Annotated in this window: 56 protein-coding genes (1 of these 56 cut by a window edge); 28 read left to right on the top strand and 28 right to left on the bottom strand. The window is 60.7% G+C overall.

What is annotated here, in order from left to right; all coding sequences use genetic code 11:
* The 16 genes from GA0061101_RS33580 to GA0061101_RS33500 all read right to left on the bottom strand — a co-directional run.
* Nucleotides 1-721 carry the 5' portion of an ABC transporter ATP-binding protein gene (locus GA0061101_RS33580; protein ID WP_037200193.1) on the bottom strand. The gene continues 218 nt to the left of window position 1, outside the view, so the window shows 721 of its 939 coding nt (coding positions 1-721); it begins with the start codon at nucleotides 719-721; the stop codon falls past the left edge of the window.
* Between the two features lie 18 nt (nucleotides 722-739).
* The gene (locus tag GA0061101_RS33575; protein ID WP_037200195.1) at nucleotides 740-1375 is read right to left on the bottom strand and encodes an ABC transporter permease; all 636 of its coding nucleotides are present in this window, start codon (nucleotides 1373-1375) and stop codon (nucleotides 740-742) included.
* Nucleotides 1372-2004, bottom strand: a complete 633-nt coding sequence (locus tag GA0061101_RS33570; protein WP_037200197.1) for an ABC transporter permease — start codon at nucleotides 2002-2004, stop codon at nucleotides 1372-1374. Before GA0061101_RS33570 ends, GA0061101_RS33575 begins: the two co-directional genes overlap by 4 nt.
* A 40-nt stretch (nucleotides 2005-2044) precedes the next feature.
* The gene (locus GA0061101_RS33565; protein WP_037200199.1) at nucleotides 2045-2824 is read right to left on the bottom strand and encodes a phosphate/phosphite/phosphonate ABC transporter substrate-binding protein; all 780 of its coding nucleotides are present in this window, start codon (nucleotides 2822-2824) and stop codon (nucleotides 2045-2047) included.
* Nucleotides 2825-2865: 41 nt separating this feature from the next.
* Entirely contained in the window at nucleotides 2866-3870 is a 1005-nt protein-coding gene (locus GA0061101_RS33560; protein WP_037200266.1) for an ornithine cyclodeaminase family protein, read from the bottom strand.
* A 113-nt stretch (nucleotides 3871-3983) separates the two neighbouring features.
* Entirely contained in the window at nucleotides 3984-4829 is an 846-nt protein-coding gene (locus GA0061101_RS33555) for a glycine betaine ABC transporter substrate-binding protein (protein WP_376774289.1), read from the bottom strand.
* A 97-nt stretch (nucleotides 4830-4926) separates the two neighbouring features.
* Entirely contained in the window at nucleotides 4927-6453 is a 1527-nt protein-coding gene (locus GA0061101_RS33550) for an HAL/PAL/TAL family ammonia-lyase (RefSeq protein ID WP_037200203.1), read from the bottom strand.
* On the bottom strand, nucleotides 6450-7220 hold the full coding sequence (hutC, locus tag GA0061101_RS33545) for a histidine utilization transcriptional repressor HutC (protein WP_037200205.1): 771 nt from the start codon (nucleotides 7218-7220) through the stop codon (nucleotides 6450-6452). The genes GA0061101_RS33550 and hutC overlap by 4 nt, the downstream gene beginning before the upstream one ends.
* Nucleotides 7217-8068: a MaoC/PaaZ C-terminal domain-containing protein gene (locus tag GA0061101_RS33540; RefSeq protein ID WP_037200207.1), complete on the bottom strand. Its 852-nt coding sequence runs from the start codon at nucleotides 8066-8068 to the stop codon at nucleotides 7217-7219. Before GA0061101_RS33540 ends, hutC begins: the two co-directional genes overlap by 4 nt.
* Nucleotides 8069-8070: 2 nt before the next feature.
* On the bottom strand, nucleotides 8071-8871 hold the full coding sequence (locus tag GA0061101_RS33535; RefSeq protein WP_037200209.1) for an SDR family NAD(P)-dependent oxidoreductase: 801 nt from the start codon (nucleotides 8869-8871) through the stop codon (nucleotides 8071-8073).
* On the bottom strand, nucleotides 8861-10417 hold the full coding sequence (locus tag GA0061101_RS33530) for an acyl CoA:acetate/3-ketoacid CoA transferase (protein ID WP_037200211.1): 1557 nt from the start codon (nucleotides 10415-10417) through the stop codon (nucleotides 8861-8863). The genes GA0061101_RS33535 and GA0061101_RS33530 overlap by 11 nt, the downstream gene beginning before the upstream one ends.
* 292 nt (nucleotides 10418-10709) lie before the next feature.
* Nucleotides 10710-11456 (bottom strand): ATP-binding cassette domain-containing protein, encoded by a 747-nt coding sequence (locus GA0061101_RS33520; RefSeq protein WP_037200215.1) that lies wholly within the window; start codon nucleotides 11454-11456, stop codon nucleotides 10710-10712.
* Nucleotides 11449-12513, bottom strand: a complete 1065-nt coding sequence (locus tag GA0061101_RS33515; protein ID WP_037200216.1) for an ABC transporter permease subunit — start codon at nucleotides 12511-12513, stop codon at nucleotides 11449-11451. Before GA0061101_RS33515 ends, GA0061101_RS33520 begins: the two co-directional genes overlap by 8 nt.
* Nucleotides 12514-12620: 107 nt before the next feature.
* Complete coding sequence (locus tag GA0061101_RS33510) at nucleotides 12621-13610, bottom strand: substrate-binding domain-containing protein (RefSeq protein ID WP_037200218.1); 990 nt, start codon at nucleotides 13608-13610, stop codon at nucleotides 12621-12623.
* A gap of 225 nt (nucleotides 13611-13835) precedes the next feature.
* The gene (locus tag GA0061101_RS33505; protein WP_037200219.1) at nucleotides 13836-15248 is read right to left on the bottom strand and encodes an ROK family protein; all 1413 of its coding nucleotides are present in this window, start codon (nucleotides 15246-15248) and stop codon (nucleotides 13836-13838) included.
* Complete coding sequence (locus tag GA0061101_RS33500; protein ID WP_037200221.1) at nucleotides 15241-16182, bottom strand: tagatose-bisphosphate aldolase; 942 nt, start codon at nucleotides 16180-16182, stop codon at nucleotides 15241-15243. The genes GA0061101_RS33505 and GA0061101_RS33500 overlap by 8 nt, the downstream gene beginning before the upstream one ends.
* Nucleotides 16183-16411: 229 nt before the next feature.
* Between GA0061101_RS33500 and GA0061101_RS33495 the strand changes: the two genes are divergently transcribed.
* Nucleotides 16412-17338, top strand: coding sequence for a sugar-binding transcriptional regulator (locus tag GA0061101_RS33495; RefSeq protein ID WP_037200222.1), 927 nt, complete (start codon nucleotides 16412-16414; stop codon nucleotides 17336-17338).
* Nucleotides 17335-18000: an HAD-IA family hydrolase gene (locus GA0061101_RS33490; RefSeq protein ID WP_037200223.1), complete on the top strand. Its 666-nt coding sequence runs from the start codon at nucleotides 17335-17337 to the stop codon at nucleotides 17998-18000. The genes GA0061101_RS33495 and GA0061101_RS33490 overlap by 4 nt, the downstream gene beginning before the upstream one ends.
* A 16-nt stretch (nucleotides 18001-18016) precedes the next feature.
* On the opposite strand, the gene GA0061101_RS33485 is transcribed toward GA0061101_RS33490, so the two are convergent.
* Nucleotides 18017-19312, bottom strand: a complete 1296-nt coding sequence (locus GA0061101_RS33485; RefSeq protein ID WP_037200224.1) for a D-tagatose-bisphosphate aldolase, class II, non-catalytic subunit — start codon at nucleotides 19310-19312, stop codon at nucleotides 18017-18019.
* Nucleotides 19309-20262 (bottom strand): sugar kinase, encoded by a 954-nt coding sequence (locus tag GA0061101_RS33480; protein ID WP_037200225.1) that lies wholly within the window; start codon nucleotides 20260-20262, stop codon nucleotides 19309-19311. Before GA0061101_RS33480 ends, GA0061101_RS33485 begins: the two co-directional genes overlap by 4 nt.
* A 240-nt stretch (nucleotides 20263-20502) precedes the next feature.
* Between GA0061101_RS33480 and GA0061101_RS33475 the strand changes: the two genes are divergently transcribed.
* Nucleotides 20503-21537: a LacI family DNA-binding transcriptional regulator gene (locus GA0061101_RS33475; RefSeq protein ID WP_037200226.1), complete on the top strand. Its 1035-nt coding sequence runs from the start codon at nucleotides 20503-20505 to the stop codon at nucleotides 21535-21537.
* Between the two features lie 7 nt (nucleotides 21538-21544).
* Here GA0061101_RS33475 and GA0061101_RS33470 read toward each other — a convergent pair whose 3' ends face one another.
* Together GA0061101_RS33470 and GA0061101_RS33465 are read right to left on the bottom strand one after the other, a co-directional pair.
* Nucleotides 21545-22510: an alpha/beta hydrolase gene (locus GA0061101_RS33470; protein WP_037200227.1), complete on the bottom strand. Its 966-nt coding sequence runs from the start codon at nucleotides 22508-22510 to the stop codon at nucleotides 21545-21547.
* A gap of 21 nt (nucleotides 22511-22531) precedes the next feature.
* A complete protein-coding gene (locus GA0061101_RS33465) occupies nucleotides 22532-23680 on the bottom strand; it encodes a Gfo/Idh/MocA family protein (protein WP_092576710.1) in 1149 nt (382 codons plus the stop codon).
* Between the two features lie 175 nt (nucleotides 23681-23855).
* On the opposite strand from GA0061101_RS33465, the gene GA0061101_RS33460 reads away from it, so the two are divergent.
* From GA0061101_RS33460 to GA0061101_RS33360, 21 genes are all read left to right on the top strand, one after another.
* A complete protein-coding gene (locus GA0061101_RS33460; protein WP_037200229.1) occupies nucleotides 23856-25190 on the top strand; it encodes an ABC transporter substrate-binding protein in 1335 nt (444 codons plus the stop codon).
* Nucleotide 25191: 1 nt separating this feature from the next.
* Nucleotides 25192-26124: a carbohydrate ABC transporter permease gene (locus GA0061101_RS33455; RefSeq protein ID WP_037200231.1), complete on the top strand. Its 933-nt coding sequence runs from the start codon at nucleotides 25192-25194 to the stop codon at nucleotides 26122-26124.
* Entirely contained in the window at nucleotides 26121-26957 is an 837-nt protein-coding gene (locus GA0061101_RS33450) for a carbohydrate ABC transporter permease (RefSeq protein WP_037200232.1), read from the top strand. Before GA0061101_RS33455 ends, GA0061101_RS33450 begins: the two co-directional genes overlap by 4 nt.
* Before the next feature lie 5 nt (nucleotides 26958-26962).
* A complete protein-coding gene (locus GA0061101_RS33445; protein ID WP_037200233.1) occupies nucleotides 26963-27781 on the top strand; it encodes a sugar phosphate isomerase/epimerase family protein in 819 nt (272 codons plus the stop codon).
* Nucleotides 27782-27792: 11 nt separating this feature from the next.
* The gene (locus GA0061101_RS33440) at nucleotides 27793-28869 is read left to right on the top strand and encodes a Gfo/Idh/MocA family protein (protein ID WP_037200234.1); all 1077 of its coding nucleotides are present in this window, start codon (nucleotides 27793-27795) and stop codon (nucleotides 28867-28869) included.
* The gene (locus tag GA0061101_RS33435) at nucleotides 28869-29687 is read left to right on the top strand and encodes a sugar phosphate isomerase/epimerase family protein (RefSeq protein WP_037200236.1); all 819 of its coding nucleotides are present in this window, start codon (nucleotides 28869-28871) and stop codon (nucleotides 29685-29687) included. The genes GA0061101_RS33440 and GA0061101_RS33435 overlap by 1 nt, the downstream gene beginning before the upstream one ends.
* Nucleotides 29687-30514, top strand: coding sequence for an alpha/beta fold hydrolase (locus GA0061101_RS33430; protein WP_037200238.1), 828 nt, complete (start codon nucleotides 29687-29689; stop codon nucleotides 30512-30514). Before GA0061101_RS33435 ends, GA0061101_RS33430 begins: the two co-directional genes overlap by 1 nt.
* Nucleotides 30511-31236 carry a ribulose-phosphate 3-epimerase gene (locus tag GA0061101_RS33425; protein ID WP_037200240.1) on the top strand — a complete coding sequence of 242 codons (726 nt, stop codon included), beginning with the start codon at nucleotides 30511-30513 and terminating at the stop codon, nucleotides 31234-31236. The genes GA0061101_RS33430 and GA0061101_RS33425 overlap by 4 nt, the downstream gene beginning before the upstream one ends.
* On the top strand, nucleotides 31233-32231 hold the full coding sequence (locus GA0061101_RS33420) for an ROK family protein (RefSeq protein ID WP_037200241.1): 999 nt from the start codon (nucleotides 31233-31235) through the stop codon (nucleotides 32229-32231). The genes GA0061101_RS33425 and GA0061101_RS33420 overlap by 4 nt, the downstream gene beginning before the upstream one ends.
* Complete coding sequence (locus GA0061101_RS33415) at nucleotides 32224-33303, top strand: ABC transporter ATP-binding protein (RefSeq protein ID WP_037200243.1); 1080 nt, start codon at nucleotides 32224-32226, stop codon at nucleotides 33301-33303. Before GA0061101_RS33420 ends, GA0061101_RS33415 begins: the two co-directional genes overlap by 8 nt.
* Nucleotides 33304-33634: 331 nt before the next feature.
* Nucleotides 33635-34330, top strand: a complete 696-nt coding sequence (locus GA0061101_RS33410; RefSeq protein WP_037200244.1) for a GntR family transcriptional regulator — start codon at nucleotides 33635-33637, stop codon at nucleotides 34328-34330.
* A 384-nt stretch (nucleotides 34331-34714) separates the two neighbouring features.
* Nucleotides 34715-35317, top strand: coding sequence for an amino acid synthesis family protein (locus GA0061101_RS33405; protein WP_037200246.1), 603 nt, complete (start codon nucleotides 34715-34717; stop codon nucleotides 35315-35317).
* 25 nt (nucleotides 35318-35342) lie between these two features.
* Nucleotides 35343-36179 carry an alpha/beta fold hydrolase gene (locus tag GA0061101_RS33400; RefSeq protein WP_376774286.1) on the top strand — a complete coding sequence of 279 codons (837 nt, stop codon included), beginning with the start codon at nucleotides 35343-35345 and terminating at the stop codon, nucleotides 36177-36179.
* Nucleotides 36176-37111, top strand: a complete 936-nt coding sequence (locus GA0061101_RS33395; protein ID WP_037200248.1) for a flavin reductase family protein — start codon at nucleotides 36176-36178, stop codon at nucleotides 37109-37111. The genes GA0061101_RS33400 and GA0061101_RS33395 overlap by 4 nt, the downstream gene beginning before the upstream one ends.
* A complete protein-coding gene (locus tag GA0061101_RS33390; protein WP_037200249.1) occupies nucleotides 37108-38148 on the top strand; it encodes an LLM class flavin-dependent oxidoreductase in 1041 nt (346 codons plus the stop codon). The genes GA0061101_RS33395 and GA0061101_RS33390 overlap by 4 nt, the downstream gene beginning before the upstream one ends.
* A 5-nt stretch (nucleotides 38149-38153) precedes the next feature.
* Nucleotides 38154-39617 (top strand): aldehyde dehydrogenase, encoded by a 1464-nt coding sequence (locus tag GA0061101_RS33385; RefSeq protein ID WP_037200250.1) that lies wholly within the window; start codon nucleotides 38154-38156, stop codon nucleotides 39615-39617.
* A 5-nt stretch (nucleotides 39618-39622) separates the two neighbouring features.
* Nucleotides 39623-39937, top strand: a complete 315-nt coding sequence (locus GA0061101_RS33380) for an NIPSNAP family protein (RefSeq protein WP_037200251.1) — start codon at nucleotides 39623-39625, stop codon at nucleotides 39935-39937.
* 56 nt (nucleotides 39938-39993) lie between these two features.
* Entirely contained in the window at nucleotides 39994-41004 is a 1011-nt protein-coding gene (locus GA0061101_RS33375) for a polyamine ABC transporter substrate-binding protein (protein WP_037200253.1), read from the top strand.
* 117 nt (nucleotides 41005-41121) lie between these two features.
* On the top strand, nucleotides 41122-41994 hold the full coding sequence (locus tag GA0061101_RS33370; protein WP_037200254.1) for an ABC transporter permease: 873 nt from the start codon (nucleotides 41122-41124) through the stop codon (nucleotides 41992-41994).
* Nucleotide 41995: 1 nt separating this feature from the next.
* Nucleotides 41996-42796 (top strand): ABC transporter permease, encoded by an 801-nt coding sequence (locus GA0061101_RS33365; RefSeq protein WP_037200255.1) that lies wholly within the window; start codon nucleotides 41996-41998, stop codon nucleotides 42794-42796.
* The gene (locus GA0061101_RS33360; RefSeq protein WP_037200256.1) at nucleotides 42793-43872 is read left to right on the top strand and encodes an ABC transporter ATP-binding protein; all 1080 of its coding nucleotides are present in this window, start codon (nucleotides 42793-42795) and stop codon (nucleotides 43870-43872) included. Before GA0061101_RS33365 ends, GA0061101_RS33360 begins: the two co-directional genes overlap by 4 nt.
* Before the next feature lie 23 nt (nucleotides 43873-43895).
* Here the strand turns inward: GA0061101_RS33360 and GA0061101_RS33355 are convergent, their stop codons facing one another.
* From GA0061101_RS33355 to GA0061101_RS33340, 3 genes are all read right to left on the bottom strand, one after another.
* Entirely contained in the window at nucleotides 43896-45137 is a 1242-nt protein-coding gene (locus GA0061101_RS33355; protein WP_037200258.1) for an NAD(P)/FAD-dependent oxidoreductase, read from the bottom strand.
* On the bottom strand, nucleotides 45134-45451 hold the full coding sequence (locus tag GA0061101_RS33350) for a MocE family 2Fe-2S type ferredoxin (RefSeq protein WP_037200259.1): 318 nt from the start codon (nucleotides 45449-45451) through the stop codon (nucleotides 45134-45136). The genes GA0061101_RS33355 and GA0061101_RS33350 overlap by 4 nt, the downstream gene beginning before the upstream one ends.
* Nucleotides 45452-45955: 504 nt before the next feature.
* Nucleotides 45956-46990 carry a sterol desaturase family protein gene (locus tag GA0061101_RS33340; RefSeq protein WP_037200267.1) on the bottom strand — a complete coding sequence of 345 codons (1035 nt, stop codon included), beginning with the start codon at nucleotides 46988-46990 and terminating at the stop codon, nucleotides 45956-45958.
* Nucleotides 46991-47280: 290 nt separating this feature from the next.
* On the opposite strand from GA0061101_RS33340, the gene GA0061101_RS33335 reads away from it, so the two are divergent.
* Together GA0061101_RS33335 and GA0061101_RS33330 are read left to right on the top strand one after the other, a co-directional pair.
* Nucleotides 47281-48168, top strand: a complete 888-nt coding sequence (locus tag GA0061101_RS33335) for a sugar phosphate isomerase/epimerase family protein (RefSeq protein ID WP_092576708.1) — start codon at nucleotides 47281-47283, stop codon at nucleotides 48166-48168.
* Nucleotides 48169-48633: 465 nt separating this feature from the next.
* Nucleotides 48634-49635: a sensor domain-containing diguanylate cyclase gene (locus tag GA0061101_RS33330; RefSeq protein WP_051964155.1), complete on the top strand. Its 1002-nt coding sequence runs from the start codon at nucleotides 48634-48636 to the stop codon at nucleotides 49633-49635.
* Nucleotides 49636-49760: 125 nt separating this feature from the next.
* Here the strand turns inward: GA0061101_RS33330 and GA0061101_RS33325 are convergent, their stop codons facing one another.
* A complete protein-coding gene (locus tag GA0061101_RS33325; protein ID WP_081938855.1) occupies nucleotides 49761-49907 on the bottom strand; it encodes a DUF1127 domain-containing protein in 147 nt (48 codons plus the stop codon).
* Nucleotides 49908-50236: 329 nt separating this feature from the next.
* On the opposite strand from GA0061101_RS33325, the gene GA0061101_RS33320 reads away from it, so the two are divergent.
* A complete protein-coding gene (locus GA0061101_RS33320; protein ID WP_092576705.1) occupies nucleotides 50237-51250 on the top strand; it encodes an IS30 family transposase in 1014 nt (337 codons plus the stop codon).
* Nucleotides 51251-51270: 20 nt separating this feature from the next.
* Here GA0061101_RS33320 and GA0061101_RS40980 read toward each other — a convergent pair whose 3' ends face one another.
* Nucleotides 51271-51585: a hypothetical protein gene (locus GA0061101_RS40980; RefSeq protein WP_156143711.1), complete on the bottom strand. Its 315-nt coding sequence runs from the start codon at nucleotides 51583-51585 to the stop codon at nucleotides 51271-51273.
* 253 nt (nucleotides 51586-51838) lie between these two features.
* Between GA0061101_RS40980 and GA0061101_RS33310 the strand changes: the two genes are divergently transcribed.
* A complete protein-coding gene (locus GA0061101_RS33310) occupies nucleotides 51839-52477 on the top strand; it encodes an alpha/beta family hydrolase (RefSeq protein ID WP_037201667.1) in 639 nt (212 codons plus the stop codon).
* 362 nt (nucleotides 52478-52839) lie between these two features.
* On the opposite strand, the gene GA0061101_RS33305 is transcribed toward GA0061101_RS33310, so the two are convergent.
* The 3 genes from GA0061101_RS33305 to istA all read right to left on the bottom strand — a co-directional run bounded on the left by GA0061101_RS33305 (nucleotide 52840) and on the right by istA (nucleotide 56471).
* The gene (locus GA0061101_RS33305) at nucleotides 52840-53982 is read right to left on the bottom strand and encodes a GSU2403 family nucleotidyltransferase fold protein (RefSeq protein WP_047561932.1); all 1143 of its coding nucleotides are present in this window, start codon (nucleotides 53980-53982) and stop codon (nucleotides 52840-52842) included.
* Nucleotides 53983-54166: 184 nt separating this feature from the next.
* Nucleotides 54167-54961 (bottom strand): IS21-like element helper ATPase IstB, encoded by a 795-nt coding sequence (gene istB / locus GA0061101_RS33300; RefSeq protein ID WP_092576703.1) that lies wholly within the window; start codon nucleotides 54959-54961, stop codon nucleotides 54167-54169.
* On the bottom strand, nucleotides 54951-56471 hold the full coding sequence (gene istA, locus GA0061101_RS33295; protein WP_141694150.1) for an IS21 family transposase: 1521 nt from the start codon (nucleotides 56469-56471) through the stop codon (nucleotides 54951-54953). The genes istB and istA overlap by 11 nt, the downstream gene beginning before the upstream one ends.
* Nucleotides 56472-56578: the final 107 nt, after the last annotated feature.

The raw sequence follows: 56578 nt of genomic DNA, 5'->3' as shown, positions 1-56578 counted from the left end.
CCGGACCGAGGAAACTCTCGACGAACTCGTTGGCCGGCCGCGCCAGGATCGCTTCCGGCGTATCATATTGCAGCAGGCGTCCATCGCGCATGATGGCGATGCGGTCGCCCATCTTGATCGCCTCGTCGATATCGTGGGTGACGATGACGACCGTCTTGCTGACCTTTTTCAGGATCTGCCGGAACTCGTCCTGCAGACGCACGCGGGTAATCGGATCGATCGCGCCGAAGGGCTCGTCCATCAGCATGATGGCGGGATCGGCAGCCAGTGCCCGGGCAAAGCCGACGCGCTGGCGCTGGCCGCCGGAAAGCTCATGCGGCAGGCGCCTGCGCATAATCGAGGGATCGAGGCCGACCAGTTCGAGAAGTTCGTCGATGCGGCGGTCCGTCCTTGCCTTGTCCCAGCCGAGCAGGCGCGGGACGGTCGCGACGTTGCGCTCGATCGTCATATGCGGGAACAGGCCGACCTGCTGGATGACATAGCCGATGCTGCGGCGAAGCTCCTTCGGATCGGTCGCGGCCACGTCGCGATCATTGACCAGCACGCGGCCGGCGGTCGGTGTTTCCAACCTGTTGATCATGCGCATGGTGGTGGTCTTGCCGCAGCCGGAAGGGCCGATCAACGCGACGGTCGTGCCCGTTTCGATGATGAGATCGAGACCGTCGACGGCGTGGCGCCCGCTTCCCTCGTAGTTCTTCGTGACCTTGTCCAGTCTGATCATATCAAGCGCCCTTTGCAGTCATCGTCTTTGAGTGAAAAATCGCTCGAGCCGTACAAAGACGAGTTCGGCCGCGATGGCGAGAAGCGCGATCGGAAGGGCGCCGACCAGAAGGCGCGGCATGTTCATGATGGCGATGCCGGCATTGATGAAATCACCGAGCCCGCCACCGCCGATGAAGGAGGCGAGTGCCGCACCGCCGATCACCTGAATGGCGCTGGTGCGCACGCCGGTAAGGATCGAAGGCACCGACAGCGGAAACTCGATCTGCCAGAGAATATTGCGTCGCCCCATGCCCATGCCGTTGGCGGCATCGAGAAGCGCCGGGTCGATTTCCCTTATGCCGATGATGGTGTTGAGCAGCAGCGGCGGTATCGCCAGCACGATCAGCGCGATGACCGAGGGCAAAAGCCCGATGCCGAGAAAGGGCATCGCCGCCGACAGAATGGCAAGACTCGGAATGGAACGCAGCGAGCCGGCGATATTGACGGCGACGAAGGCGGCGCGCGGCGCCCGCGCGACGAGAAAGCCGAGCGGTATCGCAATGACGAGGGCAATGCCGAGCGATATGGCGCACATCAGCACATGGCGGTTAAAGGCGCTGAAGAAGGTGTTCTGGTTCTGGGAAATCCAGTTGATGGCATCGATCAGCATCATGCCGCCTGCCTTCCGTTGCGGCGGCGCAGGTATTTTTCGAGTGACGCGAAAAGGTAATCGGCAAAAAGCGCCAATGCCGAAGTGAGCAGGCCGCCTGCAAGAATCTTTTCCGGAAAGCGCTGGTCGATACCCTCGAAGATGATGACGCCGAGACCGCCGGCATTGATGTAGGCGGCCACAGTGGCGATACCGATGACTGTTACGATCGCAATGCGAATGCCGCCAACGACGAAGGGCATGGCGAGCGGCAACTCTATCTCCCAGATGCGCCTTGGCGTGCCATATCCCATGCCGTTGGCCGCATCGAGCACGTCGCGCGGAATGGCCTGAAAGCCGAGCCCGATATTGCGAATGAGGATCATCAACGAATAGGCGGCAAGGCCGGTGATGGCGGGCGCGGCGCCGATGCCGAGCACGGGGATGAGGAGAGCAAAAAGCGCGAGGCTCGGGACGGCGAACAGAACACCGGTCACGATGACGATGGCACCGAAGGTTCGCGGCCTGCGCGCGGCCCATATGCCGACGATCAGGGAGATCACCAGAGCAATCCCGACTGAGGACAAGACGAGGTAGAGATGTTCCAGCAGGGCCTCGGCCAAACGGCCGAAATTCTTCGGAACCCACTTCATGGGCGAGCTCCCTCGCGGCGGCAACAAGTGTATCGGAGCTTCACCATGCCCCTCCGAGAGCTACGTCGATAGCGCGGGCTCTTGCCGGAAGCTGCTCATAGGCCGCGATATCCGGCTCGGCGAAGGCGGCAAGGCCGAGCGAGCGGAGAATATCCCGCCCTTCCGGGTTTCGATGCGCACCAAGAAGTGCGCCTTGAAGCGCGGCGATCGTCTCGGGAGACTGTTGCCTGGCGGCGACGAGAAGCGGGAAGGGCGCAGGCCTTGTCGTTGCAACGACCCGCAGCGGCGCGATCATGTCGGGTTCGTGCATCTCAAGCAGCTGATAGGCATAGGCGTCGATCGCTCCGACATCGATCGTACCCGCGCCGATCGCCTCGACCACGCCGCGCGGATTGAGGAGCGGGCCGACGGTCTCGCGCACCGAACGTCCGTTCCCAAGCGCGGCGACGAACTCTCGTGGTGCGTTATAGCCGGACTGCGAGTCCCGCACGGTCCAGCCCCAGCGCACGGCCGAAAGGTCAGATTCCGTGAGCGGTTTGTCGTGAGCGGCGACGATATGGCTTGCATAGACCGGCCGCTCTTCTCCCCAATCCGCCAGGGAAACAGGTGCTGCCAGCGGCATGGGACGCTCAGCGGCTGCGAGCCTTGAAAACGGAAAGCCGCACATGAAGACGGCGCCCATGTCCGGCCGTGCCCATAGCGCCGACAACGGCGCAGGCGCCGCATGGGCGATGACCTCAAGATCGACGCCGGAGTGGCTGGAAAGCCAGCCAAACAGGCGATCCCACAGCCCGGATATTTTCGGACTGAGATTGTACATTCGCGAGCAGGCAATGGCTGAAGAAGGGCGTGTCATGGCAGTCACGCAAAACGAAGGCGCTGGCCGATGTTCATCCGCTTGGCTTTGTCGACCATCGCGGCACCCAGCGCGACATCGGTGGTGCTGAGGCCACGATGCCAGAAGAGAATGGTTTCGTCGTCGCTTTCGCGACCGGACTTGGCGCCGCAGACGATCTGGCCAATCTCGGCATGCAGCGTCTCGGCCGTCACCTTGCCTTCATCGACATGGCGGCGCAGCGCGCCGAACGGACGGCCGGGGCCGCACTGGCCCCAATCGTCGACCACGACCTTGTCCATGATGTCGGTCAAGTCGAATTCGAGTGCGCTCATCGTGCCGTAGGGGACGACGAAGGCGCCCTTCTTCACCCAGGCAGTCTTGAAGAGCGGCGTCGGCTCGGGCAGGCGACTTGCCTCGATCATGATGTCGGCACCCTTGAGGCAGTCTTCCCAGTTGTCCGTGACGATGATCTTCTTACCGAGGTCCTTCTCCAGTCGTGCGGCGAAAGCATCGCGGCTTTCCGGGCGGCGCGAATGCACGCGGATCTCGTCGAAATCGAAGAGGTGATCGAGCAGGCGGACATTCCAATAGGAGGTGCCGCGCGCGCCGATATGGCCGAGTATCTTGCTGTCCTTGCGGGCGAGATGGCGAGCGCCGATGGCCGTGACGGCACCCGTGCGCATATCGGTGATTGCAGTCGCGTCGATAATCGCCTTCGGCACCCCGGTGCGCGGATCGAACAGGTTGAGCACGGCCAGTTCCGAGGGCAGGCCCTGCTTGTAATTGTCGACGAAATCGCCGACGACTTTGACGCCCGCGTAATCGAGCGGCTTCACATAGCCGCGCAACACATTGAAGTGGCCCTTGTCGGAGCTCTCGGGAACGAGGTGGACACGAGGCTTGATCACCGTCTCACCGCGTCCCTGCGCATCGAGCGCCTTGGTCACGGCGTCAAGAATTTCATCGTTGGAAAGCGCCAGGGCTTTCGTATCGATGGCGTTCAGATAGTCGATCCAGATTTCCTGCATTGCCGTTCTCCAGGCCAGTTGCCGGCTGCGCCGGGTTATCGAGGGGTGCAGGCCGCGCGGGTCTGCGGAAAGCGAAGCGGCAGGTACGAACCAGCCTGCCGCTTCGATGATCATCAGGGCAGCAAGCCCTTTTCCTTCAGGAATGCCTCTGCGACATCCTTGGGCTCTTCGTGATCGGTCTCGACCTTGGCGTTGAGGACGCGCATGGTTGCGTTGTCGAGATGGGATCCGAGCGGTTCCAGCACGTCCTTCAGCTTGGGATTTGCGTCCAGAACTTGTTGGCGAACGACCGGGGCGACATAGTAGGGCGGAAAGAGGCCCTTGTCGTCGTCAAGTGCCGTGAGGCCCTGGGCGCCGATCTGCCAGTCGGTGGCGGCACCATTGGCGACGTCGATATCCTTTTGCGAAAGCGCGTCATAGCGCAGGCCAAGCTTGGCGAATTGCTTGAACTCCTTGAATTCCGCATTGTAGACGCGCTTCAGGCCGGGCAGGCCGTCGGCACGATCGGGAAATTCAGCGCCGCCGCCGAAGACGAGCGTATTTGCCACTTTAGCAAGATCGGACAAGCTCTTGAGATTATTGGCATCCGCAGTTTCGTTGCGGACGACGATCACATAGCCGTTGTTGATGCCGGTGGGCTTCAGCCAGGTGAGATTATAGTTCTTGGCGTAGAAGTCCTTGACCTCGTTATAGACCTTGTCCGGATCGGTGGACATGGTTCCCTTGACGACGGAGGAGAGCGCTGTGCCCGTATACTCCGGATAAAGATCGATCTGGCCCGTGGTCAGGGCCTGATGGGCGATCAGCGTGCCGCCGAGATTGATCTTTCGCTCGACCTGGAAGCCCGCTTTCTCAAGCAGTGCCGCATACATTTCGGCAAGAATATATTGCTCGGTGAAGTTCTTGCTGCCGACCTTGATCGGCTCGGCTGCGGCGGGTCTGACTGCGGAGGCAACCATCACGGCGGCGGCTATGGTGGACAGGATCGATAGTCTCATTTTTCCCTCTGGATTCGTTGGTCTATATTCAAATCGGTTGCGGCCTTTTGGCTCTTTGTCATTGATGAAGGGCGATGCCCTCCTTCTGAGGGGTGCTTCCTATGAATTCCGATAGTCTCAGGAAATCCGGCCCCTGGGCGCGGTCCTCGTCGAGCGGCGGCACAAGCTCGCGGACCTGCCGATAGGCCTGCTGCGTACCCGCGCCCAGTTCCCCCTGCACGCCACGCAGCTCGATGGCCTGCGCCGACGCGATGAGCTCGATGGCAACGAGATAGCGCAGCCGCTCGATGATGGCTTCCGTCTTCGTCAGAACGCTCGGTGCCATCGATGCCTGATCTTCGACGCCATCGGCCACCGGGATCGGCGTGAGCGAGATCGGCGCGGCGAGATGGCGTATCTCGGCTTCGAGCGCCGAGACGGTTTTCTGCACCGTGGCGAAACCGGTGCGGCTCTGGCCGAACGGCGTGAGGAACCGTGGCAGCTCGGACATGGCAGCCGACATGATCTTCATGGTTCGGTAGGCCGTCGCGGCCGCGCAATGCGCCAGCGCCTGGCCGAGGCGCTCCCAGGCCAACACGAAGGCGGTCATGTCGAAATTGCCGTGCGACAGGATGAGACCTTCGTCGGTGAGCACGACCGGATTGTCACCTGAACTGGCAATTTCGATCTCGGTCACCTCACGGGCTTCGCCGATTGCATGAAGAAGCGCGCCCCAGACCTGAGGGGCGCAACGATAGCTTAGGGGATCCTGCAGGCGTCGCGCCGCGCCTTCGACAAGCAGCGAGCTTCCGGAAAGCAGGTCGCGCAGCCTGGCTGCGGCCGCGCGTTGGCCGAAAGCCGGCCTTGCCGCCATTGCCCGGTCGTCGAAGGCAGTGACATTGGCGCGGAATGCTTCGAAATTCAGCGCCACGGCCGCAAGCGACCAGTCGAACAGCCGCTCGACATCCTCCAGGCAGAGGCAGGCCTTGCCGACCGACAGGCTGTTGGCGACGACGAGGGCGTGGCCGTCCTTCGGCGCGATGAGCAGCGGTTCCAGCCCGGCCTTTTTAAGCGCTTCTCCGGCCGCCATCACGACGCCACCGACTTCAGCTTCGCCGTCCCCCAACAGCGCCCGGCCCATATGCGCCAACGGTGCAAGATCGGCGGCGCCGATCGAGCCGAGAGAGGGGACGACCGGATGGAAGCCTGCATTCAGCGCAGCGACAAGACCGCAGAACACCGGCAGCGAGACACCCGAGCCGCCGGCTGCCATGCCGGCGACCCGCACCGCCATCATTGCCCGCACGGCCTCGCGTGGCAGTGCCGCCCCAACACCGACCGCACGCGCCAGCGGTACGCGCATCTGGAAGGCGATGAGATCATCCGTGGCAAGTTTGGTATCGACACCGGCGCCGAGCCCGGTCGTCAGGCCGTAGACCGGCAGATCGGCCGCCACATAGCGGTCGACGACAGTGCGCGCGGCGCGAATCTTCTCTTCGACATCAGGTGAGATCGCGATCCTGGCATTACGGCGCGCGATGGCGACAATGTCGCTCACCGCCGGGGGAGTGCCGGCGAAGGATACGATGCTGCCGGTCTTGCTCATTCCTGCTTGCCTCCGAGAAGTGCGATGGGTTTCCTGCGATCTTTGCCGGAGCGGGCCTCCAGCCGATACTTGTCGCCGGGATAGGTGAGCAGCGCACAGGTCACGACGGCGTCGCCGGACCAGGTCCGGCGGAAGACGCGCAGGCAGGGCTGGTCAGGCTTGACGCCCAGCAGCTTTCTGACCGCGGCGTCGGGCTTGATAGCTTCGACGAAATGCTCGAATTCGGTGATCGGTGCGACGCGCGTCAGATATTCGTTCGGGGTAATCGAGCGGAAATCATTGGCAAGATAATCCGGCGCGACGATCGGATTGACATAGCGTTCCTCGACCTGAATCGGCTGGTTGTCTTCCAGATGCACGATGAGGGTGTGCATGACTTCGATGCCGGGCTTAAGATCGAGCGACTGCGCCACATTCGCATCCGCCTTGATGCGGTCGGCGATCAGTACATTGGTGGCGTGGCGGTGGCCCCGGCCGGAGATTTCGTCAGCGATGTTCTTGATCTGCAGCAGGTCGATATCGTGACGCTGCGAGGACACAAAGGTTCCAAGACCGGCGGAGCGTGTCAGCACGCCTTCGAACATCAGCTCGCGCAAAGCGCGATTGGCGGTCATGCGGCTGACGCCGAAAGAGGATACCAGTTCGCTTTCGGAAAAGACGCGGTCGCCGGGCTTGAACTTGCCTTCGGCAATCAAACCCATGATCCGTTCCTTGATCCGCAGATAATGCGGCGCGTCGCCAGGCGGTTTTGGCTTGGGTCCCGTCATGACAGCCTCGCATTTCCATAGTCGAGCGCCGTCACCCCGCGCTCCGGCACACGTGCCCGGAAATAAACCTCGCGATCTTCGTGCCAGATATCGACCTCCAGCCTGTCGCCGGGAAATACCACTGATGTAAAGCGAGCGGCGATGAAGCCCACATCCGCGATACCCTCGGCCCCCAGCGTGCGGCCAATGGCGTAGCCCGCATAACCGAAGGTGCAGAGGCCATGAAGGATCGGACGCGGGAACCCGGCTTGGGCGGCATAGGCTGGATCGACGTGGAGAGCGTTGAGATCGCCGTTCAGACGATAGAGAAGGGCCGCGTCCCGCGGGACCCTGATCGCAAACATCGCATCGGCGACGCGCTCCGGAACAGGCATTAGCGGGTCAAGCGGCACTCCTGCCGATCCGCATCCGCCATCGCCCCGGCAAGCATTCGTCTGAACGATGCTTGCGATGGGTGTCTCCTCGGGCAATGTCACGATCGACCGCTCGAAGGTCGCGAACATGCCCTTATCAACACCGCGATCAACGATCGAGAGCATGCGCGATCGCGAGAGCAGGGGCCCATCGAGGGGCAGGGGGCGATGGATCGTCAGCCGCTGCTCGGCATGGACCAGCCGCTGCCAGTTGACACCCGCATCCTGCATCCACGGACCGGCATGGGCGACCACATTTGCCAAGGTCGGCACTACCAAGAGATCCCGTTCCAGCACCCGGCGCAAATGCGCCGTGTCGAGCGGTTCTGTTCCGTATCCGACTGAGAGAGCATAGAGGATGGCATCACGCGCGCTCACCGTCTGCCGCGCCTCGGGGATCGGAAACTCCATCAACGATCGAGCGGATATCGCCATGATCAATCCTCAGCCTTGGTGGCCGGCTTGCGGGTGCCGCCGGCGAGCCGGATGCCGCCATCGACCGGCAGCAATTCGCCTGTGATGAAGTCGGCACCCTCTACCAACCAGACCACCGCTCCGGCGACATCTTCCGGTGTCGCAACCCGCCCGAGCGGCGCCGTGCTGGAAAACCGCGCCGCCAGCGCTTCATAGGCATCCGGGCCGAGCGTCTGGCGCATCCACCGCGTATCGATAACACCGGGGCAGACGGCATTGACGCGAATCTCCGGTCCGCAGGTGCGGGCAAGCGCCAGCGTAAGCGCGTTGAGCGCGCCTTTGGAGGCGGTATAGGCAAGCGAGGAGCCGCCACCGGTAAACGCAACGTTCGAAGACACGTTGACGATCGCGCCGGCTCCGTTTGCCCGCATGGCGGGGAGGGCGGCTCGGCACATATGGTAGGCGCCGACCACGTTGACGCCGAAGACCGTTTGGAAATCGTCGGCCGAAAGGGTCTCGAGATCGAAGGGATCGGATTTGACTGTCACGGCGGCATTGTTGACGAGCGCATCGAGCCGCCCCCAGCGGTCAACGGCCTTTGCGACCATCATTCGGCAGGCGGCATCATCCGACACGTCGGCCTGGACAAGTTCGACCTCCGCCCCGGCTGCCCTGCAGACAGACGCTGTTTCCTCCGCCTCGTCGCGGCTGCGGCTGTAGTTGACGACGACCCTTGCACCCTTCTCGGCAAATATCCGGGCGCAGGATGCGCCGACGCCGGTCGCCGACCCCGTGACGATGACGACGGCACCTTCAATCTTCATGGGCGAAATCCTTCATCGGGGACGGATGGAAAAGATGTGTATCCATCAGCACCAGCCTGTCGGCGATGGCGACGCCCGCGGGCAGACGCTCGATGACATCCGTTCTCGCATCGATGCCCGGCGCGACTTCCGTCAGCGTCAGCCTGCCGTCGATGACATGGAAGACGGCGCGCTCGGTCACGACAATCTGTCGCTGCCCAACAGGTGCCGCATGAGGATCGGAGCTCACTTGCGCCACCTTATCGACGATCTTGCAGCTGCGCCCGTCCGCAACGATAGAAAGCTTTCCGTCGGCAACACGAATATCGGCGCCGCCATGGGAGAAGGAGCCCATATAGACGACCGAGCCGGCGGTCTGCGCGATATTCGTAAAGCCGCCGACGCCAACGATCGTCTTGCCGAAGCGGCTGACATTGACCGCGCCCCGGATATCGACCTCGGCCATGCCGAGAAAGGCGAGATCGAGGCCGCCGCCATCATAGAAATCGAACTGAGACGCTTGCGCGATAATGGCGCTCGGATTGACGGCCGCCCCGAACGAAAGCTCCTCGGCCGGGATGCCACCGATAACACCGGATTCGATCGTGACCGTATAGTCGTCGAAGGCCTCTTCGCTGGCGATGCGGCCGATGCCGGCGGCAATGCCGATACCGAGATTGATTGTGGCGCCCTTCCGGCCGAGCAGCTCCTGAAAGGCGCGGCGCTGGATGACTTTGTCGACAGTCAAGGGCAGGGGCGGCAACTGGCTGACGGCGGAGCGTAGCCGGCCGGTATAGGCTATGTTATCGGCTTCACCGAAACTTATGCCGTGCTGGGTTGGATCGTCGCAAACGACGACATAGTCGACAAGCATGCCCGGAATGCGGACATCGGCGGCCGGCAGCGAGCCGCGCTCGGCTATGCGCTTGACCTGGACGATGACGATGCCGCCGGAGTTGCGGCCGGCCTGGGCCATGGCGAGGACATCGACCGGAAAGGCCTCGTCCTCCAGCGTGATATTGCCGTCTTCATCGGCCGTCGTGCCGCGCAAAAGTACGCAATCGAGGGGCATGGAAGGATAGAGCAACCAGTCGCGGCCGCGCAGGCTAATGCGCTCCACCAGCTCTTCGGTGGTGCTCTCATTCATGCGGCCGCCGCCATTGCGCGGGTCCATGAAGGAGCCAAGGCCGATATGGGTCACGACGCCGGGCTGGCCGGCAGCAATGGCGCGATAGAGCTGTGCGATCACGCCCTGCGGCCAGCAATAAGCATCGATCTTTTCCGCAAGCGCCAGTTCCCCGAGCCGTGGCGTGCCGCGCCATCCACCGGCAATGACGCGCTTCGCGAGGCCCTCATGCCCGAAGTGGCCCATGCCGCGCGTCTTGCGATCACCGGCGCTCGCCGCAAACAGCAGCGTGAGACCGCGGGGACCGCCTTCCGCCAGAAAGCGTTGCTCCACCGCGGCCGAGATGGCTTCAGGATGGCAGCACCCGCCAAAAGCCGAGGCGGCGACGGTCATCCCATCCTTCAAAAGCGCTGCCGCATCATTGGAAGTGATAATCTGCATAGTCAACCCAGCCGCCGTTGGCTGTATATACAGGCACAGCCAATGCGTGTTTGCAAGGCAATAATCAGTGCTGCTTAAAACGGATGCAGTTCGTGGTGTCGGGCGGCAATTCGACAGCTCCCGGCCGCATCGTTTATCCGCCGATCATCGACTTTCCGGCCCTCTGGCCAGCCTATGAATGCAATTTCATGGGACGGCGACCAAGCACCGAAAGTGCCCAAATAGTCAGAGCGGCGACAGCATGCCACCGTCGCCGCTCCCATTCGCGATCCGAGATTGTGCGGCTGCTACACTAACCGCCGATCATAAGCTTGACGACTTCCTCATGATTGGTGTCGGCAATATTGCGCTCGCCGGCGACGATGCCGCGCCGCAGGACGACGATCCGGTCGGAGACCGCGAAAATATCCTGCAGATTATGCGAGATGAAGATGACGCCGCGCCCTTGCGCCTTCAATGATTTGATCAGGGCGACGACCTTGCGCTGTTCCGGCACCCCGAGCGCTGCGGTCGGCTCGTCCATGATCAGGATGCGGGCGTTCCAGTAGACCGCACGGCCGATCGCGACAGCCTGACGCTGGCCGCCGGAAAAGTTGCTGACCGGCGCGTCGAGCCTTTTCACATGGAAATCGAGCTGCGCCATAGTGGTGCGCGCCGCCTCCGCCATGGCCTTCCGGTCGAGGACAGGCAGAAAGCCGAAGAGCTTCTTCATCGGTTCGCGGCCGAGAAAGATGTTGGCTCCGATCGTCAGATTGTCGGCAAGTGCCAGATCCTGATAGATCGTCTCTATGCCTTTCTCGCGTGCGTCCTGCGGCGAAGAGAAGGTGACAGGCTTACCCTCGATCAGGATCTCGCCCGACGTCGGCGGATAGACGCCCGAGATCGCCTTGATCATCGTCGTCTTCCCGGCACCGTTGTCGCCGGCAAGGGCGACGACTTCGCCGGGACGGACGACCATGGAGCAATTATCGAGCGCGTGGACGGCGCCGAAATAGCGCGAGAGGTTGCGGACTTCGAGAAGGGGTGTTGCGCTATTCATCCTGTTTTGCTCCGCTGAACCGGCGCTGCGCCTGATCGATGAGCACCGAAATGATGATGACGACGCCGACGGCGATGAACTGCCAGAACGGCTCGACGTTCATGAAGACGAGGCCATACTGGATGACGGCGATGACGAGCGCTCCGGCGACGGTTCCGATGATGGTGCCCGAGCCGCCGAAGAGGCTGGCTCCGCCGATGACGACGGCAGCGACGCTATCGAGCAGCAGCGGTTCGCCCGCCTGCGCGGCACCTGCGGTAAAGCGGGCCGCGTAGAGCGCGCCGCCGAGGCCGGCGCAAGCAGCGGAGAGCACATAGAGCCGCAGCAGGTGCGATTTGATATCGATGCCCGCGCGGCGCGCGGCCTGCGCATTGGCGCCGATGGCATAATTGTGTTGGCCGAAGCGCGTCTGGCTCAGCAGGTAATGCATGATGAGGACGAAGACGAGCGTGACGATGACAAGATAGGGCACGCCGTAGAAGCGGCCGTTGCCGAGCTCGGCGAAATAGGAGTTCTTGACCGGCACGGTGGTGCCGCCCGCAAGCAGGAAGGCCGTGCCGCGGGCAACGCCGAACATGCCGAGCGTACCGATGAAGGGCGGGACCTTAAGACGCGAGATCAGCAGTCCGTTGATGTAGCCGGGCACGGTCGCGGCCAGCATGGCGACGAGAACGCCAAATACCATTGCCACGGGCAGGGGCATGTAAAGGCCGGCGACATTGGTGATATGGGCCGCAACGACGGCCGCGAGCCCCATGATGAAGCCGGTCGAAAGATCGATGCCGCCTGATATGATGACGAAGGTCTGCCCGATCGCCAGAAGCAGCGGCGCCACGGCGAAGACCGCCACCGACTGCCAGTTGAAACTCGAGCCGATGAAGGTGCCGCCGAAATCGATACGGGCCCAGATCTCGAAAGTCACGATCAGCGCGGCGAGAAAGAGCCACGCGCGCAACTGCGCGATATAATTGATGACGGTTTTTGCCTGGTCGCCGTGGTCCGCCTGCGGCGCCACATGCTGGTCCGCCTTGCGGGCCTCGGTATCTTCGATACTCATGGATGAATCCAAACTCGAGCGAGGACGTACAGAAGTCGTCACGCCATTCCCTCCATTATGATCAGAGACGTGCCCCGCCCCATGGACGAGGCACAGAGTTCAACCGATTAGTCGGAGTAGATGAACTTCGCGACGTTCTTGTCGGCGACGTTCGATTTGTCGATGACCGTGAAGCCGGTGCCGATCGCTGTCGGGATCGAGTTGCCGGTCAGATGCGCATAGGCCGCCATGACGCCGAAATAGCCGATTTCAGCCGGATGTTGTGCAATCGCCAGATCGACGAGGCCGGAGTTGATGTTGTCGACGATCGTCGTCGGCGCATCGAAGGCGACCACGCGGATCTTGCCCGTCTGGCCTGCCTGCTGCACGCCGTTGGCTGCGCCAAGGGCCGAGAACAGATTGGCGCCGAAGACTCCGTCGAGATCGGAGTTGCGGGCATAGACGGCCTGGAGTTGCGAGGCCGCCTTGTTGGCGTCGTCGTCATTATACTGCGTATCCAGAACGGTGATGTTCGGATATTTCTTCATCTCGTCCTTGAAGCCCTGCTCGCGCTGGTCCGTGGTCGAGATGCCGGGTTTGACGTTGGAAACGTAGACCTTGCCCTTCTCGCCCACTGCCTTTGCCAGCGCACGCGCGGCGATCGCGCCGCCGAGCAGGTTGTCGGAAGCGATATAGGCCAGCGGAAAATCCGCGTCTCCCTTTCCGGTCTGATAGACGCCGGTGCCGATGAAGGTATCGACGGTGATGACCGGAATGCCGGCGTCAGCAGCCTTTTTCAGCGGCTGGATCAGCTGGTCCTTGTCGGTCGGCGCGATCAGGATCGCGTCGGGCTTCTTGGCGATTACGGCGTCAAGAACCGGCACCTGGGTCACCGGGTTGAAGTCGGGCGCGCCCTGGAACACGAGCGTTGCGCCAACTGCCTTGGCGGCGGCTTCGGCGCCCTTGCGCATGGTGATGTAGAAGGCATCGGTCGTCAGGCCCGGAATGAGGGCAATCGTAAACTTCTTATCCTGGGCTTTGGCACTGCCGGCGATTGCGGCAACACCGGTGGCAAGCGATGCCACGGCCGAAGCCTTTAGAAATGAGCGGCGCTCCATAACTTCCTCCTCTTGAAGCCGAACCTCCCCGTCCGGCAAAGCGATAATCAGTGGCTTACTGCGGCTCGTCAAGTAATTTTTTTCTGCAAGGAATTTCGCTTATCTGATTGATATGTTTAGGCAATTTAAAGCTATCCGCAACGTTACGATCTGCCGCGGACATTGCGTCGCGTGGCAGTCAAACATTGTTCCAACCCTGTACTGGCCGCCTCGACGGCGGCCGCATTAGCTGCCGCCGAACACCTGCGAAACCCACGCCACGACAGCGTCCATATCCAGCTCCTTCGTCTGGTCGATCGTCATCACGGCCCCACAACTCATGGGCTCGGCACGATCGGCAAGCGCAACCAGTTCCTGTACATATTCGGCGCCCGGATGGCCCGGCAAACGATCTTTCAGGCGGCTGGCATAGCGCTCGCCGGCAACAGTCCCTGGAACCTTGCACCAGAGTTCGGCTACCCGCGCGATCTTTGCATCCGCTATATAGGCCTCGAGTTGTGCTTTCGGCTGAAAGCCGAACCAGGCATCGACGATAAATGTCGAACTGGCCGGCGCATCGGCAATGAAGGACCAGATCGCCTGGTAGCTCGCTTTTCCCAAGGTGCGATTGAAGTCGCGGTCGACGGGGCCGATATGCTGCAGGAACGGATTCTTGATGCCGTCGAGGGAGAGAATCGGCCAGCCGGTGCGCTCGGACAGCGCCTTGGCAAGCCGGCTCTTTCCCGAGGCCGGCACGCCGTTGACCAGCACGACATGCTTTTCGGCCGCCCCGCCGGCGTTGCCGAAGATCGACAGGCCGGCGCCGATGACGCCTGCATCATCGGCGAGCTTGGCCGGCAATATTGCCGGGCAAAACCATGGAGCGACCGCCGGGAGGTCGGCAAGCGCACGCGCGGCGTCGCAGCCGAGACCACCACCGAGCAGGATGACTTCCGGATCCATCGTCGCTGCGATGTTGTCGAGGGCCGCGCGCAACGGTGCAGCCCACTGGCGCAAGACACGCCTGGCATCGTCGTTTCCTGCGGCGGCCAAATCGAAAACCTCGCCGACGGTGGCGGCCGACAGGCCGGCTTCGGCTATGTGACGGCGCAGTGCGGTTCCCGAACTGAACGTCTCCACACAACCGCGTCTGCCGCACGGGCAAGGCGGGCCATCCTGCGAAACGCAGATATGGCCAAGCTGTCCGGCCGCCCTGTGGCCGTGATAGATGCTGCCGGCATGGGCGACAGCGCCGCCGATGCCCGTTCCGATCGTCAGCATGGCGACGTTTCTGTAACCTTTCGCGCCGCCAATGCGCATCTCGGCGATCAGCGCCATGCTGCAATCATTCTCAACGACCACTCTCTTCCCGATAGCCGCCTCGATCCGCTCCGCAAAGTTGAGACCGGCAAGATTGAGGATGCCGCCCGACAGGATCTCGCGGTTGGCGACATCGACGCGGCCGGGGATGCCGAGACCGATGCCAGCAACGTCCGGTCGGTCGAGCTGGCGTGCCATGGCGATCACGCGTTCGAGGACTTGAAGGGGATCGGTCGGTGTCCGCTCCGACAGTTTCGTGAGGATCTCGCCGCGATCGGAGACGAGAGCGGCGCGAATATTCGTGCCGCCAATGTCCACGCCGATGGCGATATCAGGCATTGGCGCGCTGCCCCTGATTGGCGCTCTTCGAGCCAGCGCCTTTGAAGTGTGTGGCGATAAGAGCCTGAATTTCGCGAAGCCGCGGTACGGCAACCGTTTCAAGCCGATCCTTCGTCACCGTGCGGTCCAGGGAAATGCAGTCCTTCCAGAGCGAGCGGCCGGCGATGACGCCGGAGGCGCCGTTGCGCATGGCATCCTCGACCTGCGAGAGGAAAGTTGCGTGATCGACGCCCGCGGACAGGACAGCCCAAGGGACATCGCCCGCGAGGCGCGTCACCTCGGCGCAGGCTTCCGTCGAGCCCGGATAGGGGATCTTCAAGACCTTCGCGCCGCAATCCAGGCAGATCCGGCTGCCGCCGACGATCAGCGAGGGCAGCTTGGCCTTGTAATCTGCTTCGTCCTCATCTTCGAACTTGTAAGTGAGGAACTCGACGACGAGCAGCAGATCCTCGCGCGCGAAATCCTCGATGCATTGGCGCAGAATTTCGATGTTGCGGACATTCGCCTCATCGCGATCCGAGCGAAGATAGACCATGATCTTGCCGCCAGTGGCACCCAGCTGGCGCACGCGGCGGGCGGAAATGCCGGGAACCAGCTTCGACAAACGATAGCCTTCGGGCGAAGTATCCCAACCAGAGGCATCGAGGCCGATCAGGAGCGCGGTATCGCGCTGGATGATCCGATCATCGACCAGTGCAGGCACCGCGCAGATCGGGTCGACCAGAACGCAGGACGCCTTGCTTGCCAGGAAACGGGCGATATCGGCCTTGGTGTCGCCCAATACCTTGTCGGAGATGGCGGCCTGTTCCGCCGGGTCCTTGGCCAACAGGCTGCGCATGCCACCGCGCTGATCGCAGGCAATCACCATCATGGCGCCATCGCTACCGCAAATCTGCTGATAGCCGCGCATTTCCGCTGTGGTCAATCTCGTCATCTGATCCTTCCTCCGGCCGTGCGAAACGGCAATGATGCCGGTTTGACTTCTCCACTCCCAGGAGAGGCCAAACCTCTGATATTGAGGGTGCGCATGTGCCGCCGCATAAGCGTTGCGAAATCGGCTGTTTTGAGCGATAACTCCTCAAGCAGGAAATGTGTAACACATTGCAGAAAGGAATTTCAACCTGAATTCATCTCAGTCGCAGGAGGCTGCAGCAAATCGTGCTTTGCTGCATACCGTCGCCAAGCTGCATTACCAGTCCGACATGTCGCAGGTGGATATCGCCAAGAAGCTTGGCCTATCGACGGCCACGGTCTCGCGACTGCTGCAGCGGGCTCGCTCGGTCGGGATCGTCAGGATCGAGGTGATCGATCATTCGCCGTCGGAAGATCTGAGCGCCGCACTGATCGATGGTCTGAAATTGCGCACGGCCGCGGTGATCGACACGCCGTCATCCAACGTCTTGAGCGCGCTTGCTGCTCCGGTCGGCTCGCTCATGCAGCAGGCGGGGCTGCGCTCGGGCTCGACGCTCGGCATCGGCTGGGGAAGGGCGGTGCGGGAGGTGACGCTTGCCGGCCTGCCGCAATTGCCCGGAATTATTACCGTCGCCCTCAATGGCGGCATGCAGCAGGCAGCGGCACACTTCCAGATCAATGAATTCGTGCGTCAGGCGGCCGCCCAGATGGGCGGCATGCCGCATTTCCTGCATGCCCCCTATGTCTCCTCCACCGAACTCAGGGACGCTTTCCTCGCCGATCCCACGGTGCAGCAGGTGACGTCGCTCTGGGACAGGCTGGATGCGGCGATCGTCGGCGTCGGTTTGACGCACGCGTCGAACCCATCCGAGGCGACGGCAGCGCTGCCGGGAGAAAGGGCGCTGAGCCATGCCGCAGGCGACGTATTGCGCCACTATGTCACCGAAGCCGGCGAGATCCTGCATTGGGACGGCGAGGAACGGATGATCGCGGCCTCGCCGGAACAATTGCGAAAGGTGCCTCTGTGCATTGCCGTTGCCGCCACTCCGGGCAAGGCACCCGGCATTATCGGAGCGGCGCGATCCGGGATGATCAACGCGCTGGTCACCGATGCCAATACCGCGCAGGCGATCCTTGACCGACTGTCGTCCAATCAGAAAACCGAGGATCAGCCGTGACTCTTTTTTCCGGCCGCTCCTTCGGCGCCTTCCTGTTCGATATGGATGGAACCATCCTGAACTCCATTGCGGTTGCCGAGCGGGTCTGGACAGCGTGGGCGGAGCGGCGAGGCGTCGATGCAGAAAGCCTGTTGGCCACCGTTCACGGCAGAAAGGCGATTGAAACGATCAACCGGCTCGGCCTGTCGGGGATTGATCCGGCCGAGGAGGTCAGGTTTCTGACCCAGGCTGAGATCGACGATGTGGTCGGCGTTGAGCCGATTACGGGTGCACTCGATTTCCTGGAAAGCCTGCCTCGGGATCGCTGGGCGATCGTTACCTCCGCTCCACGGGAACTGGCCAGGGTCCGCCTCCAGGCAGCCGGCCTTCCCTGGCCGCCGGTGCTGATCGCCGGCGAGGACGTGCAGAACGGCAAACCGGCGCCCGATTGCTTTCTGCTGGCTGCGAAGACATTGGCGCAACCCATTGAGGAATGTCTCGTTTTCGAGGACGCTCCCGCCGGCGTCGAAGCAGCCGAAACGGCCGGCGCTTCCGTACTCGTGATCAGCGCGACCCACCGCGCGCCGCTCATCACGCGGCATCCAAGCATCGAAAACTATGACCATCTGGCGCTGGAGATTGCCTCGTCTGGGCCTCTTCTCATCTCGAGAAAGCTTGCATGAGCCGTTCAACGCTGCGCTATTGCCGGGTCGCGCCGTCGATCGCACCGGCATAGATGTCGAGCACACGGACGACGTTGGCGAGCACGAGAGCCCGCGCCTCCGGCATGACCGATCCATCGGCAATCATGGGCTCCAGATGGCCGAGATATTGGCTTATCAAGGGGCGCGGGATGATGCGCCCTTCGAGGGCCGACATCAGCTCGTCCACAGCCCCCTGTGCGGCAGGCATAGCCCAGTAATAACGAATGCGGTCGCTGAAAGAGTAGTGCCGCTGGATAAACTGCTCGCGCGCATCGCCCGGATAGTATTTTTGCCAGTGTTCGGGCGAGGATAACATGATCTGTTCCATCGCTGCCGGCAGCGTTTGGCCAATCGCGCGCGGAGCAAGCACCTTGGCGATCGAGTTCAAGCCATATAGCGCTTCGCGAAGGGCGAAGGTCAGCCAGGGGCCGACTTTGAGGATCGCAAAGCCGTCGCTGACAAGATCGCGAAGCGCCTCGGCGCTCTGGTAGTCGGTCGAATGCGCCTCGAACACGAATTGCGGCATGTCGCTCAAGGTGGCGGCCAGGCTGGCGGCTGGCCGGCGGTGATAGCCAATCACCTCGGCATTGCCGAATTCAACACCGGGCTGGACGACAACGCCGATCGCCCGCGCAAAGGCCTCGTCGAGACCCAATTGAGCAAAGGCTTGGCGATGCAGCTCCACCGTCGCGAGCGCATCGTCCGGCGTGGTTATGTGCATATGGTCCAGCGCCTCGACCGCGCCGCCGGGAACAGGGACTTCCGTGCCGACGATGTAGCTTGGAGCCTGCGTTCCGGATTGACGGACCCGGGCTTCCGATACCTCGGCCAATTGTGCGGCCCTGGCCGCGATCGTCGCATCGGGCAGCGCCTGCGGATCGTCGGCGCAGGCCATGCTGGTATCGAGATGGAGCTTGGTAAAGCCGGCAGCGGCAAAGGCGTCGATCATTGTCTTCGCCTTCGACATCGCCTGATCGGCGCGCAGATGTTTCCATGGATTGGGACCGAGATGATCGCCGCCCAGAATGAGCCTGTCCGGAGCGAACCCGACCTTTGCGGCAATCGCCTCGACGAAGGTCCGGAAATCGGCAGGCGTCATGCCGGTGTAGCCGCCATCCTGATTGACCTGATTGCAGGTCGCCTCGATGAGCACATCGGCATTTCTGGCTTTGCCATGCGTCAACGCTGCCTCGATGACAAGCGGGTGTGCAGAGCAGACGGAGGTGATACCGGTTGGCAATCCCTCGGCGCGGCGTTGCGGCATTCTTGCCAGCCGTTGCGTCGCATTCATGGCGAAGGCCTCCCGATTGCGTCATCAAGGAATGCCTGCACCTCGGCGAGCGTTGCGATTCCTTCCATCGGCCCCTTGCGCGTGACGGCCAGCGCCCCACACGCGCAGGCTATGCGCAAAGCGTCTTCGGGATGAGCGCCACGGAGCCAGAACGAGACGAATCCCGCGCCAAAACAATCACCTGCACCAGTTGGATCAACCTCTGTGACAGGAAAGCCCTGGGCCGTGACCTGACGATGCCGGTCGTAATAGACGGCACCCGCAGAGCCTTTTTTGACGATCACCGCCGAAATGCCGCGCGCCAGCATTTCGGTTACCGCCGAAGCCTCGTCGGCGGCATCGGTGAAGATGAACAGTTCCTCGCCGCTCGGCAGGAAAATATCGGTCAACATCAGAACCTTGGTCAGCGCCTCGCGCATGCCGGGCAGCTCGATCATCTCCTTGCGGATGTTTGGATCGAAGGAGACCGTGCCGCCCTTGCGCTTGACCATTTCGATACCTGCGAGAATGACTGACGTCGCCCTCTCGGAAAATAACGAGGAGCCCATGACGTGGAAATGATCGGCACCGGCCAGAAGTGCCACGGCCCCTTCGTCGATCTCGATCGATCCGGCCGCGCTGTTCTTGATGTTGAAGACGAAGTGGCGGCTGCCGTCGGCCCGATAGGAAACGAAAGCCGTGCCCGTCGCTTGTTCCTTGTGGACGGCAATGGCGGAGACATCCGCGCCCCAGTCCCGCAATCGATCGATATTGAGATGGCCGAAATCGTCATCGCCCACCGCGCTGATCAGGCCAGCCGGCTGGCCAAGGCGCGCAGCCTGGGCGATAAAGATCGCCGGCGCACCAGAAGGAAAGGGACCGTGCAGCAGCCCGGGCTCGGCAAGGCTTTGATCGACCCGATCCGCCATGATTTCGACGACGATCTCTCCGGCACTGACGAGCTTTTTCATGCAGGCTGAACTCACTTCGAGGTGGTTTCAATTTTGGCGGCGCGAAGGCTTTGAACCGACCAAGTTTCTAAGACTTGAACTTTTGTGCGTCAATTAATAAATTTGCGCACGTAATATTTTTGCGTGACGTAAGTTCCGGAAAACTTTACCGAAATTTGTGTCGTCGATTGCGCTTGCTTTCGGGTGGACGCATAACGGGAAAAGCGAGCGGTTCGGCTCAGGCAGGATGGTTGGCATTCGATGGAAAAAATGACGCATAAGACAATGGAGGATTTCGCAAAGTCCTGCGGCGTCTCCCGTCCCACGCTTTCCAAATATTTCGACGATCCGACCAGTGTGAAGCCGGTAACGCGTGCTCTGATCGAAGCTGCTCTCCGTTCGTCCAACTATCAGCCGAACATCTATGCACGAAATCTCAACCGGAAGAGAACCCGCAATATCGGCATTCTCGTTCCGGCGTTGACCGATCCATTCTATGCGGAGATGGTCAATCGTCTCGAGTTGAGGCTGCGCGACGAAGGCTATTGGCCGATCGTGTTTTCCTCGCATGGTCTGCCGGAACTGGAGAGGGAAGCCGTCAACACGATGCTCTCCTTGAAGGTCGCAGGTGCCGTGGCCGCGCCGCTCGGACAGACGTCCCATCCGCGGGCGTTCGAGAGGCTGGCGCAAAATGTGCCGATCGTCTATTTCGACACCTACATCGAGGGGAATACGCCTTTCATCGGCAATGACAACAGGCAGAGCGTCGCGACGATCGTCGAATATCTCTGCCGGTCCGGCGAAGCGCCGGCCTATCTTGATATTCCTCATGTCAATCACAACTCGCCGGAGAGACTGGCGAGCTACATCGCCACGATGGAGGCCTCCGGCCATGAGCCGTTGGTGATCAAGACGACGGCCTCCTACACCTGGGAGTTCGAGCATGTCGGTTACCAGCAGATGGACGACATCCTGAACGCGAACACCCTGCCGCGCCGGACCATTCTGTGCGCCAACGATCGTCTCGCCTTCGGCGTCATGGCCGCCGCTTTCGCGCATGGGCTGAAAGTCGGACGTAAGAAGGGCGATGATCTGCGGATAGCCGCGCATGACGACCATCCGCTGAGCCGCTATACCTGCCCGCCGCTGACGACGATGGCACAGGATTTCGCCGCCATGACGGCAAACAGCGTCGATTCGCTGCTGGCGCTTCTCGGCGATACGGATGCGCCGGCTCAGGCGGTCGCGCCCATGGTCCGCCTGAACGGCACGCTGGTCATGAGGCAATCGGCCTGACGCGGCCTCAAGGCATCGTTTGATCGGAAACCTCTTCGAAGCCGCGCCATGCCGCAACCGCTTCCTCGACCGCCTGGCGCGCGACGGGAATGTACTTGCCCATCGAGACGAAGCCGTGGATCTGCCCGGGCCATTGGCGAAGTACCACGGGGACACCGTCTTCTCGCAGACGCTCGGCATAGGCGAGGCCCTCGTCGGCAAGGATGTCGTACTCCGCAAGGAGGACGAAGGCGGGGGCGACGTCCGCCAGACTTTCCGCGCGCAGCGGCGAAACTCGCCAATCGAGGATATCCGCACTGCTGCGGACATAGTGATCGCGAAACCATCGCATCGTTGATGATGTCAGGCCAAAACCTTCGCCATGGCGACGATAGCTGTCCGCCGTCTGTGCGGCATCGGTATTGGGATAGATCAGTAGCTGCGCCACAAGCGTCGGCACTTCGCCAGAGCGCGCCATCAGCGCCAGAACCGCCGCAAGATTGCCGCCGGCGCTATCTCCGGCGACCGCTATGCGCAGGGGATCGATGCCGAGTTCGGCCGCATTCCGAGCCATGTAGGTCAATGTCGCCGCGCAGTCCGCCAAGCCGACCGGAAACCTGTGTTCGGGCGCCAGACGGTAGTCCGGGCAGATGACGACGCACCGCGCGATATTGGCGAACCATCGGCAAATCTCATCATGCGAATCGAGATTGCCAAGCATCCAGCCGCCGCCGTGGAGATAGAGCAGGGCGGCGGCATCCCGCGATGGCGTATCGATGCCACGATAGAGGCGCAGATTGATCCGGCCGTTCGGACCGTCGATCTGCCTGTCCTCTAACGAGGTTACGGTCTCCTTGGCGCCTTGAACCGAGAGGAAGCCGGCATTGTAATCGAGGCGGGCTTGTTCGGGCGTACCATCTTCGAATACGCGAGGCTTCGATCTCTTGCCAAGATCGAGAAGCTGTCGGGCGTTTTCATCGGGCTGTTTAGTCATATCAGCGTCCCCCGGCTGGCGTCAGGCGAGAAGACTGCGCGCTTCGTCCTCGCCGAGCAATGGCGGCTGCGTAAGATCGCCCGCAATCCTGACGGATTGTCCACTTTCTCCTGAAGCCAGAATGGCCTCCATGATTTCGAGTACATGCAGCGCAAGATCGCCGGATGCCCGTGGCGGCCGGTTCTCCTCAAGCGAGCGCGCGAGGTCGGCAACGCCAAGCATGCGGTAATTTGCCCGATCCGGCGCCGCATATGGCCAATTCCTCTTCCCATAGAGTTCGCCGTCGCTGTCGAAATCACGCCAATCGGCGCCCCGCTCGGACAGGGATACCGTTCCGCCGAACGTGTCGGGGTCTGGCAGGCGCAGCGACCCCTCGGTGCCATGCAGTTCGATCGGATGATTGGAGTGGCGGAAGACGTCCCACGAGGCGCCGAAATTGACCGTGGCGCCGGATGCGAATTCCAGCAGCGAGAGAACATTGGTCGGTGTGCCGACCTTGAAGCTCGTGTTCTTGAACGGGCCATCGGCGGTGATGAGGCGTTCTTCCTGGCCCTTCGTCGCCATCGCCATGACGCGCACGACCGGCCCGAGCAGGTTCGCCATCATAGTCAGATAATAGGGGCCCATGTCGAAGACAGGACCGCCGCCCGGCTGGTAGTAGAAGTGCGGATTGGGGTGCCAGTCCTCCATGCCGCGCCCCATCATGAAGGCCGTACCGCTGACCGGACGACCGATCGCGCCTTCCTCCATCAAGCGCCGTGCCCGACGGCCCGCCGCGCCGAGGAATGTGTCGGGGGCCGAGCCCAGCCGCAAGCCGCGGCGCCTGGCTTCCTTCACAAGGAGGCGGCCATCGGCCGCCGATGTCGCGAGCGGCTTCTCGGTGAAGACATGCTTGCCGGCAGACAGGGCCGACATGGTCACGTCGAAATGCACGGCGGGAACCGTGAGGTTCAGGACCAGATCGACCTCTGGATCGGCGAGCAGCTGGTCGACGCTCAAGGCGCGAATGCGATATTCACGAGCGCGCAGTGCGGCCGCATCGGCCGATATATCGGCGCAGGCGCGCAATTCGACGCCGGCAAACAGCGCCGCATTGCGCAGATAAGTCATGGAGATATTACCGCAGCCAATGACTCCGACACCGAGCTTTCCCTTTGAATTGCCTGTCATATTTTCAATCCTCCCTGATGCACTTCATTCGTTCGCGGCGCGTCGACGCACCCGAACGACGATTCCAGATGTGATTTAAAGCATCTTATTTCTTGACGCGCGACAATTTTTTATGAAACATGTGCGAATACTGGCGCGGAGATACGGAGGTCGCCAGTCTTCCTGGGAGGGAAACATGACAGGTTTCAAGAAGACGCCGGCTGACTCCAAGATGATCAGCCAATCGATAATGCTCGACCGCCGCCAGCTGCTGCTCGGTGCGGCGGGCGCGGCGACACTTAGCGTTGCGTCCGGCTTCGGCATACGCCCGGCGCGCGCGGCCGACCGGACGGAAATCAGCTTCGCCAGCGCGAGCTTCTTCGGCAAGGAAGGGCTTGGCGATCTCGTCAAGGCTTTCAACGAGTCGCAAAGCCGGGTGACCGTCAAGTTCATCGAGCTGCCGCCGCCAAGCTCGTCGACAGAAGTCTATCAGGGGCTCGTCCAGCAGCTGGCACGCCGCAATGGGACGCCTGATGTCTTCAGCCAGGATGTCATCTGGATCGCAGGCTTTGCGGCCGCGGGCTGGGCCTTGCCGCTCGACGAATATTTCCCGAAGGACAAGCGCGCCGAATATTTCCCCGGTACGGTCGCCGCCTGCACCTATGGCGGCAAACTCACCGCGCTGCCGTGGTTCGTCGATTCCGGCATGTTCTACTATCGCAAGGATCTCGTGGAGAAGCACGGCGGTAAGGTGCCGGAAACCTGGGCCGACATGGCAACGATCGCGGCTGAGGCACAGAAGGCCGGCGACGCCAAGTTCGGCTATCTCTGGCAGGGCAAACAGGCGGAAGTCCTGATCTGCGACGCCGTCGAAATCATTGCGTCCAACGGAGGTTCCATCCTTTCCGCCGACGGTAAATCCTCGGTCATCGGCGATGATGCTGCCGTCGAAGCGATCCAGTTCCTCTATGACACCATCAACAAGACGAAGATCAGCCCTCAGAACGTCCTGTCCTGGGATGAGGAGCCTTCTCGCCAGCCGTTTACGTCGGGCGAGGCGATGTTCATGCGCAACTGGTCCTATGTCTATCCGATCGCGCAGGATCCAAAGGCCTCGCATGTCGTCGACAAGGTTGCCGTCGCTCCGCTGCCGCATTTTGCCGGCGGCAAGAGTGCTGCGTGCCTCGGCGGCTACCAGCTGGGCATCAATGCCAATTCCAAGAAGCGGGAAGCGGCGATCGAATTCTTGACCTGGATGTCGTCGCCGGAAACCCAAACCCGGCTGGCCCTTAATTTCGGTCTTGCACCCTCGCGCCCGGCGATATTCCAGGATGCAAAGCTGAAGGCCGAGCAGCCGTTCATGGCGAGCCTCCAGAGTGTCTTCACCGGCGCCACACCGCGGCCGATCACGCCGCAATATGCCAAGGTGACGCTGGCATTGCAGTCCAGCATCTCGAAGGCGCTGGTCAGCGGCAACGTCAAGGCGGAACTGCAGGCGGCGGCTACCCAGATCAACAAGATCGTTGGCTGAAATGGCCGTAACGATGACGGTTCCCGCGTCCGAGCGAACCCCAGGCAAATCGAGGGCGCTGCCAAGCGCCCTCTGGCCCTGGCTGCTGCTGTTACCGGCTTTCATCTCGCTCGCATCGGTATCCTTCTATCCGATCTTCAACGGCCTCTATCTGTCCTTCACCAATCGCTCGCTGATCACTCAAGACAATGATTTCATCGGCATCGCCAACTATGTGCAATTGCTGGCCGATCCGCCTTTCTGGAATGCCTGGTGGCACACCATCTGGTTCACCGTGATCTCGACCGGGCTGGAGACGTTCATCGGCCTTGCGATGGCGCTGATCCTTTGCGAGACCTTCGCCGGCCGCGGCATGATCCGCGCCGCCATGCTCGTGCCCTGGGCCATGCCGACCGTCGTGACATCGAAGATGTTCGGCTGGCTCTTCGATGGTCAGCACGGCATCATCAATTTCATCCTGCTGCATGCGGGGCTGATCGACCAGAACGTCAACTGGTACGGCTCGCCCGATACGGCCCTGACGACGATCATCCTTGCCGACGTCTGGAAAACCACGCCGTTCATGGCGCTTCTGCTGCTGACAGGGCTGCAAACCGTTCCGAAATCCCTGGTCGAGGCCGCCCGCATGGACGGCGCGCGAGCCTGGACGATCTTCTGGCATATCCGGCTGCCGCTCTTGATGCCGACGCTGCTGATTGCCGGCCTCTTTCGCGCGCTCGATGCGTTCCGTGTCTTCGATCTGGTCTATGTGCTGACGGGCGGAGGCCCGGCCGATTCCACCGAGACGCTTTCGACGCTGTCCTACAAGGTGCTCTTTTCGACGCTTCAGTTCGGCTACGGCTCGGCCGTCTCGACCGCCATGTTCATCACGGAGGGGCTGATCGCCGTTGTCTTCTGCATCTTCCTCGTGCGGCAGATAAGGAAGACGACATGAACGAAAGCCGCTCCGTCTTTCAAAGCCTCGTCATCTACTTCGGCGCACTGCTCATTCTCATCTGGTCCGCCGGCCCGTTCCTCTGGCAGTTCTCGACATCGTTCCAGCTCGACAAGGCGCTGACCGAGGGAACGCCCTCGCTCATTCCGAACCCGTTCACGCTGGAGCATTACTATAACGCCTTCATCGAAAAAGGCCTGCATCACTATGTGCTGAACTCGCTCATCGTCGCGTTGTCGACCACGGCTCTCTGCCTGATCGTCGGCTCGCTCGCCGCCTTTTCGCTGTCGCGCCTCGAGGTGAAAGGGCGCTTCGGCATCCTCACGGTCATCCTTTCGGTGTCGATGTTTCCGCAGATCGCACTCGTCGGGCCGCTCTATCTCATTGCGTCGGATCTCGGGTTGCTCGATACCTATACGGCGTTGATCATCACCTATCTCGCACTCGGACTGCCGTTGGTGACCTGGGTCCTGTTCGGCTATTTCGAGACATTGCCGCGCGAGATCGACGAGGCGGCCCGCATGGACGGCGTCGGTCCGGTCGGCCTGCTCTGGCATATCATCCTGCCGATGTCGCTGCCGAGCCTGGTCACGACAGGCCTACTTGCTTTCATCACCGCCTGGAACGAGTTCCTGTTCGCGCTGGCCTTCACCTCGGATAGCGACAGCCAGACGATCCCGGTCGGCATCGCCAATTTCACCAACCAATATTACGTGCCCTGGGGAGACATCGCCGCCGCATCGGCTGTCGTCACCGTGCCGCTCATTGTCTTGGTGCTCTTCTTCCAACGACACATCATCGAAGGCCTGACCCAAGGCGGAATCAAGGAATAGCGGGAATGAGCAAGGACATAAAAGTCGGCTGCCAGACATTTACGTGGGAAATGCTCGGCGATGCCTGGCAAGGAACGGCCGACGATCTGTTGTCGGCCATATCCGCCGGCGGTTATCTCGGCATCGAAATCACCGATACGATGATCGGCCGCTACGCGGCAGACCCGCATGCTTTCGCGAGCGCGCTGAAAAGTCACGGCTTGACGCTCGTTTCCTTCGCCTTCGGCTCGAAGAGCGGCTTCACGGTCGCCGATGCGACTAAGGACGATCTTGCGACGGCGCGGCGTTGGATCGACTACGCCGCCCATTTTCCGGGCGCACTCGTCTCCATCGGCTCGGCCACCGTCGTCTCAGACGGCCCACGCGATGACAAGTTCGCCATCGCCGGCGACTTCTACAATCGCGCCGGAGAACTGGGCAAAGCCAGCGGCGTCGATGTCGCCGTGCATCCGAGTTCGCATCACAATACTCTGCTGTTCGACCGCGCCGATTATGACCGCATCTTCGCCTTGCTCGACCCGAGCCTGGTCGGCTGGGTGCCGGATACCGGCCATATCCTGCGCGGACATGCTGACATGCTCGATACGATGCGCGCCTACCAGGATCGCATCCGCTACCTGCACCTCAAGGACGTCGACGCCAATGACCGATGGGCGATGCTCGGCAAGGGTATTCTCGACACGCCTGCCGTGATCGATCTCGTCTCCACAGCGCCGCGCTTCAATGGCTGGCTGGTGTTGGAGGAAGAATCCGAAACCGCAGCCGCCGACCCTGCCGCCGCGGTCAGAGCCAACCGCGAAACCATGCGCGGCTACGGCGCATAAGGAAGAGAACCATGATCGAAAAGGAAAATCGCCGTCTTCGCGTCGGAGTGCTCGGCTGCGGGCCGATCGCCCAGTTCGCGCATCTGGAATCCTGCGTGAAGGCCAGGAATGCCGATCTCTATGCGATCTGCGATGCGGCGCCCGATCTCCTGGCACGCATGGGCGCGACCTACGAGCCGCAGAAGATATACGACAACTATGATGAAATGCTCGCCGATCCCGATCTCGAGGCCGTGATCGTCGCGACATCCGACGCCTATCACGTGCCGATGTCCATCAAGGCGCTGGAAGCCGGAAAGCATGTGCTCTGCGAGAAACCCATTGGCGTGTCGATCGAGGAGGGACTGCAGCTCGCCGAGGCCGTGCGCCGCTCCGGCAGGATTCTGCAGGTCGGGCACATGAAGCGCTTCGATCCGGCGCTGGAGGCGGCGCGCGATTTCGTCCGCGACGATATTGGCCAGATCTTTGCGATGAAGGCTTGGTATTGCGATTCCACCCACCGCTATACCAATACGGATGCGGTGCAGCCCTTGCCTGTCACCAGCAAGCTTGCGCGCAAGCCGGCCGGTAATCCGAAGGCCGACCTGCGGCAATATTTCATGCTGGCGCATGGCTCGCATCTGGTCGACACCGCGCGTTTCTTCTGCGGCGATATCGTTGCAGTGCGCGCTCGGCTTCTAGAGCGAGCCGGTGCTTACTGCTGGTTCGTGGAAACCGAATTCGCCAGTGGCGCGCTCGGCCATCTGGATCTGACCGTTGCCGTGCGCATGGATTGGCATGAGGGCTTCCAGCTCTATGGTGAAAACGGCTCGATCCTCGCCAAGACCTTCAATCCTTGGTACTTCCGCTCGAGCGAGGTCGAGATTTTCCATGAGAAGGATGCGACCACTAGGAAGCCGCTCGGTGCCGACGGCCATTTCTTCCGCCGGCAGCTCGAAGGCCTCGCTGATACGGCGTTGAATGGTGCGCCGATGCGCGGGGCCGACGTCGAGGACGGCCTGGCTTCGATCCGCGCGATGGTGGCGATCGCCCGATCGGTGGAACGGGGCGAGCGCGTCGAACTTGCATCGGTCACGGGAGCGGTCTGATGCAGATTGGGATATTCGCCAAGACCTTTCCGGGGACCGAGCCGCTCGGTGTTCTCTCGGCGGTGCGCGACAGCGGCTACGCATGTGTGCAGTTCAATCTCGCCTGCTGCGGACTGCCCTCGATGCCCGATGCCGTCGCTGAGACGACGCTTGCGGAAATCCGGACGGCAGTGCGCGCCACCGGGGTCTCGCTTGCAGCTCTCTCCGGCACCTACAACATGGCCCATCCGGACATATCCGCGCGTCGAACGGGCATGGCCCAACTCGCCGTCGTCATCGAGACGGCGGCGGCACTCTCCATTCCGCTCGTGACGCTTTGCACCGGTACGCGCGACCCGAACGACCAATGGGCCCATCATCCCGACAACGGCGATCCCGCCGCCTGGGCCGACATGGCGGCTGAAATGTCGAAAGCTCTGGAACTGGCGGAGCGGCATGGTGTGGATCTCGGCATCGAGCCGGAGCAAGCCAATATTGTCACGTCGGCTAAGGACGCCAGGCGGCTGATCGAGGAAATGGGATCGCGACGGCTGCGCATCGTGCTCGATCCCGCCAATCTGTTCGAGCAGGCGACGCCGGAGCAGGCGCGGGTGATCGTCGAGAAGGCGGTCGAAACCGCGGCGGGCCATATAGCTCTCGCGCATGCCAAGGATCGTCATGCCGATGGTCGCTTCGCAACCGCGGGGCAGGGCGTCGTCGATTTTCCTGATTTCATTGCACGGCTGCGGGCCGTGGGCTTCGACGGCCCACTCGTCACGCATGGCCTCTCGGCGCCCGAGGCCCGCGGCGTTGCAGCGTTCCTTAAGGGGCTGATCTGATGGGAAAGACGTCATTCATGCGTGCCGATGCAAGCCTTGCCGTCTATCGCGAAGGGCAGGGGCTTCCGGTCGTCTTTCAGCACGGTCTTGGCGCTGACGAGGCACAGGTAGCACAGAATGTTCCAACCTCCGCGGATATCCATCGACTGACGCTGGAGTGCCGCGGGCATGGCGCCTCGTCGCTTGGCAGCGCGCGACCTTTTTCGATCCATATGTTCGCCGAGGACGTGTTGGCAGCGGCCACCGAATACGGCTTTGACCGTTTCGTTGTCGGCGGCATTTCGATGGGAGCGGCCATTGCGCTGCATCTTGCCCATCATCACCCCGACCGTGTCGCGGGACTCGTTCTCGTACGTCCCGCCTGGATATTCGAGGCATCACCGGACAATCTCGAGCCTGGTCGCGCCGTTGCGGCCCTGATCCGTTCACATCCGGTTGCGGAAGCCAGGGAACGCTTTATCGCCTCGGAAATCGGGCGTCGGATCGCGTCCGAGGCGCCCGACAATTTCTCTTCGCTGCTCGGCTATTTCGAGCGGCCGGACGCCTTCGATTTCGCATCCGTCCTTGGCGACATCGCCGCCGATGGGCCTGGCGTATCGAAGGCCGACACGGCAGCCATCAAAGTTCCGACGCTGGTCATCGGAAACGACCAGGATGCGATCCATCCGCTCTTCTGCGCCCTCACGCTCGCTGAAACCATTCCCGGCGCACGCTATATCGAAGTCACTGCCAAGACCGCCGACAAGGCGCGGCATTTCGCCGAAATCCAAGGCGCCATCACCGATTTCCTTGCATCCAGTTCAATCCGGAGCCTTTTTCGATCATGACATCCAAACCTCTTTCCGGCCCGGCTGCCATCGCCGCACTGCCCCGTAACCGATTGCTCGGCGAGTTCTCGCTCTGGTCGGCGGATCTTGCCAATATGGAAACCGATCTGAAGCGGATCGAGCCCTTTGTCGACCTGCACCATATCGATGTCGCCGACGCCCGCTTTACCCCGGGATTCCTGTTCTTTCCGGATTTCGTCGCCCGCATCGCCAAAGCGACCGCCAAGCCCATCCATGTGCATCTGATGGTCGAAGGTGAAATCGTCGAGGAACAGACGCGCCAATTCATCGAGGCGGGAGCCGATCTGATCAGCGTCCACGCCGAGAATGGCGAGGCGGGGTTGCGTGCTGTAGGGCTCGCAAGAAAGCTTGGCGCCGAAGCAGGGGTGGTGCTGCGGCTGGAAACGCCGGTTTCGGCGATCAAGCCGTTCATCGATCATGTTGCCTTCGTGACGCTGCTTGGCACGTCCATCGGCGTTAAGGGGCAGAGCCTTTCCGATAGGGCATGCGACCGGCTCTTGGAAGCGCGTGACTTGCTCAAGCAATCCAGTCGTGAGGACCAGATCATCCTTGCGGCCGATGGCGGCATCCGCGAGCAGACTGTGCCGCTCCTGCGCAAGGCCGGCGCGCAGACGGTTGTTCTCGGCTCGCTCGCCTTCGGCGACAAGGATCTAGCCGGCCGCATCGCCTGGCTCCATGGCTTGGAAAGCGGGGTTGCGTGAACAAGGTTGCCCTTGCCTTTGATCTCGGCGGAACGGAGCTTCGCGCCGCACTCGTCGACGAGGCAGGAAGCCTTCTGGCCTTCTCGGCCATGCCGACGGCGGCCGCCGATGGACCTGCGGCGGTGACGCGGCAGATGGAACAGCTCGCAGCCGAGGTGCTGGCGCAAACGCCCGACCTTTCTCCCATCGGCATAGGTGTCGGCGCACCGGGACCGCTCGACCCCGAGGCCGGTATCGTCATCGGGCCGCCAACGCTTATCGGCTGGCATGAGGTGCCGCTGGCGACCATTCTCTCCGATCGCTTCGAACTGCCGGTCCGGCTGGAGAACGACGCGAATGCGGCAGCCCTCGGCGAATGGCACTACGGAGCGGGTCGCGGCGCGGATTCGATGGTTTTCGTGACGGTCTCCACGGGTATCGGCGGCGGCGTGATCGCCAACGGCCGGACTTTGCACGGCCGGCGCGGCCTGGCGGCCGAGATCGGGCATATGACCATCACGAACGAAGGGGAGCGGTGCTTTTGTGGCGCGATCGGTTGTTTCGAGGCCGTTGCCTCGGGAACGGCTTTGGGGCGTCATGCAACGGCACGGACCCGGAAATTCGACGGCTCGCTGATGCGTGCGATTGCCAGCGATGGCGACGTCAGCGGGCGGCATGTCGTTGAGGCTGCGCGAAAGGGCGATGTGCTGGCGATGGAATTGCTGGATGCGGAAGCGCGCTGGCTCGGCATCGGCTTTACCAATCTGCTGCATCTCTATTCGCCAGACATATTGGTAATGGGTGGCGGTATCTCGCATGGCTTCGATCTTCTGCAGGAAGTTGTGGTGGCGACCGTTCGCGAACGCGCCATGCCGGCTTATCGCGGGGTCCCCATTGTTGCCGCCCAGCTCGGGCGTCACGCCGGGCTGATCGGCGCGGCCAGCCTCATCCTCGGGCAGGAGACAGACATTGGCGCCAGTCCATCCATCGAAAGAAAGGAGGCCAGCAATGGCTAATCTCAAGCTGCGTGACGCCCGCAAGACCTATGGCGCGCTCGAAGTCATCAAGGGCATCGACCTGGATGTGGACGACCGTGAATTCGTGGTCTTTGTCGGCCCGTCCGGCTGCGGCAAGTCCACGCTCTTGCGTATGATCGCCGGTCTGGAGAAGATCACCGGCGGTGATTTGATGATCGATGGCACTCGCGCCAACGACGTGGACCCGTCGCAACGCGGCCTGGCGATGGTCTTCCAGTCCTATGCGCTCTATCCGCACATGACGGTCGCCGAGAACATGGGTTTTGCGCTGAAGATCGCAGGCGTTTCCCCGGCCGACCGTGATCGCAAGGTCAGGGAAGCTGCCGAGGTTCTTGAGCTCGCGCATCTGCTCGACCGTCGGCCGAAGGACCTGTCGGGCGGTCAGCGGCAACGTGTGGCCATCGGCCGGGCGATCGTACGCAATCCGAAGATCTTCCTCTTCGACGAACCCTTGTCCAATCTCGATGCCGCTTTGCGCGTCAACATGCGGCTGGAGCTGATGCGGCTGCATGAGCGGCTGGCGGCAACGATGATCTACGTTACCCACGATCAGATCGAGGCGATGACCATGGCCGACAAGATCGTGGTCCTGAACTCCGGTCGCATCGAGCAGGTCGGTTCGCCGCTTGAGCTTTACAACCGACCGGCAAATATCTTCGTGGCCGGCTTCATCGGCTCGCCGAAGATGAACCTTCTTCCGGCTGTGGTCGAATCGACCGGACCTCAAGGCATATCCGTCGCGCTGCCGGGCGGACACAGGATCACTGTGCCGGCCTTCGGCGGAACGGTAGGAGCCAACCTGACACTTGGCATCCGCCCTGAACATATCCGCATCGACCCGAATGGACGCTTCCCCGGCCAAGCAATGCTGGCGGAGCGGCTGGGCGGCCTCACGATCCTGCATGTGGATATCGGATCGAACCAGTCGCTTGTCGTGCAGACGGAAGGTACGGATACGACTCCGCTGCACACAGCTCTGTCTCTCGACATGGAACCTGCCGCTTGCCACCTCTTCGATACCGATGGCAGGCCGCTCGCCAGATTGAACTGACCTGCAGTTCCGAGGCGCCGTTGCTGCGTACTGATGCCTGGCAGAAAAGGGCAGAACTCCGTGGTCGGAAGACTGCGGAGTGGAATTTGTCGAGCCTGGATCAGCTCCCCACTCATATTCCCAATCAGACTTCCGCGCCCCGCCCGTCGCGAAAAAGTTCCTGATATCCTTGTCGGTGACATTGGAGTAGGGGTTGTTCGCAACGGTCTATCCAGTTGCATTGACTCCATCTCGCCATTGCATAATCTTGGTAGGCCATAATATGGTATCCGAAACTTGACCGTCCCTGCGGCAAGGGACGGAAGTTGACGTCTGAAACAGAGGTGTTGGAATGAATGATGATGCGCACGGCACGGCAATTCGCGTGGAGCGTCCGGCCAAGACGTTGCGCGAACTGGCGCTCGACAAAGTGCGGGAGGCGATCCTCAATGGCTATTTCCGCCCGGGGGATCGTCTGGTGGAGCGTGATCTCTGCGCCCAGCTTGGTGTAAGCCGCACGATCGTACGCGAGGTTCTGCGCCACCTCGAATCCGAAGGCCTCGTCGCCAATCTGCCGAACAAGGGGCCGATCGTCGCCCAGCTCAACCATGACGAGGCGAAGCAGATCTATGAGATCCGCGGCGCATTGGAAGGCATGGCCGCGCGTCTTTGCGCCGAGCAGCGCAATCCCGCCATTGCCGATGCTCTGGACAAATCCCTTGAGGACATCAGAAACAGCTACCGGGACAAGGATATGGCTGGTGTACTCGCCCATACCTCATCCTTCTATCAGACGCTTTTCAGCATGGTCGACCGCCACATCGCGTGGGGCGTCGTCAATCTTCTGACCGTGCGCATCAATCATCTGCGCTCGATGACGATCAAGACGCAAAATCGCGATGTTCAGGGGCCAGTGCAGATGGCGCGGATCGTCGATGCCATCCGGCGCGGAGACGGCGAGGGCGCCTTCCAGGCAGCCATGGAGCATGTCGCCAGCGCCAGCGCAATCGCACAGGCGGTTCTCTCAGGACGCCAACCGATCGATTGATCCGGTACGCCGCTCCTTGCCGATGTACGGCGGCATCGCACCTAATGCCATCTCGGCGACCTCACCAAATTAAAGGCACCCTCACGATGCGGGCTTGACTCTCCGCGGCGTTCGATGTGACGGTATGCCATAATCAATAATACAAAATTGGAACATCAAAAAAACTGGGAATGCAGTCGCAGCCTGCAGGCTCACCCAGAATATTGGCATGAAGATGATGGTTAGCATGCCATGATCAATCACTTTCGCTTTGATGAATAAGCATCTGTTATAATTATATTTTCTTTCTGTTCACTTAAGTTTTCCGCTCGTTTGCGCGAAGCCGCTTGACAGTTATGTATTATGGCATACCATCATACATAACCTAGAAAAACGAGCGCAGCCATGACCTTTCAAATCCGTAAAACCGTCCTGCAGATCGAAACCACCTTGGTTGAAGGGGGCAAAGCAGCGCCCACGCCTCTGAAGCTCTTTTCGGCCTGTGCGATCGTGAAGAACCCTTGGGCCGGTCGCGGCTTTGTCGAGGATCTGAAGCCCGAGATCCATGCCGCAGCGCCGGTTCTCGGTGAGTTGCTCACCAGGATGATCATCGAGGCGGTCGGATCGGGCGAGGCCGTTGAAGCCTATGGAAAATCGGCAGTGGTCGGCCTAGACGGCGAGATCGAACATGCGTCTGCACTGATCCATACGCTGCGTTTCGGCAACCATTATCGCCATGCCGTCGGCGCCAAGTCCTATCTCGCCTTCTGCAATACGCGTGGCCCGGCCAACGCGCCGATCATGATCCCGCTGATGGACAAGAACGACGAAGGGCGCCGCTCGCATTATCTGACGATCCAGACGTCGATCGCCGATGCTCCGGCTGCCGACGAGATTGTCGTCGCACTCGGCGCTTCCGTCGGCGGCCGGCCGCATCATCGTATCGGCGACCGCTATCAGGACCTCAAGGACCTGGGGCAGGACGTCTCAAATCCTGCCGGCGTCTGACGGATTGGGCGCGGAGATGTCGACGATGGACACCATAGCGCAGAGCAAAGCCAATGTCCCCGAGGCAGAAGGATTGCCGCGTAAGATCACGGCAGGCGGGACGGCCTACCACGAGGTGGGCATAGGCGAGCCCCTTGTTCTCATTCACGGCGTCGGCATGCGCCTCGAAGCCTGGCTGCCGCAGATCGCTGCCTTTTCCGGGAGCCATCGCGTCATCGCCGTCGACATGCCTGGCCATGGCGAAAGCAGATCGCTGCCTGCCGGCAGCCGCCTGGAAGCCTTCGTCGACTGGTTCGGCGGCTTCCTTGATGAGATGGCGCTCGACGCTGCCAATGTTGCCGGGCATTCGATGGGTGCGCTTGTCGCCGGTGGTGCCGCGGCAACCTTCGGTGAGAGGATCAGGCGCGTCGCCTATCTCAACGGCGTCTATCGCCGTGATGCGGAAGCAAAGGCGGCGGTCCTGGCACGCGCAGCGGCAATCCCGGTGACCGGCGTCGACAAGGAAGGGCCGCTTCTGCGCTGGTTCGGCGACGATGCGCAAAGTGCGACCGCCCGGGAGTTGACCCGCAACTGGTTGGGCCTCGTCGATCCGCAGGGATATGCGACAGCTTATGCGGCATTTGCCGGCGGCGACGAAACCTACGCCGATCGGTGGCCGCAGGTGCGGGTGCCGGCACTATTCCTGACTGGTTCGGACGATCCCAACTCGACGCCGCAGATGGCCGAGCAGATGGCGGCTGCCACCCCGAGAGGCTGGGTCCGGATCGTCGAAGGGCATCGTCATATGGTGAACCTGACGGCACCTGAGATCGTCAACGAATTGCTTGCCGAGTGGCTTTCATGCGGGGAGGACGCAAGATGACGGCGCAACATATCGATGCAAGGGCGCTGCGCGACGCCTTCGGCGCATTTCCGACCGGCGTCACGGTCGTGACTGCGCAAGATCACGCCGGTCTGCCGATCGGCTTCACGGCCAACTCCTTCACCTCGGTCTCGCTCGATCCGCCGCTGCTTCTGGTCTGCCTGGCAAAGACCTCCCGCAACTTCGCGACCATGACGAGCGCGAAGCATTTCGCTATCAATGTTTTGTCGGAAGCGCAGAAAGATATCTCCAACACCTTCGCGCGTCCGGTTGAAGACAGGTTCGCAACTGTCGAATGGAATGCCGCCGCCGACGGCTGTCCGATCCTTGCCGATGTTGCCGCCTGGTTCGAATGCGGTATGGAGCAGGTCATCGATGCCGGCGACCATGTCATCCTCATGGGACGCATCGCCTCCTTCCACAACAGCGGCCGCAACGGTTTGGGCTATGCCCGCGGCGGTTATTTCACGCCGATCCTCGCGAGCAAGGCGGTTTCGGCCGCAACCGAGGGCAATATCGAGCTCGGTGCCGTTCTGGAGCGCGATGGCGAGATCCTGCTGCTCGGAGAAGACATCTTCGCACTGCCGAGCTGCGAGGGAAGGGAAGGGAGCCCGACCGAAATTCTATGCGACTACCTGCAAGAGCTGACCGGGCTTTCGGTGACGATCGGCTTTCTCTATTCGGTCTATGAAGGCAAAAGCGATGGCAAGCATCACATCGTCTACCGCGCCTTCACGTCGCAAGGCGAGCCGCGCGAGGGCAGGTTCTTCAAGCCGGACGCTTTGACCAAAACCCGCTTCAAGACGAGTGCGACAGCCGATATCGTCGCTCGTTTCGCACTGGAAAGCCAGATCGGCAATTTCGGCGTTTATTTTGGAGACGAGACCTCCGGTACGGTCCGCCCGGTCTCGACGAAGGTGGCACGAGCATGAAATTCTCTCTCTTCGTTCACATGGAGCGCCTCGATGCGAGCCAGAGCCATAAGAGCCTCTACGACGAGTTCGTCGCGCTCTGCGAAATTGCCGACAAGGGCGGCATGCACGCCATCTGGACGGGCGAGCATCACGGGATGGATTTCACCATCGCTCCCAATCCTTTCGTGACGATCGCCGATCTGGCCCGCCGCACGTCGAGGGCGAGACTAGGCACGGGCACGGTGATCGCGCCTTTCTGGCATCCGATCAAGCTTGCCGGCGAAGCGGCCATGGCCGACATCATCTGCGACGGCAGGCTCGATATCGGCATCGCCCGCGGCGCCTATTCCTTCGAATATGAGCGTCTTTTGCCGGGTCTCGACGCCTGGGGCGCCGGCCAGCGCATGCGCGAGCTGATCCCTGCGATCAAAGGCATCTGGAAGGGCGACTATACCCACGACGGCGAATTCTTCAAATTCCCCGCGACCACCTCGGCGCCGAAGCCGCTACAGGAGCCCAATCCTCCGATCTGGGTCGCCGCACGCGATCCGAACTCGCATGAATTTGCCGTCGCCAACGGCTGCAACGTTCAGGTGACGCCGCTCTGGCAAGGAGATGACGAAGTCGAGGCGCTGATGGGCCGTTTCAACGACGCCTGCGCTAAGAACCCTGATATCGACAGGCCGAAGATCATGCTGCTACGCCACACCTATGTCGGCTCGTCGGAAGCCGATATCGCTGAGGCCGCCCACGAGCTCAGCGTTTACTACAATTACTTCTTCGCCTGGTTCAAGAACGAGAAGCCGGTCCATCAGGGCCTGATCGAGCGCATTCCCGATGAGGACATTCGCGCGAATGCCATGCTGTCGGATGCGGTCATGCGCAGCAACAATGTCGTCGGCGACGCCGCGACGGTGATTGCGCGGCTGAAGGCCTACCAGGCGATGGGCTATGACGAATATTCCTTCTGGATCGACACCGGCATGCCGTTCGAGCGCAAGAAAGCCTCGCTCGAACGTTTCATCGCCGAGGTCATGCCGGCATTTGCGGAGTGAACCCCATGCAGCGCTTCCAGTATTATATCGACGGCGAATTTCTGGACGGGGAGGCCCGCTATCCAAGCGTCGATCCGGCCACCGGCCTGATCTGGGCCGAGATGCCGGAGGCGCGCGAAAGCGATGTCGATCGCGCCGTCAATGCCGCCGAAACGGCGCTTTATGACGGACCCTGGGCCAAGACCACGGCGACCCAGCGCGGCAAGCTGCTCTATAAGCTCGCCGATCTCGTCGCGGCCAATGCCCAAAAGCTCGCCGAACTGGAAACCCGCGATACCGGCAAGATCATTCGCGAGACTTCGGCGCAGATCGCCTATGTCGCCGATTACTATCGCTACTATGCCGGGCTCGCCGACAAGATCGAGGGATCATACCTGCCGATCGACAAGCCCGACATGGATGTCTGGCTCCGCCGCGAGCCGATTGGCGTCGTCGCCATGATGGTGCCGTGGAACAGCCAGCTCTTTCTTTCCGCCGTCAAGATCGGCCCGGCATTGGCGGCCGGCTGCACCATGGTCGTCAAGGCATCGGAGGATGGGCCGGCGCCGCTTCTGGAATTTGCCCGTCTCGTTCACGAAGCAGGCTTTCCGGCCGGCGTCGTCAACATCATCACCGGTTTTGGCTCGTCCTGCGGCGCGGCCCTCGGGCGGCATCCGAAAGTCGCGCACATCGCCTTTACCGGCGGGCCGGAGACGGCGCGCCATGTCGTGCGCAACTCTGCCGAGAACCTTGCCTCGACATCCCTGGAGCTCGGCGGAAAATCGCCCTTCATCGTCTTCGCCGATGCCGATCTTGAAAGCGCCGCCAATGCCCAGGTTGCCGGTATTTTCGCAGCAACGGGACAAAGCTGCGTCGCCGGCTCCCGCCTGATCGTCGAGCGCAGCGTCAAGGATGCTTTCCTGTCCATTCTCAAGCGCAAGGCGGAGGCGATCCGCATCGGCTCGCCGCTCGAAATGGCGACCGAAGTCGGCCCGCTCGCCACGAAGCGGCAGCAGGATCATGTGGCAGCCCTTGTCGAAAAATCCGTCCGGAGCGGCGCGCGTCTCGTCACCGGCGGGCAGAGGCCAGACGGCGAGGGCTATTATTTCCCGCCGACGATCCTCGATTGCGACGCCGTCGCTTCGCCGTCGCTCGCCGAGGAATTCTTCGGCCCGGTTCTCTCCGTCGTCTCCTTCGACACCGAGGCCGAGGCGCTGAAGCTTGCCAACGACACCCGCTATGGACTGGCCTCCGGCGTCTTCACCCAGAATCTCACCCGCGCCCATCGCCTGATGAAAGGCATTCGCGCCGGCGTTGTCTGGGTCAACACCTATCGCGCGGTATCGCCGATCGCGCCTTTCGGCGGCTTCGGTCTTTCCGGGCAGGGCAGGGAAGGCGGGCTGGCGGCGGCGCTCGACTACACGCGCACCAAGACGATCTGGCTGCGCACGTCAGATGATCCGATCCCCGATCCTTTCGTCATGAGGTGACGCCGATGTTCTACGAGATCCGCACCTACAGGCTGAAGAACGGCACGATCCCGCAATATCTCAAGGTCGTCGGGGAGGAGGGGATTGCCATCCAGAAAGCCCATCTCGGCAATCTGGTCGGCTATTTCTATTCGGAGATCGGCACGATCAACGAGATCGTCCACATCTGGGCCTATGCGAGCCTCGACGACCGCGAGGCGCGACGCCAGCGACTGGCTGCCGACCCTGAGTGGCAAGCCTTCCTGCCCAGGATTCGCGATCTGATCGAGGTGGCGGAGAACAAGATTATGAAGCCGGCCAGCTTTTCTCCCGCGGGATGAGCGGGCGGCCGCATAAGGCATGACCAGAAAGACTGCAAAAACAAGGACAAGGGAACATGAAAGCAAAAATTGCACTCGCGGCCTTTGCCGCAATGATGGCCGCATGCCTGCCCGCCAAGGCCGATACCATGGTCTTCACGAGCTGGGGAGGGACGACGCAGGATGCGCAGAAGGTCGCCTGGGCGAACCAATTCACCGAAAAGACCGGCACCGGCGTCATGCAGGACGGCCCGACAGATTACGGCAAGCTGAAAGCCATGGTCGAGGCGGCTCGCGTGACCTGGGACGTGGTCGACGTCGAGGGCGATTACGCCGCACAGGCCGGCAAGAATGGTCTGCTGGAGAAACTGGACTTCTCCGTCATCGACAAATCCAAGCTCGATCCGCGCTTCGTCAGCGACTATTCGGTCGGCAGCTTCTACTATTCCTTCGTGATCGGCTGCAATGCGGATGCCGTCAGTGCCTGCCCGAAGACCTGGGCCGATCTCTTCGACACGAAGAAGTTTCCGGGCAAACGCACTTTCTACAAGTGGTCGGCGCCCGGCGTGATCGAAGCCGCCTTGCTGGCCGACGGCGTTCCCGCCGACAAGCTCTATCCGCTCGATCTCGATCGCGCCTTCAAGAAGCTCGATACGATCAAGTCTGATATTGTCTGGTGGTCGAGCGGCGCGCAGTCGCAGCAGCTGGTCGCATCGGCGGAAGCGCCGTTCGGCAGCCTGTGGAACGGCCGCATGACCGCGCTCGCCAATAGCGGTGTCAAGACCGAGACGTCGTGGAGCCAGAACATCACGGCAGCCGATTCCCTCGTCATTCCCAAGGGCGCTCCGAACCTGGAAGCGGCGATGAAGTTCATCGCGCTTGCGACGTCCGCACAAGCGCAGGCCGATATGGCGAAGGCGACGGGATATGCCCCGATCAATGTCGGTTCGGCGAAGCTGATGGATCCGGAAACTGCCAAGACCTTGCCGGACCAGCAGACCGCCAGCCAGGTGAATGCCGATATGAATTACTGGGCCGAAAACCGGGATGCCATCGGCAAGAAGTGGTACGCCTGGCAGGCACAGTAAGCTCCAGGGAGCTGTCAACAGCACCGCGGACCGATGTCCGCGGTGCGGCAATACGAGGTGCGGGCCCGCATGGCGGCTATGGCTGCCTGGCGGTGCCCACGGTGGGAAAGGATTGCCATGTCGACATATATGGACGTTGCGGACGAAACCGCACCGACGCGCAAGGCGGCGAGGCCTACCGGCTTTGGACAGGTGGCGCCGGCACTGATCTTCATCGCGATCTTTTTCGCCTTTCCGGTCGTAGCGCTTCTTCTGCGCAGCGTGATGGAGCCGACGCTCGGGCTTGGCAATTATGCCGAGTTGCTCGGATCCGCGACCTATCTGAAGATCTTCACCAATACTTTCATCGTCTCCGGTCTGGTCACCATCATATCGTTGCTGATCGGCTTTCCCGTCGCCTGGACGCTGGCGATCATGCCTGCGAGACTGGCCTCGCTGGTATTTGCGATCCTGTTGCTGTCGATGTGGACCAATCTGCTTGCCCGTACCTATGCCTGGATGGTGCTGCTGCAGCGGACGGGGCTGATCAACAAGATGCTTGTTGGTATGGGGCTTATCGACAAGCCCCTGGCGCTCGTCAACAACCTGACCGGCGTCACGATTGGCATGACCTATATCATGCTGCCCTTCATCGTCCTGCCGCTCTACGGCGTCATCAAGAAGATCGACCCGGCGGTGCTGCAGGCAGCTGCTCTCTGCGGTGCGAACCGCTGGCAATGCCTCACCCGTGTTCTGCTCCCCTTAGCCGCTCCCGGCATGATGGCGGGTGCGCTGATGGTTTTTGTCATGTCGCTCGGCTACTACGTCACCCCGTCACTGCTCGGCGGCACGGCGAACATGATGCTGGCGGAACTCATCGCCCAGTTCGTGCAATCCCTCGTCAATTGGGGCATGGGCGGAGCGGCGGCCTTTGTCCTGCTTGTCGTCACGCTGTCGCTCTACGCCGTCCAACTGCGGCTGTTCGGCGTACAGAATACGGGAGGGCGCTGAGATGCTCCTGAATTTCGGCCAGCTCGGCTGGTGGAAGTATGTGCTTCTCACCATCACTGTTCTGACAGCTGCCTTCCTGCTGCTGCCGATCCTGTTCATCGCGGCACTGTCATTCGGCTCGTCGCAATGGTTGATCTTTCCGCCGCCGGGCTGGACCCTGCGCTGGTACGGCGAGCTGTTTTCCGATCCGCAATGGCTGGAGTCCGCCTGGACGAGCTTCAGGATCGCGGCGATCGTCACGGTGCTTTCGGTCGTGCTCGGGCTCGTGACGTCGTTCGGCCTCGTGCGCGGCAAGTTCCTGTTTCGCGATGCGCTGAAGGCGCTGTTCCTGACGCCGATGATCCTTCCGGTCGTCGTCTTCGCCGTTGCGCTCTATGCCTTCTTCCTACGGATCGGGCTCGGGGGAACCCTGATCGGCTTCGTCCTTTCCCACCTCGTCCTGGCCTTGCCTTTTTCCATCCTGTCCATCTCAAGCGCGCTCGAAGGCTTCGACAAGTCCATCGAGGATGCGGCGGTGCTCTGCGGTGCTTCGCCGCTCGAGGCAAAGATCAGGGTAACGCTGCCTGCCATAAGCCACGGGCTCTTCTCCGCGGCAGTCTTCTCGTTCCTGACATCCTGGGATGAGGTGGTCGTGGCAATCTTCATGGCGAGCCCGACGTTGCAGACATTGCCGGTCAAGGTCTGGACGACGCTGCGGCAGGACCTCACCCCGGTCGTGGCTGCTGCCTCCACACTTCTCATTCTGTTGACGGTCACTTTGATGGCGCTGGCCGCGATCGTACGCAAGGTTTTGAAATCATGAGCGAATCCTTCCTGAAAATCAAAGGCATCCGCAAGGAGTACGGCCCGGTCGTCGCCGTGCACGATGTCAATCTCGACGTCCGGCGCGGCGAATTCCTGACCTTTCTCGGACCTTCCGGCTCGGGCAAGAGCACGACGCTCTACATATTGGCCGGCTTCGAGAACCCCACCAAGGGCGACATCCTGCTGAACGGCCGGACGCTGCTGTCGACGCCTTCGCACAAGCGCAATATCGGTATGGTGTTCCAGCGCTATACACTGTTTCCGCATCTGACCGTGGGCGAAAATATCGCTTTTCCGCTGAAGGTTCGCCGCAAGTCGAAGGCCGAAGTTGATAGCCGGGTGAGGGAAATGCTGCGTCTCGTCAGGCTCGAGGGCTTCGAGGATCGCAAGCCGGCACAGATGTCCGGCGGCCAGCAGCAGCGTGTCGCGCTTGCCAGGGCGCTCGCCTATGATCCGCCGGTGCTTCTGATGGACGAACCGCTGTCGGCGCTCGACAAGAAGCTTCGCGAGGAAATCCAGCACGAGATAAGACGGATTCACCAGCAGACCGAAGTGACGATCCTCTACGTGACTCACGATCAGGAAGAGGCGCTGCGGCTCTCCGATCGCATTGCCGTCTTCTCCAAGGGCGTGATCGACCAGATCGGCACCGGGCCGGAACTCTACGCCAATCCGCGCACCCGCTTCGTCGCCGAATTCATCGGTGACAGCGATTTCATCTCCTGTCATCTGTTGTCATCGGACAATGGACAGGCGACCATTTCACTCGGCGATAAGGCGATCTTCGAGCGCATCCCGGTCCATGGCCAGGCGGCCACCGGCCGCAAGGCCGCGCTGATGCTGAGGCCCGAGCGCATCCGGCTCGGGCGCAGCAACGGGGCGGGCAAGGGCCTCAGCGCCACCGTCAACGACATAACCTTTCTTGGCAACAACGTGCACGTGACGACACAGATTTCAGCCAACGAGACCTTGTCCGTTCGCTTGCCTTTCGGGCATGAGGCCATCTCGGGCCTCAGCCGTGGTGATCATGTCAATCTGGAATTCGACCCGGGCGCTGCTCACGTCTTTTGCTAGAGTTGGCAAACAGCAGCGGCCTTTTACGCCGCTCTTGGCAACAAAGATTTCAGGTTAGCGTCGGCCGCCAGCGCATCGAGCGGCGGCACGACCTGCCTTGCGATCAGCATCTCGCTCAACTTCATGTCCCTGGCGACCCTATTGCCGTAACCCACGCCGCTTGCGGCGACCAGTCTCTGTCCGTCATCGAGATGGAACAGGATGAAGGCGCCATCGCCCAGGTCTCTTCGGACTACGGTGCGTCCTTCATCGACAAGTCCAGCGATCTGCAGGGTATGATCGAACTGATCGGACCAGAAATAGGGAACGGCATCATAGCCACGCGCAGCGCCCGCCAAGTTCGCCGCGGCAAGAATGCCCTGATCCTGGGCATTGCGCCACGCCTCCAGACGAAGCCGGCGTCCCCCATACAGCGGGTGCGGAAACGAGCAGCAGTCGCCCGCAGCATAGATATCCGCCACCGAAGTCTCGAGGCGCTCGTTAACCGAGATCCCGTTGTCGACGGCTATGCCCGCCTGTGCGGCGAGGTCAGTGCGCGGCTGCGCGCCGATGCCGACCACGAGCACATCCGCGGTCACCTCGGTGCCATCGGCCAGACGGACGCTCACGCGCCGGTCGTCTGCGTCGATCTCGCTGACCGTTAGGCCGCATTTCACCTCGACCCCGTTGCGACGATGCAGCGAACTGATCGTCTCCGCGATCTGTTCGGGTACGCCGCGCTTGAGAATGCGCTCCTGGGATTCGATCACCGTGACCCTTGCGCCACGGTTGCGCGCCGATGCGGCGACCTCCAGACCAATGAAGCCTCCTCCGAGCACCGCCACATGCATGTCGGCGCTGATCCAGGGGCGAAGCGCAAGCGCGTCGTTGATCGTCCTGAGATAGAGTATGCGCGCATTGGCTCGCACATTCGGCAATCGCCTGGGCGCGGCGCCCGTCGACAACAACAATCTGTCATAGGCCAACGCACGGCCGTCCGACAGGATCACCTGCTTGCCGGTGGCGTCGATAGCGCTTGCCGACGCGCTGCCGATATGCCGGATCGCCCGTTCGCCCAACATGATATCATTGAGAACGGTCGGCGCCTGCGGCGTTGCCTCGGCGAGCAGCATCTGCTTGGAAAGCGGCGGCCGCTCATAGGGGAGGTGAGCCTCGTCGCCAATGAGGGTAATGGCATGCGGGTAGCCGTTTTCTCGCAAGCTCAGAGCGGCGCGCGCGCCGCATTCGCCCGCGCCGACGATGATGATGCCCGCGTCGTTGCTCATGCTCCGATCCCGATCATGACGCGATCGCCCTCCAGCTTCACTGGATAGGTTTTCAGGCCGACGCAGACCGGCGCGCCGCGAGCCTCGCCGGTCTTATAGCTGAAACGACCGTTGTGCTTTGGACATTCGATGGTGTCGTCCATGACAAGCCCCTCGGCCAGGTGGATCTTTTCATGGGTGCAAAGCCCATCGGTCGCGAAATATTCGTCATCCGGGCTTCGATAGATCGCAAAGGTTCGCCCGGCGTGATCGAAGCGGACGACGTCCTCCTGATCGATCTCCTCGGCTGCACACGCATCGATCCATGTCGTCATTTTCTGCCTCCTCGTTGCTGTCCGTCGGCGGCTTGCCGCCATGCACAAAAGATATCGTCTCGCTGGAGGAACATTCCGGCCTTGAACCTTGATCGCGCTCAGCTTTCTCCTCCCCCGAGCAATTTCGATCATGCGCGATATGACCCTTCACATTCCACGCCGATCATGATCATTTTTCATCAAGGAGAAGCAGAATGAAGAAACCTCGCTTGGTCGGCCTTGTGGCCGTCGCGCGTTTTCAACGAAAGGGGAAGCGTCAAACCGCAGGCGGTTGAGAAGGTAGTGTCGGCGGCCAAGCGGCTGATCCAGAGCCTTATCTTGGCTGACATGATTGGTCATGCCGGAGCCTGCGAAAGGAGGGCCAGCAGGCTCCGGCATTTCCCGCCATCGACGACCTGAGGATCGGCGGCGGGGGGAGAACCTAATGTCGCATATGGAGCACACCACGCTCTTGGCAAGTCCTTGAGGTCGTTGCGCGGCCTGACTATTCCGGCCGGGCTCGGCCTAGTTCGCCGACCCTGAACGACGCGCCTGCTTGTCGGCATATTTCTTCGCCCGCTCCATGAAACGCTTGTTCATGCGGTCCTCTGCCTCCTTCGAGCCGTCGTGGAAGGTGCCGAACCATTTGTCGAGCGGGATGACGCCGTCGGCGTAATTGCACTCGAAGAACTTGTGATGCAGGTAGTGGTCGTAAGCATGCGTGTCGATGGCGGTGTCGTCCGCGATCACGATCTTGTCGAACCCCGCATGGCCCGGCGCTGGCGCAAGAGCTGTATGCGTCAGATGGAAGAGGACATGGATCGGACTGGAGGGCACGATCCAATGGATGAGCACGCCGGAGAAGTAGAGGAGATGCTCGATGGGATGCATCGCCAGACCCGACCATGGCCCGGGATTGACGTTGTTATGATGCAGCTTGTGAACGGCATGATAGAGTGGCGGCCAGTGGATCAGGCGGTGAACGAGGTAGAAATGCAGATCGCGGAATGCCGGGATCAGCAGCATGATCGCCGCGCAATAGACCGGATGTTCGGCAAAATCGACATAGGGAATGATGCCGTTGGCGAAAGCCCATAGGGTCAGGACTTCGAAGGCTGTCCAGATCGGCACGGCACTTGCGAATGTCCAGATCACGTTGTCGACGGTCTGATTGCCGAAGAGAAATGCTGAATTGCCCGTCGACGGCCACTTGGCGTTATATTTGAAGGTCGTTCCCTGCTTCTTTTGCATGTACAGGCGCAGATGAAAGGCGCCGAAGAACAGGAAGACGAGGGCGGCGTTGCGAAGGAGAAGATAGGCAATCCAACCCGGCGCGAAGGTCTTCATCGTTTCCATCGAGGGCGTGGCATAGAGCCATAGCAGCGTGCCGACGATCGCATAGACGGTATTCCAGGGCATCAGATAGCCAGGATAGCCGAAGAACCATTTCAGGAAGGCCATGGGCTGAGCCGGCCAAACGAAAACCGGCGGATATTTGAGGAGCTTGTTGGGTTTCCAGTCTCCTCGCTTGTCGCGCGTGCCGTAAAGTGTGTCGTCCATGGTGTTGCCTCCCAATTGCCGGATATCATGCATTCAATGTCTCCGACACAGGTGCGGAACGACAGCAGAGATTTGATGAGAATTGATCATGGCCTGCAGCTCCGGGCGGGCTAATGGAGCCGGTTGGCTTCCGAGAGTATTTTGATGAAAAACCATCATGCCGGTGACTGCCGGCGCGTAAATGCATCCGCTTTGCAATGAAACGCATCGATGATCAAAACCCATCACCAAACGGTCTCGCAAAGACAGCGAATTCATGATCTGTGCAGTCCACTGGTACGGGAGGCATCATGCAGAACATGCTCATCTTTCAGTCGCTCTGGGCCATGGAGCGACGCAGCGCTGTTTATCCGGAGCAGACTCTCGAAGAGAACCTGGAGAGGATCGCCGTCGCCGGCTTCGACGGCATCAGCACCCATTGGTACGACCGCAGTTATGTTCGCCGGGTCGCAGGGCTGCTCAAGCAGCACGGTTTGCAGGCGGAAGGACAATGCTTTCCCAAGACCATCGACGATCTTAAGCCAGCGCTCGAGATCGCCGCCGAATACAATGTGCATCACATCTGTCTGCAACCCGATGTGCGATTGCGCCGCCTGGAGGATTGCGTCCCCCTGCTCGAGGGCTGGCAACGTCTTGGGGAGGAGGCCGGCATCGACGTCCTCATCGAGACGCATCGCGACCGGATGACCACCGATCTGTTCTTCACGCTCGATCTGCTCGATCGCCTGCCGGATTTGCGGCTGCTGGGCGATATCTCGCATTTCCTCGTCGGCCGGGAATTCGCCTGGCCGGTATCGGATGAAAATCATGCGCTCATCCATCAGATACTCGACAATTCATGGGCCTTTCACGGCCGGGTCGCTTCGCGCGAGCAGGTCCAGATCGAAATCTCCTTTGCGCATCATCAGCCCTGGGTCGATCTCTTCCTCGGCTGGTGGGAATACGGCTTCAGAAGCTGGCGAAAGCGCGCCGGCAGCAACGACACTCTCGCCTTTACTTGCGAGTTGGGGCCAAAACCCTATGCGATCACGGGGAGGGACGGGGAGGACACGACCGATCGGTGGGCGGAATCCCTGATGCTCATGCAGGAGGCACGCGACCTCTGGACCAGAACAGGGCTGATAATTTCGGGCGGAATACCTGCGATATTCTGCATTCCAGATCAGATCACCCGCTAGAATTCTGCTGTAAACGACACCGGTTTTCGTCGCAAGCATGCACTGGAGAGGAAGTATTGCCGGTTAGAGCCCTCTCAAGGCGTTCGATTTTCACACATTGAGTACCGGCCCAGTTGCTTCGTCTGTGCGTCACGCGAAACTGGATTGTCATGAATCCGCGCGGGAGTTTGTTCTTCGGTTCGAATACCGATGTCCAGTGCTCCGAAATTTCCAAACGAATGTCTTGGTTGATTGTGTCAGGCGAAAGCCTGGCCGCGCTTTGAGCGCGGGCGTCGCGATATGCCGGGTTGTAGATTAGTTTCGGAACGGGGGCTTGAATGCGATTCTTGATTGAACGAAATTCGTGCGGTCCGTATTTTAGAAACCCGAACGCAAGCAATATGTGTAATCCTCTGTTTGGGATGGTGGTCTGGGGCATATTGATGAAACTGGCAACAATCTTCGTTCAGCTGGCGAGGGAGCCAAATGTCTTGCAATGTATATGAAATACCGCAGCCTCACGCGATCGGCTCCGAGGAGTTCATACGTTTGCGGGAGCTGTTTGATCGCTCGTTCAAGGCGGCTCGGATAGGTGTATGGGAATGCAGCTTGCCGGATCAAACGCTAAGTTGGACGGATACGGTCTATGAATTCTTTGATCTTGTTCCGCAAGCGCCATTGGCGCGGGACGAAATCGTCAAACTCTACACGCCAGAAACCCGCAAGCTGCTTAACGAGGCCCGCGATAGGGCAATTCGCACAGGTGAAGGCTTTACCCTGGACGCTCAGATAGTTACCGCAAAAGGTAACAACCGATGGATAAGAATAACCGCTTGTGTCGAGTTTGCGAACGGCACTGCCGCAAGAATATTCGGGGTGAAACAGGACATCACTGCCGAGAAGGCTGTGGTCGAGCAGCTTCGTCACTTGGCGGAACGCGATGCGCTCACCGGATTGAGTTCCCGGACCAGGTTTGAAACCTTCCTTAGTGAGATATGCGGAGCCGAGGGCCAAGGGGCGCGAGCCTTGCTCTTGGCGGATCTCGACGGTTTTAAGTCGGTAAATGATACTTTCGGGCATCAGGCCGGGGACGAGTGCCTCAAAGTTGCAAGCCGCAGGCTCTCGCGGGCGGCACCTCAGGCTGACATGATCGCTCGCATAGGCGGGGATGAATTTGCTGTCATCCATCCATGTTCATCGGTCGAAGATCTCGCAAAGATCGCGGCCCGGGTTGTAAAAGGCATGAATTGGACGATCTCAACTCCAACGCAGAACATTCGGATCGCTGCGTCCGTTGGAGCTGCCATAATCCTACCTGGTCAATCGCCCAAAGACATATTTGCGAAAGCGGACCGTGTCTTATACGAGGTAAAATCGGCAGGCAGGAACGGTTTCCGGATCATGTCACCTTCGCGACCGGCGTTGGAGAGCGCTGAAGCAACCTTGGACAGTAAGGTCTGTTCTGAAGTGACGGCGGGCGGAAGTTGATGCTTCCAGCTACTTTATAGGCAGCTAGACTCTCTGCTTCTGCCGATGCAGCAGTTTTGGTTTTGAGGGGACCATCAGCTTTCCCAACACATCATTTCGAAACAACGTAACAGCGCCGTGCAAACTTAGGAACGGGAGTTGCCCAAGACGGCCGAACGGATATGCGAACGCGATAAGCCGAGATCATTGAGAACATGATCGTCCAACGTTCCGAGCTCGCGGATGGCTCGGCGATTTTCAGCGAACCGCTTAATTCTATCAAACACTCTCATCGTCATCTCCTCTGACTATGCCTGCCAGATAGTCAGTTCTTAGCCCAAATAAAATGCATACGCCTGCACATGAGGCATGCCGTCTTTGCAAGACTCGCATCGTTGCCCGCTTTCGCTATAAAGAAACGCTAGGGCGGCAGAATGGAGTTGTGTTGGCCATCCGCGCCTCTATGAACGTACTGGCATGACGAAGAGCCGCAAAAGCGGCACAAAGCCGGTATCGAATTTAGTTCCATAAGATAGATTATCTGATCTTTGACTGTAGCCGGGGCAGATTCCATTTTCAAATGCAACAGAGACAATATTGGCCATGATTTCAGGAGGATGGAATGGCCCGCTCTTTTGTGCAGTTGAGTATGGACGAACGTCGCGTCATCGCGCGGATGTATGAGAAGAAGATCAGCCAGGCGGAGATCGCACGCGCCCTTCACCGGGACCGCTCGACGATCTGCCGCGAGCTACGTCGGAATTTCTGGCACGATCGCGAAGTTCCAATCGCCCAGGGCTACTGGCATGTGACGGCGCAACAGATGGCTGACGATCGCCGCAGGCGGTATCGCAAGCTATTGCGCGATCCACAACTGTGCGCTGCGGTCATCGATCGGCTGAAGGACGGCTGGTCGCCGGAACAGATTTCCGGGCGTCTGAGGCTTGTCAGCGGTTCGTCTGCCAAACTGAGCCATGAGACGATCTATCAGTATGTCTATTCTCCGGAAGGTCGTGATCAGCAACTCGCGCGGCACTTGCCGGAGCGGCGCAGGAAACGACGGCCAAGATATGCGCGCAAGCCGAGAAGTCTCGTTTTTCCAATCGAATGCGCCATTCGAAACAGACCCGATGTCATCAATTCCCGCAGCGAATTCGGCCACTGGGAAGCGGATCTGATGATCTTCAGGAAAGAGCATGGCGCCGCTAATATCGCCACCGTCGTTGAGCGCAAGAGCCGTTACACGGTTCTGTTCCGCAACAATGACCGACGCTCGAAGCCGATCATGAGCCAGTTGATCCGTCAGCTGGCACCCCTGCCCGCGCAAGCGCGGCAAAGCCTGACATTCGACAGAGGATTGGAATTCGTCTCCTGGCGCGAACTGGAGATTGGAATGGGAACGACAGCCTGGTTCTGTGACCCGCAAGCGCCATGGCAGAAAGGGACAGTCGAGAACACCAATAAGCGCGTCAGGCGCTACCTTCCGCCGGAGACCGTCGTGTTGGATGTGAGCAATCAGGAGATCCGCTCTCTGTGCAACCGGCTCAACGACACGCCACGCAAGTGCCTGGGGTTCCAGACACCGAAGGAGATCTTCAGTCGGCATTTATTGGCTATGGAACGCCAAAGCATGTAGATTTCCGAACGGCGTTGCATTCAATCTGGAACCAGCACCGCAAAGTTAAAGTGTCCTGTTTCTGCTGAAAAAATGAAGGTAGAACGGGCCAAACTGAGCGAGTTCGAGCCGATAGCGAAGCAAGAATGAGATAACTGAGAATCTTGACTGGACTCCCTCCCCTCGGTCACCGCAGAACAGCCACCGCGTATAGTCTTGACCATCACAAATTTGAGTTTTCGCTGCGCCGGAATAAGAACGGCAAGAATCCGCCGATGACGTGAACGGCGTCCGTCCAGAGCGTGACCGACTGTGCCGGGGCCTCCACGGCGATCCAGACCATCGGGTTCAGACATGCTAGTGTCGAGCAATCTAGCGCCTCAGACGATCGATGCCTTTCCATCGATCTTGATTTCAATTGAGCTTCCCGCTGGGATATCGGATTTTTCGAGGCCGACGAGGAGAAGGCCTTCAACTACGTGGACTGTTGGTGCTCGACGGCGAAGCCAGAGTATGCTCGACAGGTCGAATTCGATCGGTCGGCAGCGGTACGGTCGGCGGCGGCCTTTATCCTGCAAATTGTGATGTCACCAACCAGGAGAACCCCGAATGCCTCATGATTTCCTCGTCACCGGCCCCGAAGACGCCAAGATCAATATCGTCCTCGCGCATGGGGCGGGTGGTGCGATGGACACGACGTGGATGGAAACCATGTCTGCAGCGCTGTCCGATAAAGGCCTGCGGATCGTCCGGTTCGAGTTCGATTACATGGCGGCGCGACGATTTTCAGGAAAGCGGGCGCCACCGCCCCGCGCAGAAGTCCTCAAGCATGAATTCGAAGCCGTGATCGACGAACTCGGTTTGGAGGGAACGATCGTCATCGCGGGTAAATCGATGGGTGGCCGCGTGGCGAGCATGATCGCGGACGACATTCGCGATGCGAGAAAGATCTCCGGGCTGCTCTGCCTTGGATATCCGTTCCATCCGATTGGGAAGCCTGAAAGCCTGCGGACCGCTCATCTCGAGGAGATGAAGACGCCTTCCTTAATCTGTCAGGGAACTCGGGACCTCTTCGGATCGCGGGAGGAAGTTTCCAGCTACAAGCTCTCCGACAAGATCGAAATTCTCTGGCTTGAAGACGGAGACCATGACTTCCGTCCACGAAAGGCTGTGTCCGGGATCACGGTTGTCGATCAAGTCGCAACCGTTGCCACTCACGTGGTTCGCTGGGCGGCGGCGTTGCATTAGTCAACGCCACCGTATTCGCATTTCACCCAATTCGCAGGCAGCCATAACCGTTGCGGCAAACGATCAGCGACAAGACTATGTCCGTGCAACTTTGACGAAGGCGGCGCGACTTGCTCGGCTAATCCGGGCAATGAAAGCCGGGAGATTAGGCCCTCAGCCCGACCCTGAGCTAGATGTGGAATACTTCCTGTCGCAAATATCCGGCATTATGGAGCAAGTGCCACAAGATCGGTAACCTCTTACGCCATCAACTGGGCCTGACCGAAGGAACATCTGTTCGAGCGCACTTGCCAGTCGACAAAACCGGCTACCATTCCTAAATGGGGAGGACGTTAACGACTGAAATATGCGCCATGGCCGTCCTAACCGTCCTTGGTTTTCTTGCGAATGAGACGCTGAAGTGTGGCCGTGGGTGGTTCACCGTCGCGAAACGGTTCCTCTCCGTATCGAATGGCGCTGCGCGCGATGATGTCAACAGCGTCGTCGGGCAGCGATAGGATTCCGCGCAGCACGAAGTTCTGTTGCTTCGGCTTGTCGCGCCATAATTCTGACCAAGCCTCTGCGAGTTCGCTGGTGCGGCCGGCATGTTCGATGGCCCTTACCAGTTCTGCGGCCTGCATGCGGTCCTTGCTATCCTTTCCCGACTCACCCGATAGACCTCGCATCTGGCTGATGGTCACCTTGTGGAGGGCATACCTAACTGGATCGGGCACTACGACAGCCACACCGTCTTCATATAGGAGTGCAGAACGGATCGGTTTTTTGATAAGGAACTCCATCAGATCGAGTGGCTGAAGAGCTGCGCCCGGCATAATCGAAATCGATACTGGCGCTCTACGGTCGCGGTCTGAGTTCTTGTGAGCCGTCAGGAGGTCAACCTTGTAGTTGCTGGCGTTCTCGTAGCGCGTCGGCTCAGTGGTCGGATAGCTAGGATTGAGCTTTGGCGCGAACGACGCATCGACCGATTTGAGAATATCCTGAAAATCCTCCAGCATTTGGCCCGTGTGGCTCACGTGAAGCGCGATTTCGCGGTCTTGGGCAAGGTCGATGTCCTGCGTGCGGTGGAGGTCACCACTCAATTTGACACCAAGAATCCCGCCGTAGGCCTGGTATGCCACTGATCCAACGAGAATCGCGCCGGCTTGAAACAGGCCGGCTTTCTGGAATGCCTGCGCCAGTTTTCCTTCCATGGGATCGGGTACCGGAAGGCCCGATCGGCGCAGCATAGAGGCTGCCTCCTTCTGCAGTTTGTGACGTGCATGTTCGTGGCCATGTCGTTCGACAAGCGCGTCTACATCAGGATCGCCGACCAACCCGGCGTAGCTCGTTCGTCTGCCGCTAGGTGCAGTCGGGTCGCGCATGATGTGATACCAATACTCCTTCCCCACGCGCTTCAGTTTATGAAATGTCCCATTTGCGGGAAAGTGGGCGTTGAATGCTTTCTCATGTGCGTTTTCAACGAGATCCGCAAATGCGATGTTCAACGAAGGTGCAAGAGGTCGCATGTCATTCCTTGCTAGTCATTTGGCAAATGTTTAGCAAACCTATTGCTAGTCATTTGCCAAATGACTAGCAAGCGGAATTATATTGGTCGTTTGAAAACTTTTTCAAATATCTTGTTGGTTTTCACGCGGAACTGAGCCGGTTTTTCCACCGAGAAGTGAGCCACCTCTGAGTATGGTTTTCTGATCAGGCTTTGGTCAATGGGTTGGTCTTTTCTCCTCTCTTCTGTGCTGCTGCGGCCGAGCTGGCTTTGAAGCGGAAGCTGTCGTTCCCGGTTTCCAGGATATGGCAACGGTGGGTCAGACGGTCGAGCAGAGCGGTCGTCATCTTGGCATCGCCAAAGACGGTCGCCCATTCGCTGAAGCTGAGGTTGGTGGTGATGATGACGCTGGTGCGCTCGTAGAGCTTGCTCAGCAGATGGAAGAGCAGCGCTCCGCCTGAAGCACTGAACGGAAGGTATCCGAGTTCGTCGAGGATCAGCAGATCGAGGCGAACCAGCGTCTCGGCGATCTGGCCTGCCTTGCCTTTGGCCTTCTCCTGCTCGAGCGCATTGACCAATTCGATGGTCGAGAAGAAGCGGACTTTTCGGCGGTGATGCTCGATTGCCTGGACACCGAGGGCGGTCGCGACATGTGTTTTGCCTGTACCCGGTCCGCCGACAAGCACGATATTCTGCGCTCCGTCGATGAACTCGCATCGGTTTAGTTGGCGCACCGTCGCTTCGTTGACTTCGCTGGCGGCGAAGTCGTATCCGGAGATGTCTTTGTAGGCCGGGAAGCGGGCAGCCTTCATGTGATAGGCGATGGAGCGGACCTCGCGTTCGGCCATCTCGGCTTTCAGCAACTGGGACAGGATCGGCACGGCTGCATCAAACGCTGGAGCCCCTTGCTCGATCAGGTCCGTGACGGCTTGAGACATGCCATACATCTTCAGGCTACGCAGCATGATGACGACGGCGGCGCTGGCAGGATCATGACGCATGACGACCTCCTACGATCCGGACCCGCAGACCGTCATAGCGTTCTACATTGGCCTTGGGTTCGTGCAGCAGGGTCAGCGCATGTGGCGTGTCGATATCGGGACCGTCGGTGGTCTTGCCGTCGATCAACCGATGCAGCAGGTTCAGCACATGCGTCTTGGTCGCCACGCCTTGATCCAGAGCCAGTTCTACAGCCCTGACGACAACCTGTTCGTCGTGATGAAGCACCAGAGCGAGGATGTCGGCCATCTCGCGATCACCGCCGGGGCGGCGGAGCATCTGGTCCTGCAGTTGCCGAAAGGCCAGCGGCAATTCCAGGAAGGGTGCGCCATTGCGCAAAGCACCGGGCTTGCGCTGGATGACGGCAAGGTAATGCCGCCAGTCGTAAATCGTCCTCGGCGGCTTGTCGTGGCTGCGTTCTATGATCCGCAGATGTTCGCAGAGGATATTGCCCTCGGCTGCAACGACCAGTCGCTCGGGATAAATCCGCAGGCTGACAGGCCTGTTCGCAAAAGACGCAGGCACGCTGTAACGATTGCGCTCGAAGGTGATCAGGCATGTCGGCGAGACGCGCTTGCTCTGCTCGACAAAGCCGTCAAATGCGTTAGGCAATGCCATCAATGCTGCCCGCTCATCAGCCCAGACATCTGCGATCGTGCCGGACAAGGTGCCATGCGCCGTCTCTCGCCACAGGTCCTGGCAATGCTGTTCCAGCCAGGCATTCAACGCCGCCAGATCTGGAAAGTCCGGCATCTGTTGCCACAAACGTGGTCGGGCATCCTGAACGTTCTTCTCGACCTGTCCCTTCTCCCAGCCTGCGGCGGGATTGCAGAACTCTGGCGCAAAAACGTAGTGGTTCGTCATCGCCTGGAAGCGGACATTGACCTGCCGCTCCTTGCCGCGACCGACGCGGTCGACCGCCGTCTTCATGTTGTCGTAGATGCCGCGACCAGGTACGCCGCCGAACACCCGGAACCCGTGCCAGTGGGCATCGAACAGCATCTCGTGCGTCTGCAGCAGGTAGGCTCTGACCAGAAACGCTCGACTGTGCGATAGCTTGATGTGTGCGACCTGAAGCTTGGTGCGCTCGCCGCCGATCAAGGCATAATCTTCACTCCAATCGAATTGGAATGCTTCGCCTGCACGGAAAGACAGCGGAACGAATATGCCGCGGCCAGTCGTCTGCTGCTCAACCCGCCACTCACGGGCAAAGGCGGCGACCCGACCATAGGAGCCGGTAAAGCCGAGAACCACCAGATCGGCATGAAGTTGCTTCAACGTTCGGCGCTGCTTGCGCGACCTCCCGGCCTCGGTCTTCAGCCAGGCCGCCAGTTTGTCGGCAAAAGGATCAAGCTTGCTCGGTCGCTCCGGTACCGTGAACGTCGGCTCGATCGTACCAGCGTTCAAATACTTCGCGATCGTGTTACGCGACAAACCGGTATGCCGACTGATCTCGCGGATCGACTGCTTCTCGCGCAGCTTCATCCGACGGATGATGTTTAAAAGTCCCATGTGGATCACTCCGTTGCCCCCGTCGCTCACCGCGTTGGGGGAAGGTTCACATGGCTCAATTCTCAATGGAAATTATGCGCCTAACCGGCTCAGTTCTGCGTGGAAAC

It is taken from the genome of Martinezella lusitana (assembly GCF_900094565.1).
GTDB lineage: Bacteria > Pseudomonadota > Alphaproteobacteria > Rhizobiales > Rhizobiaceae > Rhizobium > Rhizobium lusitanum.
This window is presented reverse-complemented; position numbering and strand designations above follow the sequence as displayed.

Coding starts and splice junctions, on each gene's coding strand:
- GA0061101_RS33560 (WP_037200266.1), bottom strand. CDS start 3,870: ATGCAGGAAATCTGGATCGACTATCTGAACGCCATCGATACGAAAGCC.
- GA0061101_RS33485 (WP_037200224.1), bottom strand. CDS start 19,312: ATGAATGCGACGCAACGGCTGGCAAGAATGCCGCAACGCCGCGCCGAG.
- hutC (WP_037200205.1), bottom strand. CDS start 7,220: ATGACGGGACCCAAGCCAAAACCGCCTGGCGACGCGCCGCATTATCTG.
- GA0061101_RS40980 (WP_156143711.1), bottom strand. CDS start 51,585: ATGTCTGAACCCGATGGTCTGGATCGCCGTGGAGGCCCCGGCACAGTC.
- GA0061101_RS33430 (WP_037200238.1), top strand. CDS start 29,687: ATGGGAAAGACGTCATTCATGCGTGCCGATGCAAGCCTTGCCGTCTAT.
- GA0061101_RS33365 (WP_037200255.1), top strand. CDS start 41,996: ATGCTCCTGAATTTCGGCCAGCTCGGCTGGTGGAAGTATGTGCTTCTC.
- GA0061101_RS33330 (WP_051964155.1), top strand. CDS start 48,634: ATGTCTTGCAATGTATATGAAATACCGCAGCCTCACGCGATCGGCTCC.
- GA0061101_RS33360 (WP_037200256.1), top strand. CDS start 42,793: ATGAGCGAATCCTTCCTGAAAATCAAAGGCATCCGCAAGGAGTACGGC.
- GA0061101_RS33515 (WP_037200216.1), bottom strand. CDS start 12,513: ATGAGTATCGAAGATACCGAGGCCCGCAAGGCGGACCAGCATGTGGCG.
- GA0061101_RS33325 (WP_081938855.1), bottom strand. CDS start 49,907: ATGAGAGTGTTTGATAGAATTAAGCGGTTCGCTGAAAATCGCCGAGCC.
- GA0061101_RS33340 (WP_037200267.1), bottom strand. CDS start 46,990: ATGGACGACACACTTTACGGCACGCGCGACAAGCGAGGAGACTGGAAA.
- GA0061101_RS33350 (WP_037200259.1), bottom strand. CDS start 45,451: ATGACGACATGGATCGATGCGTGTGCAGCCGAGGAGATCGATCAGGAG.
- GA0061101_RS33400 (WP_376774286.1), top strand. CDS start 35,343: ATGGACACCATAGCGCAGAGCAAAGCCAATGTCCCCGAGGCAGAAGGA.
- GA0061101_RS33565 (WP_037200199.1), bottom strand. CDS start 2,824: ATGTACAATCTCAGTCCGAAAATATCCGGGCTGTGGGATCGCCTGTTT.
- GA0061101_RS33320 (WP_092576705.1), top strand. CDS start 50,237: ATGGCCCGCTCTTTTGTGCAGTTGAGTATGGACGAACGTCGCGTCATC.
- GA0061101_RS33425 (WP_037200240.1), top strand. CDS start 30,511: ATGACATCCAAACCTCTTTCCGGCCCGGCTGCCATCGCCGCACTGCCC.
- GA0061101_RS33435 (WP_037200236.1), top strand. CDS start 28,869: ATGCAGATTGGGATATTCGCCAAGACCTTTCCGGGGACCGAGCCGCTC.
- GA0061101_RS33310 (WP_037201667.1), top strand. CDS start 51,839: ATGCCTCATGATTTCCTCGTCACCGGCCCCGAAGACGCCAAGATCAAT.
- GA0061101_RS33465 (WP_092576710.1), bottom strand. CDS start 23,680: ATGACAGGCAATTCAAAGGGAAAGCTCGGTGTCGGAGTCATTGGCTGC.
- GA0061101_RS33375 (WP_037200253.1), top strand. CDS start 39,994: ATGAAAGCAAAAATTGCACTCGCGGCCTTTGCCGCAATGATGGCCGCA.
- GA0061101_RS33550 (WP_037200203.1), bottom strand. CDS start 6,453: ATGAGCAAGACCGGCAGCATCGTATCCTTCGCCGGCACTCCCCCGGCG.
- GA0061101_RS33540 (WP_037200207.1), bottom strand. CDS start 8,068: ATGGCGATATCCGCTCGATCGTTGATGGAGTTTCCGATCCCCGAGGCG.
- GA0061101_RS33510 (WP_037200218.1), bottom strand. CDS start 13,610: ATGGAGCGCCGCTCATTTCTAAAGGCTTCGGCCGTGGCATCGCTTGCC.
- GA0061101_RS33455 (WP_037200231.1), top strand. CDS start 25,192: ATGGCCGTAACGATGACGGTTCCCGCGTCCGAGCGAACCCCAGGCAAA.
- GA0061101_RS33385 (WP_037200250.1), top strand. CDS start 38,154: ATGCAGCGCTTCCAGTATTATATCGACGGCGAATTTCTGGACGGGGAG.
- GA0061101_RS33445 (WP_037200233.1), top strand. CDS start 26,963: ATGAGCAAGGACATAAAAGTCGGCTGCCAGACATTTACGTGGGAAATG.
- GA0061101_RS33475 (WP_037200226.1), top strand. CDS start 20,503: ATGGAAAAAATGACGCATAAGACAATGGAGGATTTCGCAAAGTCCTGC.
- GA0061101_RS33470 (WP_037200227.1), bottom strand. CDS start 22,510: ATGACTAAACAGCCCGATGAAAACGCCCGACAGCTTCTCGATCTTGGC.
- istA (WP_141694150.1), bottom strand. CDS start 56,471: ATGGGACTTTTAAACATCATCCGTCGGATGAAGCTGCGCGAGAAGCAG.
- GA0061101_RS33575 (WP_037200195.1), bottom strand. CDS start 1,375: ATGATGCTGATCGATGCCATCAACTGGATTTCCCAGAACCAGAACACC.
- GA0061101_RS33370 (WP_037200254.1), top strand. CDS start 41,122: ATGTCGACATATATGGACGTTGCGGACGAAACCGCACCGACGCGCAAG.
- GA0061101_RS33390 (WP_037200249.1), top strand. CDS start 37,108: ATGAAATTCTCTCTCTTCGTTCACATGGAGCGCCTCGATGCGAGCCAG.
- GA0061101_RS33555 (WP_376774289.1), bottom strand. CDS start 4,829: ATGGTTGCCTCCGCAGTCAGACCCGCCGCAGCCGAGCCGATCAAGGTC.
- GA0061101_RS33520 (WP_037200215.1), bottom strand. CDS start 11,456: ATGAATAGCGCAACACCCCTTCTCGAAGTCCGCAACCTCTCGCGCTAT.
- GA0061101_RS33305 (WP_047561932.1), bottom strand. CDS start 53,982: ATGCGACCTCTTGCACCTTCGTTGAACATCGCATTTGCGGATCTCGTT.
- GA0061101_RS33450 (WP_037200232.1), top strand. CDS start 26,121: ATGAACGAAAGCCGCTCCGTCTTTCAAAGCCTCGTCATCTACTTCGGC.
- GA0061101_RS33335 (WP_092576708.1), top strand. CDS start 47,281: ATGCAGAACATGCTCATCTTTCAGTCGCTCTGGGCCATGGAGCGACGC.
- GA0061101_RS33410 (WP_037200244.1), top strand. CDS start 33,635: ATGAATGATGATGCGCACGGCACGGCAATTCGCGTGGAGCGTCCGGCC.
- GA0061101_RS33395 (WP_037200248.1), top strand. CDS start 36,176: ATGACGGCGCAACATATCGATGCAAGGGCGCTGCGCGACGCCTTCGGC.
- GA0061101_RS33530 (WP_037200211.1), bottom strand. CDS start 10,417: ATGCAGATTATCACTTCCAATGATGCGGCAGCGCTTTTGAAGGATGGG.
- GA0061101_RS33460 (WP_037200229.1), top strand. CDS start 23,856: ATGACAGGTTTCAAGAAGACGCCGGCTGACTCCAAGATGATCAGCCAA.
- GA0061101_RS33380 (WP_037200251.1), top strand. CDS start 39,623: ATGTTCTACGAGATCCGCACCTACAGGCTGAAGAACGGCACGATCCCG.
- GA0061101_RS33505 (WP_037200219.1), bottom strand. CDS start 15,248: ATGCCTGATATCGCCATCGGCGTGGACATTGGCGGCACGAATATTCGC.
- GA0061101_RS33500 (WP_037200221.1), bottom strand. CDS start 16,182: ATGACGAGATTGACCACAGCGGAAATGCGCGGCTATCAGCAGATTTGC.
- GA0061101_RS33535 (WP_037200209.1), bottom strand. CDS start 8,871: ATGAAGATTGAAGGTGCCGTCGTCATCGTCACGGGGTCGGCGACCGGC.
- GA0061101_RS33415 (WP_037200243.1), top strand. CDS start 32,224: ATGGCTAATCTCAAGCTGCGTGACGCCCGCAAGACCTATGGCGCGCTC.
- GA0061101_RS33405 (WP_037200246.1), top strand. CDS start 34,715: ATGACCTTTCAAATCCGTAAAACCGTCCTGCAGATCGAAACCACCTTG.
- GA0061101_RS33355 (WP_037200258.1), bottom strand. CDS start 45,137: ATGAGCAACGACGCGGGCATCATCATCGTCGGCGCGGGCGAATGCGGC.
- GA0061101_RS33570 (WP_037200197.1), bottom strand. CDS start 2,004: ATGAAGTGGGTTCCGAAGAATTTCGGCCGTTTGGCCGAGGCCCTGCTG.
- GA0061101_RS33480 (WP_037200225.1), bottom strand. CDS start 20,262: ATGAAAAAGCTCGTCAGTGCCGGAGAGATCGTCGTCGAAATCATGGCG.
- istB (WP_092576703.1), bottom strand. CDS start 54,961: ATGCGTCATGATCCTGCCAGCGCCGCCGTCGTCATCATGCTGCGTAGC.
- GA0061101_RS33440 (WP_037200234.1), top strand. CDS start 27,793: ATGATCGAAAAGGAAAATCGCCGTCTTCGCGTCGGAGTGCTCGGCTGC.